Source organism: Elusimicrobium sp. (genome assembly GCA_015062115.1).
In the GTDB taxonomy this organism is placed as follows: Bacteria; Elusimicrobiota; Elusimicrobia; order Elusimicrobiales; family Elusimicrobiaceae; genus Avelusimicrobium.
Genome location: SUVG01000004.1, coordinates 115,343 through 173,013, shown reverse-complemented (window position 1 = coordinate 173,013; position 57,671 = coordinate 115,343). Strand labels below are relative to the sequence as shown.

At 44.7% G+C, this 57,671-nt stretch carries 49 protein-coding genes (2 of these 49 running past the window's edge); 32 read left to right on the top strand and 17 right to left on the bottom strand.

Translation table 11 applies throughout. The features are described 5' to 3' along the window. From groL to E7027_04275, 4 genes are all read right to left on the bottom strand, one after another. Positions 1-1,494: the 5' portion of a chaperonin GroEL gene (gene groL, locus E7027_04290; GenBank protein MBE6421334.1), read on the bottom strand. 141 nt of this gene lie to the left of the window's left edge; only the first 1,494 of its 1,635 coding nucleotides appear in the window; the start codon lies at positions 1,492-1,494; the stop codon falls past the left edge of the window. 18 nt (positions 1,495-1,512) lie between these two features. Next, positions 1,513-1,806 carry a co-chaperone GroES gene (locus E7027_04285; protein MBE6421333.1) on the bottom strand — a complete coding sequence of 98 codons (294 nt, stop codon included), beginning with the start codon at positions 1,804-1,806 and terminating at the stop codon, positions 1,513-1,515. A gap of 165 nt (positions 1,807-1,971) precedes the next feature. After that, the gene (locus E7027_04280) at positions 1,972-2,796 is read right to left on the bottom strand and encodes a serine/threonine-protein phosphatase (GenBank protein ID MBE6421332.1); all 825 of its coding nucleotides are present in this window, start codon (positions 2,794-2,796) and stop codon (positions 1,972-1,974) included. Then, on the bottom strand, positions 2,793-5,072 hold the full coding sequence (locus E7027_04275) for a hypothetical protein (GenBank protein ID MBE6421331.1): 2,280 nt from the start codon (positions 5,070-5,072) through the stop codon (positions 2,793-2,795). The genes E7027_04280 and E7027_04275 overlap by 4 nt, the downstream gene beginning before the upstream one ends. A 161-nt stretch (positions 5,073-5,233) precedes the next feature. Here E7027_04275 and E7027_04270 point away from each other — a divergent pair, with 161 nt between their 5' ends. Next, a complete protein-coding gene (locus E7027_04270) occupies positions 5,234-5,692 on the top strand; it encodes a hypothetical protein (protein MBE6421330.1) in 459 nt (152 codons plus the stop codon). 50 nt (positions 5,693-5,742) lie between these two features. Here the strand turns inward: E7027_04270 and E7027_04265 are convergent, their stop codons facing one another. The 8 genes from E7027_04265 to E7027_04230 all read right to left on the bottom strand — a co-directional run bounded on the left by E7027_04265 (position 5,743) and on the right by E7027_04230 (position 20,591). Next, on the bottom strand, positions 5,743-10,674 hold the full coding sequence (locus E7027_04265) for a hypothetical protein (GenBank protein MBE6421329.1): 4,932 nt from the start codon (positions 10,672-10,674) through the stop codon (positions 5,743-5,745). A 107-nt stretch (positions 10,675-10,781) separates the two neighbouring features. Then, positions 10,782-12,320, bottom strand: a complete 1,539-nt coding sequence (gene waaF / locus E7027_04260) for a lipopolysaccharide heptosyltransferase II (GenBank protein ID MBE6421328.1) — start codon at positions 12,318-12,320, stop codon at positions 10,782-10,784. Beyond that, positions 12,307-13,581: a hypothetical protein gene (locus tag E7027_04255; protein ID MBE6421327.1), complete on the bottom strand. Its 1,275-nt coding sequence runs from the start codon at positions 13,579-13,581 to the stop codon at positions 12,307-12,309. The genes waaF and E7027_04255 overlap by 14 nt, the downstream gene beginning before the upstream one ends. A 93-nt stretch (positions 13,582-13,674) precedes the next feature. Continuing rightward, positions 13,675-15,894, bottom strand: coding sequence for an AsmA family protein (locus E7027_04250; protein MBE6421326.1), 2,220 nt, complete (start codon positions 15,892-15,894; stop codon positions 13,675-13,677). Between the two features lie 49 nt (positions 15,895-15,943). After that, positions 15,944-16,282 carry a DUF1232 domain-containing protein gene (locus E7027_04245; protein ID MBE6421325.1) on the bottom strand — a complete coding sequence of 113 codons (339 nt, stop codon included), beginning with the start codon at positions 16,280-16,282 and terminating at the stop codon, positions 15,944-15,946. Beyond that, the gene (locus E7027_04240; GenBank protein ID MBE6421324.1) at positions 16,254-18,041 is read right to left on the bottom strand and encodes a Na/Pi cotransporter family protein; all 1,788 of its coding nucleotides are present in this window, start codon (positions 18,039-18,041) and stop codon (positions 16,254-16,256) included. Before E7027_04240 ends, E7027_04245 begins: the two co-directional genes overlap by 29 nt. Positions 18,042-18,203: 162 nt before the next feature. Further along, positions 18,204-19,331: a hypothetical protein gene (locus E7027_04235; GenBank protein MBE6421323.1), complete on the bottom strand. Its 1,128-nt coding sequence runs from the start codon at positions 19,329-19,331 to the stop codon at positions 18,204-18,206. Positions 19,332-19,397: 66 nt separating this feature from the next. Beyond that, positions 19,398-20,591: an aminoacetone oxidase family FAD-binding enzyme gene (locus E7027_04230; protein MBE6421322.1), complete on the bottom strand. Its 1,194-nt coding sequence runs from the start codon at positions 20,589-20,591 to the stop codon at positions 19,398-19,400. Between the two features lie 97 nt (positions 20,592-20,688). Here E7027_04230 and E7027_04225 point away from each other — a divergent pair, with 97 nt between their 5' ends. Together E7027_04225 and E7027_04220 are read left to right on the top strand one after the other, a co-directional pair. After that, positions 20,689-21,150 (top strand): transcriptional repressor, encoded by a 462-nt coding sequence (locus E7027_04225; protein MBE6421321.1) that lies wholly within the window; start codon positions 20,689-20,691, stop codon positions 21,148-21,150. A 37-nt stretch (positions 21,151-21,187) separates the two neighbouring features. Next, complete coding sequence (locus tag E7027_04220; protein MBE6421320.1) at positions 21,188-21,727, top strand: rubrerythrin family protein; 540 nt, start codon at positions 21,188-21,190, stop codon at positions 21,725-21,727. 58 nt (positions 21,728-21,785) lie between these two features. Here E7027_04220 and E7027_04215 read toward each other — a convergent pair whose 3' ends face one another. Together E7027_04215 and E7027_04210 are read right to left on the bottom strand one after the other, a co-directional pair. Beyond that, positions 21,786-23,174, bottom strand: coding sequence for an MFS transporter (locus E7027_04215; protein MBE6421319.1), 1,389 nt, complete (start codon positions 23,172-23,174; stop codon positions 21,786-21,788). A gap of 1 nt (position 23,175) precedes the next feature. Beyond that, positions 23,176-24,198, bottom strand: a complete 1,023-nt coding sequence (locus tag E7027_04210; protein ID MBE6421318.1) for a class I SAM-dependent methyltransferase — start codon at positions 24,196-24,198, stop codon at positions 23,176-23,178. 107 nt (positions 24,199-24,305) lie between these two features. Here E7027_04210 and fabG point away from each other — a divergent pair, with 107 nt between their 5' ends. The 22 genes from fabG (at position 24,306) to E7027_04100 (ending at position 47,348) form a co-directional block, all read left to right on the top strand. Next, positions 24,306-25,046: a 3-oxoacyl-ACP reductase FabG gene (gene fabG / locus E7027_04205; protein ID MBE6421317.1), complete on the top strand. Its 741-nt coding sequence runs from the start codon at positions 24,306-24,308 to the stop codon at positions 25,044-25,046. Between the two features lie 36 nt (positions 25,047-25,082). Further along, positions 25,083-26,312, top strand: coding sequence for a beta-ketoacyl-[acyl-carrier-protein] synthase family protein (locus E7027_04200; GenBank protein ID MBE6421316.1), 1,230 nt, complete (start codon positions 25,083-25,085; stop codon positions 26,310-26,312). Further along, on the top strand, positions 26,312-26,575 hold the full coding sequence (locus E7027_04195) for an acyl carrier protein (GenBank protein ID MBE6421315.1): 264 nt from the start codon (positions 26,312-26,314) through the stop codon (positions 26,573-26,575). Before E7027_04200 ends, E7027_04195 begins: the two co-directional genes overlap by 1 nt. Positions 26,576-26,578: 3 nt before the next feature. Then, positions 26,579-27,307 carry a 1-acyl-sn-glycerol-3-phosphate acyltransferase gene (locus tag E7027_04190; protein ID MBE6421314.1) on the top strand — a complete coding sequence of 243 codons (729 nt, stop codon included), beginning with the start codon at positions 26,579-26,581 and terminating at the stop codon, positions 27,305-27,307. Further along, positions 27,304-27,684, top strand: coding sequence for a hypothetical protein (locus E7027_04185; GenBank protein ID MBE6421313.1), 381 nt, complete (start codon positions 27,304-27,306; stop codon positions 27,682-27,684). Before E7027_04190 ends, E7027_04185 begins: the two co-directional genes overlap by 4 nt. A gap of 3 nt (positions 27,685-27,687) precedes the next feature. Beyond that, a complete protein-coding gene (locus E7027_04180) occupies positions 27,688-28,140 on the top strand; it encodes a hypothetical protein (protein ID MBE6421312.1) in 453 nt (150 codons plus the stop codon). Then, positions 28,137-28,766 (top strand): outer membrane lipoprotein carrier protein LolA, encoded by a 630-nt coding sequence (locus E7027_04175; GenBank protein MBE6421311.1) that lies wholly within the window; start codon positions 28,137-28,139, stop codon positions 28,764-28,766. Before E7027_04180 ends, E7027_04175 begins: the two co-directional genes overlap by 4 nt. Further along, a complete protein-coding gene (locus E7027_04170; protein MBE6421310.1) occupies positions 28,763-31,027 on the top strand; it encodes a hypothetical protein in 2,265 nt (754 codons plus the stop codon). The genes E7027_04175 and E7027_04170 overlap by 4 nt, the downstream gene beginning before the upstream one ends. Beyond that, positions 31,024-31,437 (top strand): hypothetical protein, encoded by a 414-nt coding sequence (locus E7027_04165; GenBank protein MBE6421309.1) that lies wholly within the window; start codon positions 31,024-31,026, stop codon positions 31,435-31,437. The genes E7027_04170 and E7027_04165 overlap by 4 nt, the downstream gene beginning before the upstream one ends. After that, a complete protein-coding gene (locus E7027_04160) occupies positions 31,428-31,781 on the top strand; it encodes a hypothetical protein (protein ID MBE6421308.1) in 354 nt (117 codons plus the stop codon). The genes E7027_04165 and E7027_04160 overlap by 10 nt, the downstream gene beginning before the upstream one ends. Next, on the top strand, positions 31,778-32,245 hold the full coding sequence (locus E7027_04155) for an acyl-CoA thioesterase (protein MBE6421307.1): 468 nt from the start codon (positions 31,778-31,780) through the stop codon (positions 32,243-32,245). The genes E7027_04160 and E7027_04155 overlap by 4 nt, the downstream gene beginning before the upstream one ends. Positions 32,246-32,248: 3 nt before the next feature. Then, positions 32,249-33,334, top strand: coding sequence for a DNA methyltransferase (locus tag E7027_04150; protein ID MBE6421306.1), 1,086 nt, complete (start codon positions 32,249-32,251; stop codon positions 33,332-33,334). A 3-nt stretch (positions 33,335-33,337) separates the two neighbouring features. Continuing rightward, positions 33,338-34,495 (top strand): glycosyltransferase, encoded by a 1,158-nt coding sequence (locus E7027_04145; GenBank protein ID MBE6421305.1) that lies wholly within the window; start codon positions 33,338-33,340, stop codon positions 34,493-34,495. Beyond that, positions 34,485-35,402: a lipid A biosynthesis acyltransferase gene (locus E7027_04140; GenBank protein ID MBE6421304.1), complete on the top strand. Its 918-nt coding sequence runs from the start codon at positions 34,485-34,487 to the stop codon at positions 35,400-35,402. The genes E7027_04145 and E7027_04140 overlap by 11 nt, the downstream gene beginning before the upstream one ends. After that, complete coding sequence (locus E7027_04135) at positions 35,386-35,646, top strand: acyl carrier protein (GenBank protein MBE6421303.1); 261 nt, start codon at positions 35,386-35,388, stop codon at positions 35,644-35,646. The genes E7027_04140 and E7027_04135 overlap by 17 nt, the downstream gene beginning before the upstream one ends. Next, positions 35,646-36,848 (top strand): beta-ketoacyl-[acyl-carrier-protein] synthase family protein, encoded by a 1,203-nt coding sequence (locus E7027_04130; protein ID MBE6421302.1) that lies wholly within the window; start codon positions 35,646-35,648, stop codon positions 36,846-36,848. The genes E7027_04135 and E7027_04130 overlap by 1 nt, the downstream gene beginning before the upstream one ends. Next, the gene (locus tag E7027_04125) at positions 36,841-37,626 is read left to right on the top strand and encodes a hypothetical protein (GenBank protein ID MBE6421301.1); all 786 of its coding nucleotides are present in this window, start codon (positions 36,841-36,843) and stop codon (positions 37,624-37,626) included. Before E7027_04130 ends, E7027_04125 begins: the two co-directional genes overlap by 8 nt. Further along, positions 37,571-38,749 (top strand): 4-coumarate--CoA ligase, encoded by a 1,179-nt coding sequence (locus E7027_04120; GenBank protein ID MBE6421300.1) that lies wholly within the window; start codon positions 37,571-37,573, stop codon positions 38,747-38,749. Before E7027_04125 ends, E7027_04120 begins: the two co-directional genes overlap by 56 nt. 119 nt (positions 38,750-38,868) lie before the next feature. Next, positions 38,869-40,059 carry a hypothetical protein gene (locus E7027_04115; GenBank protein ID MBE6421299.1) on the top strand — a complete coding sequence of 397 codons (1,191 nt, stop codon included), beginning with the start codon at positions 38,869-38,871 and terminating at the stop codon, positions 40,057-40,059. A gap of 207 nt (positions 40,060-40,266) precedes the next feature. After that, on the top strand, positions 40,267-44,532 hold the full coding sequence (locus E7027_04110) for a hypothetical protein (GenBank protein ID MBE6421298.1): 4,266 nt from the start codon (positions 40,267-40,269) through the stop codon (positions 44,530-44,532). 230 nt (positions 44,533-44,762) lie between these two features. Next, positions 44,763-46,124 (top strand): MFS transporter, encoded by a 1,362-nt coding sequence (locus E7027_04105; protein MBE6421297.1) that lies wholly within the window; start codon positions 44,763-44,765, stop codon positions 46,122-46,124. Between the two features lie 132 nt (positions 46,125-46,256). Beyond that, positions 46,257-47,348 (top strand): hypothetical protein, encoded by a 1,092-nt coding sequence (locus E7027_04100; GenBank protein MBE6421296.1) that lies wholly within the window; start codon positions 46,257-46,259, stop codon positions 47,346-47,348. A 116-nt stretch (positions 47,349-47,464) separates the two neighbouring features. Here the strand turns inward: E7027_04100 and E7027_04095 are convergent, their stop codons facing one another. Together E7027_04095 and pyk are read right to left on the bottom strand one after the other, a co-directional pair. Beyond that, a complete protein-coding gene (locus E7027_04095; protein ID MBE6421295.1) occupies positions 47,465-49,051 on the bottom strand; it encodes a bifunctional metallophosphatase/5'-nucleotidase in 1,587 nt (528 codons plus the stop codon). A 100-nt stretch (positions 49,052-49,151) separates the two neighbouring features. After that, complete coding sequence (gene pyk / locus E7027_04090) at positions 49,152-50,573, bottom strand: pyruvate kinase (protein MBE6421294.1); 1,422 nt, start codon at positions 50,571-50,573, stop codon at positions 49,152-49,154. Between the two features lie 149 nt (positions 50,574-50,722). Here pyk and E7027_04085 point away from each other — a divergent pair, with 149 nt between their 5' ends. Both E7027_04085 and E7027_04080 read left to right on the top strand, forming a co-directional pair. Next, a complete protein-coding gene (locus E7027_04085) occupies positions 50,723-51,187 on the top strand; it encodes a hypothetical protein (GenBank protein MBE6421293.1) in 465 nt (154 codons plus the stop codon). Positions 51,188-51,201: 14 nt separating this feature from the next. After that, complete coding sequence (locus E7027_04080) at positions 51,202-52,089, top strand: DUF3078 domain-containing protein (GenBank protein MBE6421292.1); 888 nt, start codon at positions 51,202-51,204, stop codon at positions 52,087-52,089. Positions 52,090-52,260: 171 nt separating this feature from the next. Here E7027_04080 and gap read toward each other — a convergent pair whose 3' ends face one another. Then, entirely contained in the window at positions 52,261-53,274 is a 1,014-nt protein-coding gene (gene gap / locus E7027_04075; GenBank protein ID MBE6421291.1) for a type I glyceraldehyde-3-phosphate dehydrogenase, read from the bottom strand. Positions 53,275-53,415: 141 nt separating this feature from the next. On the opposite strand from gap, the gene E7027_04070 reads away from it, so the two are divergent. The 5 genes from E7027_04070 to E7027_04050 form a co-directional block, all read left to right on the top strand. Next, complete coding sequence (locus E7027_04070) at positions 53,416-54,336, top strand: NAD-dependent epimerase/dehydratase family protein (GenBank protein ID MBE6421290.1); 921 nt, start codon at positions 53,416-53,418, stop codon at positions 54,334-54,336. Positions 54,337-54,494: 158 nt separating this feature from the next. Continuing rightward, a complete protein-coding gene (rfbF, locus tag E7027_04065; protein ID MBE6421289.1) occupies positions 54,495-55,274 on the top strand; it encodes a glucose-1-phosphate cytidylyltransferase in 780 nt (259 codons plus the stop codon). After that, entirely contained in the window at positions 55,262-56,179 is a 918-nt protein-coding gene (locus E7027_04060) for an NAD(P)-dependent oxidoreductase (GenBank protein MBE6421288.1), read from the top strand. Before rfbF ends, E7027_04060 begins: the two co-directional genes overlap by 13 nt. After that, entirely contained in the window at positions 56,179-57,261 is a 1,083-nt protein-coding gene (gene rfbG / locus E7027_04055; GenBank protein ID MBE6421287.1) for a CDP-glucose 4,6-dehydratase, read from the top strand. Before E7027_04060 ends, rfbG begins: the two co-directional genes overlap by 1 nt. A 4-nt stretch (positions 57,262-57,265) precedes the next feature. Continuing rightward, positions 57,266-57,671, top strand: the beginning of a protein-coding gene (locus E7027_04050) for an FAD-dependent oxidoreductase (GenBank protein ID MBE6421286.1). 857 nt of this gene lie beyond the right edge of the window; the window shows 406 of its 1,263 coding nt (coding positions 1-406); the start codon lies at positions 57,266-57,268; its stop codon lies off the right edge, out of view.

The window sequence follows — 57,671 nt, the reverse complement described above, 5'->3', positions numbered from 1 at the left end:
TACTTTGGCCGGATCCACAACACCTGCTTTTAAGAGGTCGCAATAGGTGTCGTTGTCGGCATCGTATCCGTCTGCATCGCCTTTCATTTTAAGGACATTATCCACCACTACGGCACCGTCCAAACCGGCGTTGACTGCGATTTGTCTTAAAGGAGCCGTTAAGGCTTTTTTAACAATGTTGATACCGGTGCGGACATCTTCGTTTTCAACTTTCAAACCGTCCAAGGCTTTTTGACAGCGGGCCAAGGCTACACCGCCGCCGGGAACGATACCTTCTTCCACGCCGGCTTTGGTGGCGTTTTTGGCATCTTCCACTTTGGCTTTTTTGGCTTTCAGTTCGGTTTCCGTGGCAGCGCCTACGCTGATGACGGCTACACCGCCGGAGAGTTTAGCCAAGCGTTCTTGCAATTTTTCTCTGTCGTATTCGCTCTTGGAGTTTTCAATTTGTCCGCGGATTTGGGCGGCTCGGGCGGCAATGGCTTCTTTGCTGCCTTTTCCGCTGACGATGGTGGTGTTTTCTTTATCGATAACAACGCGGGAGCATTGGCCGAGCATAGCGAGTTCGGCTTTATCGAGTTTCATGCCGCGTTCTTCGCTAAGGACATCTCCACCCGTTAAAATGGCAATATCTTCCAACATTTCTTTGCGGCGGTCGCCGAAGCCCGGGGCTTTTACGGCACAACCTTTCAAGGTTCCGCGCAGTTTGTTTACAACTAAGGTGGCCAAGGCTTCGCCGTCCACATCTTCGGCAATGATTAAGAATTGTTTGCCGCTTTGTACGATTTTTTCGAGTACGGGCAACAGTTCGTTCATGGAAGAAATCTTTTTATCGGTTACAATGATGTACGGGTTTTCGAGCACGCATTCCATTCTTTCGGAATCCGTTACGAAATAAGGAGAGATATAACCGCGGTCAAATTGCATACCTTCCACCACATCTAATTGGGTGGTAGCGGTTTTGCCTTCTTCTACGGTAATAACGCCTTCCGCACCTACTTTTTCGATGGCTTCGGCAATCAAATCACCGATGACGCGATCGTTGGAAGAAATGGTGGCGATTTGCGCTTTTTCTTCTTTGGTTTTTACCGGTTTGTGCATTTTATTGAGTTCGGCTTTGGTGGCTTCTACGGCCATTTCGATACCTTTTTTTACCAAAGTCGGGTTGGCACCGGCAGTAATGTTTTTGATGCCTTCGGTCAACATGGCATTTGCGAGTACGGTGGCGGAGGTGGTACCGTCGCCGGCGACATCGTTGGTTTTGGAGGCCACTTCACGAATAAGTTGGGCACCCATGTTTTCAAATTTATCTTCGAGTTCAATGTCTTTGGCAATGGTTACGCCGTCGTCAATAATAAGCGGAGAACCGAATTTTTTTTCGAGGACCACGCTTCTGCCTTTGGGCCCCAAAGTTACTTTTACAGCATTTGCTACTTTTTCGATACCCGCTTTCATTTTGGCGCGGGCTTCATCACCATAAATAATTTGTTTAGCCATATTATTATTTCCCCCAGATTAACCTAAAATACCCAAGATTTCGTCTTGGTGAATAATTAAATAAGTTTCGTTATCGAGTTTTACTTCCGTGCCGGAATATTTGCCGTACAATACGCGGTCACCTACTTTCACATCCATTTCGGTGCGTACGCCTTTGTCGGCCACTTTACCCGGGCCTACGGCCAATACTTCGCCTTCCATCGGTTTTTCTTTAGCGGTGTCCGGAATGATGATTCCCCCTTTCATGGTTTCTCTTTCAATGGGTTTTACGATTACACGATCCCCCAACGGTTTAATCTTTACTTCTGCCATATTCCATACACTCCTTTTATATTGGAATTAAATTTTTCTGCCGAAAGATAGTTTTTAGCACTCTTTCGGTCTTAATGCTAATTTAGCAAATAAGTTTATAAATTGTCAACCCCTTTCTTAGAGTGCTAAAAAAGGGGTTGTTCGTTAGACGGAAAAAGTTAAGTTTTAAGAGCGGGAAAACAAGCGTTGTAAGCGTTGTTTTAGCGTTACTTTGCGCGGCGGAAGAATTTTGATAAGTACCGCGGAAATATTGTCCTGCCCGTCTTTTTCATTAGAAACTCTGACCAAGTGTTTGCAGAGTTTTACGATAGAGGTTTGTTTTCCGGCTTCCAGCAATGTACCCATATCCGCTTCGCTAAGGCCTTTATACAGACCGTCCGAGCAAAGCAGTAAGGTATCTCCTTCTTTTACCGGGAATTTTAAGAGGTCAAATTCGATATTCTTTTTAATTCCCATAGCACGGGTAAGGACGTTTTGAATTTTAGAGCGATCCGCTTCCGCACGGGTAAGTAAACCGCGGCGGACATGCTCCATGGCCAGGGAGTGATCCGTGGTGATTTGCACGATTTTTCCGTCTCTAAACAGATACAGGCGGGAATCTCCCACATGGACGGCGATAGCGGAGTCTTTATCAAACAGAACACCCGTTAAGGTGGTGCCCATCATACGGTAAATTTCGGAAGATTGGGCCGTAGAAAAAATAGCGGCATTGGCCAAGTTCGCGGCCATTAACAGTTTGCGTTCCGTGCTATCCAATTTTGCTAAGAAATTCTCCGGAATTTTCAACTGGCCGTTGTTTACTTTGCGTATGGTTTCCGCCAACACGGATACGGCAATGTTGCTGGCAATTTCGCCGGCACTGTGCCCCCCCATACCGTCGGCCACTACGCCTAAGCCCAAATCGGAAGAGATGAGGACATTGTCTTCATTTTTCTCGCGGATTTTTCCAATATCCGTTACGGCAGCAAATTCAATATCAAAACTGCTCATAGTTCATCTCCGAAAATAACATTACCGGCACAGCCTAACACTCCCAAAACGCCGAGCATTAAGATTAGGAAGAAGTAGGCATTGTTGTTCTTGGCGTTTTCGTTAAAGTTTTTAATCGGGTAACTGAGGGCATAGTCCCAAGCTCCGACCTTCATTTTGCTGCGCCCGCCTTGATAGTTGCGTACAAGCAAACTGAGGAACAACGGTTTGGTTTCTTCATCAAACACGCCGGGGGCTAAACGATCCACCTGCGGTTCTAAAAATTTCATGGCTTCTTCTACCGTAAGAGGCGTAAGTTCATTGGTGTTATTAACTTGCGAGAACTTATTCATGCCTGCACTGATACTCATGTTTTTAGCATCTACATGGGCTTTTTTAACTTCCACTTTGGCGACGAGGGCTCTAAGCGTGGCGTTCATATCCGCAGCCAGGCCGGAAACGGAATAAGTCCATAAGGCGCAGAGTGCAACCAAGAAAAGAACGGAAGGAAGCAACATCGTTTCTTTTTCTTTGGGAGAAAGAAGGTAGTAGGCGATTAAAAGCGAACAGAATAGAGCCGCATAGAGAAGCCCTTTGGTCATCACCGATTGTGCATCGGGGACGATGGAAAGGTGAGAGGCCAAGTAAACCATCGTCATGGATAAAGCAACCAAGGCAACACCCAAAAAACCCTGCGGAATCGTGCGGTTGATTCTCCAAAACAGGGAAACGGCCCAAGAGGCGGCTATTACCAAGTAGCACAAGCAGTATTCCGGCGTAAATAAAAACTGTTTAACCATGGACAGTTCCATAAAAGGAACTTCCGGTGTAAACAGCCCTGCCAAATAGGAACAGAAGGCTAAAATCAGCAAATTTGCCGTCGAGCGGGCAAACGGTTTGAGTGCTGAAGACGCTAAAATGAAAGCCAACCCCATAGCGGCCAAAGCCGTCAGTGCCAGTTGGTTAGGGGCATATTCGGCAGCCACAAAAGGTGAAATCATGTTATACAGGAGCCCCGCATGTTCCGAAATGTGAACGGAGCATAGCTTACCAAAAGAGTAATACAGATAAACAATCCCTGCCGCAAAAGCCAGATAGAGCGGAACAAAAGCAATCAGTTGCAAAATACTTTTGATCAAATTTGATTTGCTCGATTCTTCTTGAAGTCCTGTGGCCGAAACCAAGGAAGCTTGCGGCATAAAGTTGTTTTGCGGAATACGGATAGAAGGTTCTTTCGCCGGCGCGGGTTGCGGTTTGGCGGAAGAATCGGGCATTTCGTCCATTTGCGGCAAAGAAGGTAAATTGGACGAAGAAGGAGCCGTTACCCGGTGAGCAGGATAATTTTCAATCCGTTGCTTTTTTACCGTGTCGGTGGAAAACTGTTCTTCTTTGATAATTTTGAGCGGGCCTTCGTCTCCTAATTCAATAGCGCGTCCGGCACCGGACTTTAAGCGCAGTTGTTCTTCCGCACGCATTTTGCGGAAGTAGGAGTATGTTTCCTTGGCCGTTTGGAAACGGTCGGCCGGATTTTTACTCATTAACTTTTGAATACCCAAGGAAAGCCAACCCGGCATATCTTTACGAACCTTAGCCGGATCCGGAACGGGTTCGTTGATGTGTTTTTGGATAATATCAATGGTGTTTTTCCCGTTGTAGGGGAATTGGCCCGTCAATACATAGTACAAACTGGCCCCGATAGAATAGAGGTCGGCGCGGGTGTCCAAATCTCTGCCGAGGGCTTGTTCCGGTGCGATAAAGTAAGCCGTACCGGCCAGTTCGGTTGTTTTGGTGGAGCCTTTGTCTTTATCTACTTTTTTGGCAATACCGAAGTCCACCACTTTGGCCTGGCCTTGCGGGTTGATTAAAATGTTGGAAGGTTTAATATCGCGGTGGATAATACCCTTGGCGTGGGCGGCATCTAAACCTTGCAAAACCCCGTCGAACAAATCTAACACTTGCCCGATAGGGAGAATTTTATTTTTCTTGAGAAGCATAGACAGCGTTTGCCCCTCAATAAAGGACATGACAATAAAATAAAACCCTTTTTCCTTCCCTACGTTATATACATTAACGATGTTAGGGTGATCCAACTCGGCGATAGCGCGGGCTTCCGTTAAAAACAATTCTACCGCTTTTTTATCGTTTGCCAGGGACGGACTTAAAATTTTGACGCAGACGATGCGGTTCAACGCTTTATGGCGAGCCTTATATACGGCCCCCATCCCGCCTTCGGCTGTTTTGCTTAAAATCTCGCAGCCGGAAATTTCTTTACCTATGAGGGAAACGGTATCGGTCATAATTGTCCTTTAAGAAAATAAAAAGTACTTTTTTTTATTATACAAAAACCGCTTGATTTTATCTCAATCAAGCAATAAAATATATCTGTCACGATTATGATATCATATTTTGTCGTGTCAATACAGGGGGAGTTTAGTATTTTTTTTTGAGAGGGTTCCTTATGAGCGAAAGCAGTTTCACTTTATTAAGAGAAATCGGCATTTTGCCGCTTGAAGAAAACGAAGAAGTCCTCTTTAGTATAGATGCTTATCGCGGATTTCGTTATGTGTCTATCCGTCGTTATTTGCAGACGGACGGATTTAGCGGTGCTACAAGAGACGGCATCACGCTTACTCCCGAAATTGCCCGGGTACTTATTCCCATGATAGCGGCTCTGCCCGACAGGGAAAGTGATGTAAAACTGGGAGATATCGGTAAATTTGCCAAACGCCCGGGAATTTGTGTAGTGGTTGGTTTAGCGGGTTTTCGCGGAAAAGTGGGATTGACTTTTTATCAAACGCAGGAAGGTTCCCGCTCTCGCAAAGGAATTTGGTTGCCGTTTAGCAAAATAAAAGAGATAAAAAAATTGTTTCAGGACACTTTGACTATTTTGGAAGAACAACCCGAAATTGAGTTTTAGTTAAAAACAAAAACCCCCGGCATTTACCGGGGGTTCTTCTTTACATAGCTTTAATACGCTTGGGTATGTAGGTCAGTATTGCTGGAAGGTAAGAGTTCTTCCTTCATTTCCTGTTGCAACTCTTTTTCATTATAGATTTTTTGTAATTGCTTTTGTATGGCGGATAGAAGTGCTCTGAGTTGATTGTTTTTGTCGGATACCAAACCTTCCCCTTTTACAACAGCCGTGGCTTGTTGCACAAAGGTTTCGATAGCCGCTTCGGCCTCTTTGCGTGCTTCTTTATTTTTCCAAGAAACAATGTAAGTTTGAACCTTGGTTCCAAAATTGTTAATATCAGCCAAGATTGTTTTTTCCCACAAAATGATATTTTGTTCCAGAGATTTTTTTAGCTTGGAATGCAGGGTACGGTAAGCGTTGTTTATTTCTATCTGTTGCTCCGCTGTTAAAGGTTTGGGATCATTTAAGTATTCTTCTACTTTCCCTAAAACTTGTTCGATTTCTCCCCATAATTCTTCATTTCCTAATTCCCTTGCTTGAGATTGCATTGTGACAAAGGCCTCTTTGTAATATACCCAAAACTCAAGGATAGAAAAGCCATTAGCCAAATTTGTTTCCAAGTGTTGGAAATAGTCATCAAATTTCTCAGGTTGTATATTTTGAGAAACCTTTGCAAAAGAAGACTGAACAAATTTAATATAGTAGGCTTGATTTGCATTTTCAATTTCTTTCATTATTTTGGCTATATATATTTGTTCTCTTAATGCTAAAACGGCATTATTATAGATACCGGTTAATTGTTTTTCTTTTTCTTCTTTTTCGGCTTCCGACAAAATAGAATCCCCTTGCCGGATCGTATCAATCTCTTTCATGGCCTGATCTATTTTGGTTAAAACCGGTTTTCTTAGTTCGGTATTTAGATTTTCTTTTGCCAAATTTTTTAATTCTCTAAAGTTAACTTCGTGGGAACGCAACCAAAAGTTTTGATTGAACTTTTCCGTAATAGGCATGATATCGTTAGCTGTTTCGGGTTTTTTAACAGCTTCTGTAAGGTCGCGTTTATATTCAGCCAACAAATCTCCAAAGGCTTCTTGAACGTCTTTTCGGCGCTCTTTAGGAACGTTCTCAAAAATGACTTGACTTGCATTTTCATACATACTTTCTGCCATTTTTCTATAGGAACGTTTTATTTTGTTGGTATCCGTACGAGTCTTCCAAGCTCGATGTTCGGTTTGCTCGCTTAACATATCTTTGGCTTCTTGGGGAACTTCAATTCCTCCCATCATTTTCAAAGGTTCTGCCCCTTGAAAAGGCAGGCTGGTTAAGATAAAGGGAAGCGACAAGTATTCTCCGCCGGGAACAGAGGATATCTCTTGGCCCAGAGACATGAGAGATTTTCCAATCCAATCTGTCATATTGCCGATAAGGGGAATATCTTTCCAAATATCTACATAATCAAGACCGGTACCGATTCCCCCCGCCAGAAGCGGGAATAAATACTCGGGGTCTTTGTTGTTGTCGGCTAAATCACTTGCTAAATGAGCCGATGCGGGCGGAATAGAGCCATTTTTGTAATTCAATTCTGTTAACGCTTTCCCCCATTTACCTGCTTCATCAAAAATACCAGAATAGGGAGTCATCGCTTTGTTGGTTAAAGAAAGAAGTGTTTTTTCTTGCCATTGTGTAATTAACGGTTCTGCAATAATATCTCCAGCTTCCCAAGCCCCGAAGAGTGTAAGAGTGGGTTTCCAAGATCTCTTAATGTAATTCCACTCGGCCAGGGGTAAGGTTTTCCAAGAAGTCGGGAGTAGGGCCTTTGTAAACAAATTTTTGCCCGAAAGGCCATAGCCTTTTCTTAAAAAACTTAAGGCAATACTTTCCGAAGAAAGCGGAAAGCTTAATTCGCTGATCAATCCTACAGCCGGTTTGTTGGGCGAGGCTGCCAGCCTCATAAAGGAAGCAGGGTTGTTCAAGGCTAATTTTGTGAAACCCTGGTCTGCGGCAAAAACCCGGGTAATAAGCGGGTTCCCCACGGGTTTACCCAGCGGGCCTATCATCTGTACTAAATTTCCCGATTCGGTTAACCCCCATATATTTAATTCTTTTAATCCTCCGTTTTGGACATACTGGGTCATCACACCCAGTTCTCTTTGGGCGATAGTGGGATTGAAGGAGAATAATCTGGAAGCGGGCAACGGTTCAAAGAATTTCATGGTATTTCCAAATTGATCCACTCCCCTCATTTTGCGCAGAATATCATAGTTGCGGATACCTCTTTCGGCATTAAACAGGGCAAGCGATTCATCCGTTAAACGCCAAGTCAACGGTTCGCTGGTAAAAGGTCTGTATTCCGTGCGTGTTAAGTTAGTAAGTTGTTTCGGGTTTCTAAAAGGGTTCCAGTCGCTATAAATAAGTTGGCTTTTTTTGGTAACAGCTCTGGTTGTTTCGCGGCCGACAGTGCCGGCAGCAGAGCCGGAGGTCGCAGAAGATGCTCCGGCAGAAGCGGATGTTGCGGTGCCTGCTCCTTTTGCTCCTTGGCTTGTAATAGTTGTTGCCCCTTTCCCCCCCTGAGCAGTGACGGTTGTGGCAGCACGGCTGCTTTGCTGAGCGGTGGAGGCTCCTTTGGCCGTACGGGCGGCAGTATTTGCTCTTGTATAAGTTTGGGTAACAGTGCTGTTTTTAGCCACATTACGCATATAGTTACTATAGCGGTAGGCTTTTTTGTATTCGATAACGGCGGCCTGTATTTTGCGCCCTTTTCTAACTGTATTGACGGCTCCAAGCGCCTTGGGCGTTGCTTTTAAGGCTACCCAAGAAGAACGAATTACAATAGAAACGCCTTTGAATAAAGCACCAATAACCCATCCGCCGACAATCCACAGTCCGGCATCTACCACAAACATGGCAACGGCCTCTTCCATTTCATCTATTTTTTTGTTTTCTAAAACTTTAACATGATCATAGGGCTGGCAGTAGGCTCTCTCATTATCCATATTTTTAGGCAAAATGGAAGGAGACCCAGCTGCTTGAATTATGGGACCGTCCGGGTAATAAAAATCGTAATAGGTTGAATTTAATGAAGTAACTAAAGTTGCGAAATTATCGGAGTCCAACTCGAAGGAATCATTTCGCTTATAAGTGAATAACATAAAGCAATACAGTTTGCCTGTCATTTCGGCAAAATAGGCTTTGTCTTTTTCTAACTGAGCTTTAATTTTGTCATCTAATGCCGGGATAGATTGTTTTTTACGCGGAGTATTACCGTAGAGTAAGGAAGCGTGTTCCACCGCGGACAAACGCGTGCGCATAGAAAATTCGACAGGGGCAGATAAAATCCGTAACGCACCGATAAAAAGAGCCAATTTGAAAGGATCTTGGTAGGCTTCATTAGCCGCTGTTTGTAAAACGACGGCCGAGTCGCTCACAACGGGGCTGGTCAAGTCAACGGATTCTTTGTTTTGGTCCACATAGCGCATTAAGGGTAAAATGTTTCCTTTTGCTTGCATTAAAAGGATGGCGGCATACTGCAAAGCTGTGTGATAGACTTCTTGGTTCCCGTCTACGCTTTTTGCTTCTTCTATGGCTTCTTTGCAAAGTTTGTCTCCAAAGGAACCTTCCGCCGCTAATGGGAAAACCTTGGCGGGTTGATAATGTTCTTTGGGGAAGGAAAAAGTGGTGTGCTTGTAGTAATTCCACCCAATCTGCATGCCTTTTAATAATTCATCAAGCGGGGCTTCCATGCCGCTGGTTTCTTTGATACCCGTTTGATAGTAGAATTTGTATAAGTTCCACAACGCCAGGCGAAGTGCGCCGCGAGCGTTGACAGCTTCCCAGTTTTTTCCTTTTATGGAATACAAGCGTTTTTTAAGAATTTCTTCCACTTCCAAAAATTCTTGGATAATAAATTCTCTCTCTTCTCCCGCAAAAGAAGCAAATTCTTGCGGGTCAAGTAAATCTGTAAAGTAAATTGCGGCTTCGGCCACTTCTTCCAAAGAATGCTTTCTTTCAACGACAAAATATCGCAAAAGATCTGTTTCGTATTTAGTAATTTCCTTAGCCGGGCCAGTGGTAAAATATTTGAACCAAGCATTAAGAAAGTTGGGTTGAGTTTCTTTGATATTGTCATATCTGCCGGTAAAACTGTTGAGTTTAGAAACCATCTTAGGAGTTGAGGAATAGAAATAACGCAAATCGGACCACTTATAGGCAAAATTTTGAAGCAAAAATTTCTCTTCGCCGGACAAAAAATACTTTATCCAACCGATATGTAAGTTATCTTCGTTATATAAGGCTTCTAGCGGGAAGATTTTTTTCGTACCTTTAGGTTCAGGTAACGGTCTTGTAAAAATAACCGGCGGCGCGACATAAGTGTTATCTCTCTTAACAGCGTTTTTTGCGGAATACTCTTGACTCCCTTCCTCCAGCAAGTTAAGAATTTTCGCAGTTTTGGTCGCTTTCCATATTCGTTCGGTATCTGTTAAGTCCAATTTTCCGGACTCATGTTCTGCTTTCACTTGTTTTAACAGCGCTTTTTCTGCTTGGAGAAAATTCCTTCGGTCGTGCAAGACATGCATTTCATACAGAGCAAGCGGTTCCATTGATTCAAGCCTGCTAAGTCCTTCGTCACTTATCCTTTCGTTTACCTTATTTTCTAATCGTTGGCTAATGTATTGTCTGACAGCAGGGATAGAAGAATCTGTTTCTATAGGGAGTCCGGGATTCTTTATGGTATTGATTGGGCGCAATTGGGAGGTATCAACAACTCTTGTATTATCCTGAGGGAGCGAATAGTAATCCCAGCGCATAAGTTCTAGTTCTTGTCTGCTCGTGGAAGTGCTCAAAATCCGTCTTCTCTTTCCGTCGGTGGCCTGTTGAGCCTGAAGTAAAGAAGGTGTAAAAATGTTAATAAAAAATACAAAAGCAAGAAATAGGCGTAAGTAGTGTTGGAACATAAGGGCTCCCTTTAGATAACTAGTTATACTCATATAGTAAGAAATTGCCAACTTATATCCAAGGGCCGAAGGACCCAGGAAAAATAAAAAAAGGGCCTACCGTTTGGGTAGGCCCTTTTGGGAAGTGGTGTGAAAAAAAATTATTTTGCCGTAATGCCTTGTTTTTCCAACATTTCTTTGGCGTTTTCAAAGGCACGTTCGGGCAAGATATCGCGCATGCACTTGAAGTGTCCAAGCGGGCATTTCTTTCCGCCGTGGAGCGCACAGGGGCGGCAAGGCAAGTTTTCCACCTCTAACACGCGGTGCCCTTCCCCATACGGGAAGAAACCGAGTTCGCGCGTGGTAGGGCCGAAAATGGCCAAAGTGGGTACATCAAACGCGGTGGCAATATGCATCGGGCCGGAATCGTTGGTGATAAACAGTTTGAAATGTTCCATAAGAGCCATCAAGTCAGACAGGCTGGTTTTTCCGCACAGATTAGCGGCATGGCCTTCGGAAAGTTGGCAGATTTTTTCACCCAAGTCGGCGTCTTTTTTACCGCCTCCCACAAGAACCACTTTTACACCCATTTCGGTTTGTAAGCGGCTGATGAGTTTTACGAAATAGTCCATCGGCCAGCATTTGGTCGGCCAGGCACTGCCGGCATGAATACCGACCAAGGTTTTGCCTTCTAAGTTAAAATCTTTCATCAGGCGTGCCACATTTTCTTCGGCGGAAGGGGTGTAGCGCATATTTAATTTTTCGGCGGTAAATTTTTCTTTTACAATACCTTGTAAGAGAGAGAGGTTGCGTTCCGCATCGTGAATCATCCAAGAGAACGGAACGGTTTTGGTATAAAGGAACCAACCTTCACTGGAGGTAAAGCCGATGCGTACCGGTACGCCGGAAAGCCAGGCGATTAAGGCACTTCTAAAACTGCGGTGGGGTACCAAAATAATATCCACACCCGCTTTTTTAATGGCTTGAGCCGTTTTCCAAATACCGGCAAGTTTGTTCCAGCCTTTTTTATCATTGAGGATTACTTCGCTTACTTCCTTCATGGGGCGGAAAATTTCGTCCGTTTGAGGGCGGGTAATGACTACAATTTTGGAATCGGGGAAGAGTTTAGCGGTTTTCTTCACTAACGGGGTAGTCAGTACGCTATCACCGATAAAAGAAGTTTGGAAAATGGCAATTTTGCGCACTTTTTTACCGTTTACTTCGGCATTTTTGTAGGCCCAGTCGCCGAGTTTCGGTTCTCTGTATTTAATTTCGATATTCCAAAGTTTCAGGGCTTCCAAATATTTATCCAAGGTATGTCTTTCCAATACCGGCGAAGTTTTGTGGAAACGCACAAACATACGGCGGGCAATGGAGTTTTTATCGTAGCGGATACGGTTGGAAATTTTGCTGAAGAAACTCATGAGCATGGTTTTTAAGGTTACATGCAAGTCCAACAAGTGTGTAAAGTGTCCGGCACGAATTTGGCGGATATTGGCAAATAAACTTTTTTTAGCCACCATAATTTCGTCGATATCGGGGTGGCCCGCCAAGGCTTGGGCAAATTGAGGTTTTACCAGTAGGGTAATACGGGCATCGGGCCAAGCGGCTTTGATGTTTTTATACACGGGCGAAGATAGCACAATATCGCCCAAAGAAGATAAGCGGATAACTAAAATGTTGGGTTTATTTTTGTTCATAGGCTTTTACCACTTCCATAATTTTATTGGTTGCTCCTTTGAAACCGAGTGCTGCGGTGCGTGCCTTGCCGGACATATTTTCCAAATGTGCCGAATCGGCCAACAAACGCAGGACGGTTTCTTTGAAATTGTTTTCATTTACAAGGACTCCCCCCCCGCATTCCAATAAGGCCTCTGCGGTTAAGGGAGCGTTATAGAAATACTTTCCAAACAAAACGGTTTTAGACAAAATGGCGGGTTCCAATAAGTTGTGCGCTCCGCGGGGAGCCACGGAACCGCCCACAAAAGTAAGAGTGGCTTTTGCGTAAACGGAGGACAAAAGGCCCATTACATCTACACACAAAACATCGATTTTTTTATTAAATTTATTTTCGCTGACAAGCGCGTATTTCAACCCGCTTTGGCGCAGGGCATCGGTAATTTCGGGCATGCGTTCCAGGTGGCGCGGCGCAAAAACGATTTTTACTCCTTTTTTAATCAGTTCCGGCGCGGCGCGTAACAGCATGGTTTCCTCTTGCGGGTGAGTGCTGCCCATTACTAAAATTTTATTTTTATTCCAACCCAGCGCAGTAAAGATTTTTTCCACTTCTTTTATTTTGGCGGGTTGATCGTTTAAGGTATCGTATTTTACATTTCCGCAAACAAAAATATTTTCTTTTTTAATACCGAGCCCGGCATAGCGAGCCGCGGCATCGTTATCCTGCAAAGCGGCGAAGCGAAGTCCTCCTAAAGTAAGCGAAAAAAGCGGTTTAATAAGTTTGTAGGCAGTAGCCGATTTAGCGGAAATGCGTCCGTTGATTAAGGCAGTAGGCACGCCCGCTTTTTCGGCGGCATAGAGCATGTTAGGCCAAATTTCGCGTTCGACAACAAATAAGCGGTACGGTTTTGCCAAGCGGATAAAACGCTTGCAGGACGGGTAAAAATCGAGCGGAACCAAGAGGGCTTGCTTAATTTGCGGGTTTTTTAAGGCGGTTTCTTTCCCGGCTTGGGTAGAGGTGGTTACCAAAATTTCTTTTCCGTAGAAATCTTTTAAGCGGGAAATTACTTCCTTCATGGACATCACTTCCCCCACGCTGGCACAATGGAGCCAAACAGCATCTTGTATGACGGAGCCTTCCGCCTCCAAGCCAAAGCGTTCGCGTAATTCTTGCGTTAGGTGTTTTAATAGGTCGCGCCGGGGCGATAACAGAAAACTTATCACCACGCCCAGTGCCGCCAAAGGGAACACCAAATTGGTAAGAATAAGGATAATATGTCCCATATATCTATTATAGTAAATTTACCTCAAGAAAGGGGCTTAAAACACGAGAAAAGAAACGCCCCGTTCCGTGAAACGGGGCGATGAAAAACAAGTTTATTGGTTTTCTTCTTGCGTATCTGTCTTTTTCTTAAACAGACTGCCGATAGATTTAAGCGTGTCTTTGGCGGCATCTACGGTGCCTTTTACCGTGTCGGTGGCCGTGGTGGCAACCCCTTTGGTAACGGCGGCCGCCGCATCAGCCGTTCCGGTAACTACTTTGCCGGGGGTTTTATAGTTCAAAATTCCCCCCACCACAGAGGTAACGGTGTTGACGACATCTAACTTTCCGCTGGGGTTATCCATCGTCCCGCCGATTTTAATGACAATCGGTGTTTGGCTGGTTAACACTGTGGCGGAAACTTTCATATCCAGGGCTTGGGTGGCAAAGTTAATTTTACCCGTACCGTTCAGATTGGTAACTTTGGATAGGAAGGAAGTTTTGTCCAAAGTCATCAGTCCGTTTGTAAACGTGTAAACACCTTCTCCGCTGGTGAAAGTAATTTCCCCTTTTTTGCTTTCGTTTTCGGCGGGGAAAAGGTCAATATGCAACATATTGGCTACTTTGCGTACCACCGTAATGGGCAGAAGTAAGATTTTTACAATTTTGTTTTCTTTCACGAAAGAGTCTAAGTTCGTAATCGCTCCCGGTTGAAGATTAAAAGAAACTTGCCCGTTTGATTTGGCCATAGACGAACTGATTTGGGTAAGGTCAGCCTTAATGGAAAAACCGTCCGTGCGGAAATACGGCACTTGTACCGCGCCCACTTTTACATCGGCTTTTATATTCATAAAAGTTTCCGGGGTTTGTCCGGTTTTTTCCGTATTTTGTTCGGGCGTTTCTTGAGAGGGGCTTTCGCTTGAAGCCGTTTCTTCTTCAGGGGTGTCTTGGCCCGGGAACGCGTCCAATTTAAGGGCGGCTAAATCTAAGTTTAACGCTAAGGCCATTACCTCTTTTACATTTTTGTAAGAGAACGAAGAGGTAAATTTTTCGTTATTAAGAAGGCCCGTGAAACTATCGCAGGATATATCGTCCAAAGAGGCCAATTTGATAGTTCCGTTTAAGGATTTTGCCGTAAAAGGTGCGTAGAAAAGGGTGACATCTTTTAAGGTTATTGTACCGCTGATATCTTTATTTTCCTTTTTTTCCGTGGCTTTGAAAGAACCGCTGATTTGCCCCGCGGGGTTAAAGCCGCTGATGGTGTCGGTCATTTGTACGAGTTGGGCCAAATCTATTTTAAGGTTACCGGTCAGATTATAAGCAGGCGCGGCTCCCCCCCAATTTACTTTTCCCGAAGAGTTGAAGGAACTGTCCCGCACCGACAGGGCCACTTGATTGATAACCGCGGAGGAGTTGTTCAAATCGGCATCGGCCTTTAAGGTTAAGTTAATCACGGGAAGGGTGAAGTTGGGCAAGTCCGGCAACAGGTCGGCTAAGACGAGATTGTTAATACCGCTTAAGGAACCTGTCAGGTCGGCTTTGGGCGATTCAAAGTTATTTACTTCCCCTTTTAATAAGAATTTTACCGTTTTATAGTCAGCTGAAATTTTATTTACCTTTACATAGGCTTTTGCCATTTCCAAATTGGCTAAAAAGGCGGTAAAGTCCAACGTGACAGGAACGGAAACGGAAATTCCTCCGTCCTGTTCAAAGGCAGTCGTGAAGGAGATAACCGTATTAAACGGGGAGGCAAGGTCGAAATCGGAAATTTCGATATTAAGTTTCTCCACTTCGGTGGAAGTGCCCGTTTGTAAGTCCTTATAATAAAAATTGCAATCTTTTACCTCTATGGTTTCGGCCAGCAGCACTAAAGAGGAAGAAGTATCCGTTTCTGCGGTTTTTTCGACAGGGTCGGCGGTTGCGGCCTCGGCGGGAGTAGAGGAAGAAGAGAGGAGCGAATCAAAATTAAATGCGCCGTCTTTTTGCTTTACAATGTTTACATCTAACCCGTCTATTTCAATGGTGGAAATTTCTACCCGTTTTTTAAGTAACGGAAGAAGCGCCACTTTTACTACTAATTTATCGGCTTTTACAAAAGTGCCTTCCTGAAAGGTGGAACTTTCGGAAAGGGCAAAATTTTCCAAAGTAACGCCGATTAAATTAAAGGAAAGTTTGTCGAAGGACATTTCCCGATGCAAATTATTTTTTGCATAGTCTAAAGCCAGGGTTTTTACTTTTTCGGGCGGAAACATCAGCCGAAGGGTAATCAACCCCGCTATCCCCAATACCGCGAGTACGAGGGCCATTTTAAGTAGTATTTTGAATAGTTTTTTCATATGTTTAATATAAAAAAGGCGTGCAGAAAAATTCCAGCACGCAAAAGGGTTAGTTGTTTTTGTCGGAAATTACTTCTGCTTCTATTACATTTTCCTGTTCTTTTTTTTCTTGGCGGAAGTTTTCTAAATCTTTATGTAAAAGCGTTAATACCAATAACACAAAGGCTCCGTCGTCCGTGATGCCTAAAACGGGTAAAAATTCAGGCAAGATATCAATGGGGCTAATCACATAAATCAAACACAAAATACCCCAGCAAAAAGTGCCCCAGGGCATTTTGTATTTCCCCCGCAATACCGCCCAAAGCATCGGGAAAAAAGATGCCATATCCTGAAGAAGTATCGCGGGGGAGAATTTCATATTATAAAACCTCTTGCGGTTTGTCCGCATTTTCGGGTGTTTCTTGGGCGGTTAAGTCGTCCGCACGCATACCCAAAATGGTTTCGTTTACACGCATGGCGTAGTCGCCGATTCTTTCAAAGTTGTTTAAGATATCGGCATACGCGGTGATAGAATCCGGGGAGGCTTCTTCCTTCCCTGTTAAGATGCGTTCGCGGCGGTCTTTTAACAATTGTTTACGCATGGCGTTTAATTGTTCTTCGTCGGTTAAAGCATCGCGGAAAGTTTGTTCTGCGCGGGCTTGACCTTGTTTGGTGGTTTGTTGGAAGTCCACAAGTACGCGGCGGGTGCGTTTGGTGATTACTTTGGTCAATTTGGCAATGCTTTCCAAATCGTCCACCGCAGTCGTAGAGAACGGTTGCTTGGTGTGGAATTTTTCCAAAATACGGGCAATTTTTTCTCCGCAGTCACCCATGCGTTCAATGCTGTTAAGCACATCAAAAAGCGAGAACGCTTGCGCTACCGCATGGCGGGAAAGGTTCCCGTGTGTAAGGGTGGTTAAATAGAGGTTGATTTTATGTTCCAACACATCAGTAGTGCGTTCCGCTTCTTTTACATCTTCAATGAGGCGGGCGAACATTTTTTCGTCATCTACTTTTACGGCATGGATAAGTTTATCCGTCATTTTGGTAACAAAACTCATCATGCGTTCCACTTCTTTGCGCACCGCAATCAGGGAAAGTTCCGGCGTTTGGGTAAGGCGCGTGGACAAGAACACCAGTTCGTGTTCTTTTTTATCTTCCCGTTTAGATTTGGGAATGATAAGGTAAGTAAGGTGGGCCAATTGTTTGAGTAGCGGCAACATAATCAATGTGTTAATGATGTTAAATGCCGTGTGGAAGGCCGAAATGTGGTACGGCAAAGTGGAAGTAAGCACTTCCGGGTCTTTGCTATAAGGGCTTTCCGGTATCATCCAATCTATAAACTCTACGAAGTGGTTAAATACACAGCAAACCCACACTACGCCCAAGAAGTTAAAGAGAAAGTGCCCCAAGGCCGCGCGTTGAGCATTTTTGCCTGCGCCGAGAGCAGCCAGGTTAGCGGTAATGGTGGTGCCGATGTTTTCCCCTAACACCAAAGCGCAGGAGGTCGGGAAGTCAATGATTCCGGCTGCCGCGCAGGTAAGCGTCATGGCCATTACCGCGCTGGAAGATTGAAGCATAATGGTTAAGAAGGAACCCGTAAAAATGAGAATAAACAAGTTCCAAATGTTGCTGGGGTGGAACTTGCTGATCCAGGCCACAACGGTGGGGTTTTGGGCAAAGTCCGGAGGGATAGTATTTTTCATAATATCCAAACCGAGGAACAAAAGCCCGAAGCCTACCATGGTTTCGCCAATGCGGCGAATCGTAACGGCTTTGGGGATAAACTGTGCGAAAAAACCTACTGCAATAACGGGCAAGGCAAACAGGGAAATTTGAACCTTAAACCCAAAGAAACTGACAATCCAAGCCGTAAAGGTGGTGCCGATGTTGGCCCCGAAGATAACCCCGAGGGCTTGATAGAGTGTTAATAATCCGGCACTGGTGAAGCCTACCACCATGACGGTAGTAGCACCGGAAGCCTGAATAATACTGGTTACCAATGCACCCGAAAAGGTAGCCGCAAAGCGGTTTGCGGTGGCAATGCCCAAGAGTTGGCGCATTTTATCACCGGATACTTTCTGCAATCCGTCGCTCATGATTTTCATGCCGAACAGAAAGATGGCCATGCCACCGAATAGGTTAAGCGTGGTCAATAAGGTTGACATACGTGTTTTTTCTCCTTTTTATTTTTTCTTTTTCAAACAACAAAAACGGGAGACCCGCAATAGCGGATTCTCCCGTTTTATGACAAACAAATTTTTCCTTGCCCGTTGCTTGTGTCAACGAGGTCGGCTGTAAAGCAAGCGAAACAAGTGGTGCTGTTAGCATCATTTGGACATTTTAATCGGAGAATCGTCTTCCCCTTTATCCTCTTGTTGGCCCGTTTGGGCTTGTTGTTCCCACATTTTTCGGTTTTCTTCCATTTGGCGGGCCATATCGTCGTCAAACAGAATAGTGGGCATGCGGTCTTCCTCCGCAACATATTGTTCTAAATCTTCTTGCTTGGGTTGATAAACTTGATCCAAATGTTCGCTTAAATGTTCGTGTGCAGATTCCGTTTTAATGGAAGCTTGAGTAACGCTTACGGCTTGCACATCGGTTTCATCAAGCAGGTTAACATTTTGCGTTTTTAAGTTGACCGGTTCGGGTTTGGAGGGCGCAAAAGATTGTTGTTTGGCTTGGGCTTCTTTCACCACATTGGGAGTGAAGGAAAAGCGGTTTTCGCCATAATCTAAATTTAAGAAGAGTAACAGAAGAAAAGCCGTCATGGAAAACCACAAAAATATCCACAAAATTCCCAGCCCTGCAATTAAAATGATAAAGAACACCGTGTTAAAATGGTTCGCAAAGTAAAGCGGGATTGCCACATAAAGGCCGTAAGCAATTCCACCCAAAACGAGGAAAGGAAATACAGAAGATAAAATAATCCCGGAAATCACTTTTAGAAATCTTCTTCCGGTTAAGTTCCAACTGTACACAACGGCTTCTATGGGGCCTTGGTTTCTAAGGGCAATGGCTAACGGTACAAAAATCAAGCGGGTTAAGAACAAGAATACTAGGACAGATACAAGGATTATCATAACCGGCATCGGCAAGCGCAAGAAATAAAGTACGACCGCAACAACTACCCCCACGATCCCGACAAATACACTGTAAACCAACATATAGAAAGTGGGAAAGAGGGATGCGGAAAAAGAATTGGTAATTGATTCGCCGTTATTTTCTGCTTTGGCGGCTAAAATCCGCCACAAAGCAAGGCCCGAGTAAACGGAAAAGAAAGAGCCGAGAAGAGAGGAAATCGGTTGAGGCACACCAACTTTGGGAGAGAAAGCAATTGCCCCGTTAATCAATGCAATTAAAATAATATAGACAATAATTGCCCCGGTGGCACGATTGATAAGACGGAAACTTCCAATTAATAACTGAAATAAATTCTGTTCTTCGCGAATTTCCATGTGTTACCTCTTTGGTATAGGTGTACCCATATTATAGCAAAAGCAACGCGTGTGCGCGTACGAAATTTAGAATAATTTTTCTAATGCTTTGGCGGCGGAAAAACCGCTACTCCACGCCCAATGCAAGTTAAACCCGCCCAGGCGGCCCGTAACATCTAACACTTCCCCTACGGCATACAGGCCCGGTACGGAACGGGACTCAAAGGTGGAAGCATTAAAGGCTCTTGCGGAAATTCCCCCCGCTGTTACTTCCGCCTTGGTGTAGCCGGAGGTGCCGCTCGGCGTAACCGTAAAATGATTGATTAAGCGGGCTGTTTCTGCCAGTTGGGCGCGTGTAGCGTTGGGCAAATCGCAATCGATTCCGTGTAAAATGGACTTTGCTATTTTTTTAGCCAGTCCCGCTTGCACGAGCGCAGAAGAAACGGTTTGGTTGGAGTTTTTGCAAGAAACTAAAAATTCCAACACATTTTTCCCCGGCAAGAAATCGATTTCAATGGAGTTGCCCGGTTCCCAAAATAAAGAAGTCTGCAGTACCGCCGGGCCGCTGATTCCGTCGTGCGTGAAAAGCAACTGCCCCGGAAAAGATTTCTTTTCGTAAGTCAGTTTTGCCGTTAAACTGTTCCCGGCTAAAGCAGAAAAATTTTCTCTGTATTCTTTAGGAAAAGAAAGGCCGCACAAAGCCGGGCGCGGTTCCGTTACCTCCCACCCGAATTTATGAGCCATTTTAATTCCAAACCCGTTAGCCCCGAGTGCCGGGAAGGAAAGCCCCCCCGTAGCAAGGACTACTCGTTGGGCTTGTATAGGGCCGGCGGAAGTATCCAGTATAAAAAGATTTTTTTCTTTGCGGATATCCAACACGCGCGTATTATAAAGAATTTGGGTATTGGCCGCTTGAGCCCTTTTTACAAGAAGTCTTACGATTTCCTGCGCGTCAAACGCAAAGAGCTGACCGTTTTGTCGTTCTTCCCAAGGGATATGAGATTCATCGAGCAAACGGATAAAATCTTGCGGCTTAAAAGCGGCTAAAGCACTTTTGCAAAAATGTTTATTTCGGCTTAAATAGTCGGCAGCGGTAACAAAGCGGTTGGAAAAATTACATTTTCCCCCACCCGATACTCCTACTTTAAGAGCAGGTTTGGTGTTGGCTTCCAGCACAATTTTATGGTGGTTAAAACTTCCTGCGCAAAAAAGTCCTCCGGCTCCCGCACCGACAATAGCCGTATGAAAAACAGTATTCTTTGAGTTTGCATATATACCCATATATATAAGGATAGCAAATTTGAATCTTCAATAAATTCTAAAAAACGCTTACAAAGATAAAAAAATATGTTATACTTTATTAAGAATTATTACTAATATGATGATTATGAACACACAAATGCTACCAAATGAAAAGGAAGTGGAAAAACGATTAGAGGCTTTTGAAACCGTTTGCCGCAAAAAAGGATTGCGTGTAACGGAACAACGCCGGGAAATTTTCCGTACGGTGGCTTCTTCCCGCGAACACCCTTGTGCGGAAAAAGTCTGCGATTTGGTTCGCAAAAAAATCCCTCATGTATCCTTGGATACGGTGTACCGCACCCTTTCTTCCCTGGAAGCCATGGAACTTTTGGTGCGGGTGGGTACTCCGGCCAAAGAGCGCTTTGACGGAGACTTGCGCCCTCACGCCCATTTTGTGTGTACCCGATGCGGAGAAGTGTACGATATTTTCTCCGAAGAAAAAGATGCTTTTTCCCCCGTTTGCGAGTGGGGCGAAATCAAGCAAGTAAATGTGCAGTTTAGAGGAATTTGCAATCGGTGTCAAAAAAAGATATCGTAATTGATATAATAATTGTTGTTTTGTAAAGGAGACAAAAATGGAATTAAAAGGATCTAAAACCGAAAAAAACTTGATGGCCGCTTTTGCCGGAGAATCTCAAGCCCGCAATAAATATACCTACTACGCTTCTAAAGCCAAAAAAGAAGGGTATGTGCAAATTGCCAAAATTTTTGAAGAAACCGCTAACAACGAAAAAGAACACGCCAAATTGTGGTTCAAAGCGTTGCACGACGGACAAATTGCCGACACCGCTACCAACTTGTTAGATGCCGCCCAAGGCGAAAACTATGAATGGACTGATATGTACGCCCAATTCGAAAAAGAAGCCAAAGAAGAAGGCTTTGATAAATTGGCCTACTTGTTCGGGGCTGTAGCCAAAATCGAAAAAATGCACGAAGAACGCTATCGCAAACTTTTACACAATGTAGAAGCCAAAGAAGTGTTCGCCAAAGCCGGTGTAGTGGTGTGGGAATGCGCCAACTGCGGTCATGTACACGTGGGCGAAAAAGCCCCCGAAGTATGCCCTGTCTGCGCTCACCCGCAAGCCTACTTCATGATTCACCCCGAAAACTTCTAGTTGTTTTTGGAAATAACAAAAACCCCACCAATCGGTGGGGTTTTTTTATGGAAGAATTTTATTTTCGCACGGCTGATAGCACTCCCCCCAAGGCCGCGCACAAAGCACCCAATAACATGGCGCAAGCATATCCCCTGATAAAGGCGTCTTGCGCGGAAAAATCCCGGGCGAGTGCATGGTTTTGAACGGCGGTAAATACCAGTACGGAAAGGGCAATTCCCAAAATCATACCCACATTGCGTGCCAGTGCATTTACGCTTGCCACCACACCGAGTTTTCCTTTAGGGGCCGCGCTGATGACTATGTTATTATTGGGTACCTGAAATGTACCGCTCCCTGCCCCCATGACCAGTTGTGCCAAAATGATATAGGAAATGCTGGGGTGGCACCCGATGCATGCAAACATCAGGTAAGAAATCAACAGAAACAAAAAGCCGGCCGTGATGATGATTTTGGAAGGCCATTTGGCACAGAGCGCCCCCGATACCGCCGAAGAAATAGCCAAAGTTACGGGAAAGGGTAAAATCAGCATACCGATTTTAATGGGATCCATTTGCATGATGTCCGTTAAATAAAAAGGCAGAAGAACCGAGTTCGTAAATACGGATGTAAACCCCAGTACCGCTATCAAACAACCAAATGAAATGGCAGGAATTTGAAAGATGCTCAGGCCGATAAACGGGTTTTTTGCGTGATTTTCTCTTCTCATAAATAAGAAGAAAAAGGCCAGGGATAAAACAAAGGAAGTTAAAATGACGGGCGAAGTCCAACCTTTATCGGCGGCGGTGTTAAGCGCATATAAAAAGAGGAAACTGGTTAAGGTGTAGCAGATTGCACCGAAATAATCCATCGGCGGACATTTGGGGTGCTTAAAGCGCGGAATCAGGTAAATGCCGCGCCAAACACCGATAACGGCAATCGGGATAGATAACCAAAAAATAGATTTCCACCCCCAGGCTTGAATCAAGGCTCCGCCCACGGCGGGCCCCGCCAACGAACCACACGCTACTACCGCACCGATAGCCCCGAAGGCTTTTCCGCGAGATGCTCCGTGAAAGACTTGGGCAATCAAGGCTTGGGAAGTAGCCATCATGGCAGAAGAGCCTATCCCTTGTACGGCACGGGCCAGCAACATTAGACCCAGCGAGTTGGAAAGAGCCCCCAAAAGAGCCCCTACCCCAAAGGTAGCAAAGCCGCTTAAATACATCCACTTACGGCTGTAAATATCGCTTAGTTTACCGAATACGGGGAGTAAACAGGTTAGTACCAACAGGTACATGCTGACGACCAACTGGATACTTTCCAACGAAACCCCGAACTCGCCCGACATGGTGGGCAAAGCGATATTTACAATTCCGGCCGACAACGTGGACATAAAAGTACCGTTGGCGGTAACGGAAAAAATCATCCACTTTTTACTGATGCGCGGGGCTTTAATCAAGGTCATATTATTTGCGGCAGCGTATAAGCGTGTAAGCAAAACGGCCTACGCCGTCAAACACTTTTTCTACCTTTAGGCCTGCTTTTTTTACACAATTTTCCATTTGAGCATAAGAATACATTTTGCTGTTTCCGTTGGCAATGTTGGTAAAGTAAAGCGAAGTGTGATTCAGGCAAAAGGTGGAAGCGGCATATTCTTGGCGATCCCACAACGGTTCCAATATATAAATACGGGTATTTTTATCGGCGGACGCTTTTACTTTTTTGAGAATAGATACAATTTCCGCTTCCGAAAAACAATCTAAAAACTGGCTCATCAAAACTGCGTCGGCCCCTTTGGGAAGAACCGTTTTGGCATCTAACACATTGGCGGCGTGATATTGGGCGCGGTCTCCGTATTTTTTCAAATTCTTCTTGGCAACATTAAGTTGTCCGGGCAAGTCAACCAGCATCACAGAGGTATCTTTTTTATAGTCCAGGCATTTTTTGGCCCATTTTCCGGTGTTGGCCCCGATATCCATTACCCGGGCGGGGTTTAGTTCAAACACAAGCGGTAAAATTTCGGGGAAGGCAATATCCGAATAGAAATGGTCAAAGGCAAACCAACTTTTGCGGTTTTTGGCAGGCAACTTAGAAAGCCCTTCATAAACGGTTTTCCATTTGCCGAACACCTTAAGCCCCGTGGGCTTGCCTTTTTTAAGCGATTCTTGCAAAGAGTGCATACCCAAATAACACACATCATTTACAAAATCCATATTGGCACGGGTCATGGGGTCGCACAGTAAAAACCAACCCGTTTTGGTAAGCGCATATTTCCCGTCTTTGAGCGATACCAAATCAAGTGCCACTCCGTTTTCCAAAAGAGTTTGAACCGCATACAACGAAAGTTTTAATTTTTTGGAAATTGTTTTATCGTCCGCTTCTTTTTCGTTTAAGAGCGATAAAATACCCAGATCGCGCAAGGCCAGTGCGGCTTGAAAACTGATGGGCGCAAAGGCAATTTTTTGCGCGTCAAAAGCAATATCCGCCATCGTGCGATTTTCGCGACGCGTGCGGCGGTAAGGTGTGTTGTATTTTAGAGTGTTTTTAGTTATCATATTCTATAGATAATTTTATTTTATTTACAGCGAGTTTACAAATGACAAATACCCCTTCTTCCCGAAAAATAGCCCTGGTTACGGGTGCCAGCCGCGGCATTGGTTTAGCGGTAGCCAAACAACTGGCCAAAGACGGCTTTGATATTTGGCTCAATTATCACTCCAACCATACCGCCGCCGAAAAGGCAAAAACCGAAATAGAAGCACTGGGGGCCTGCGTAACACTTCTTCCTTTTGATGTGGCCAATGCAACTGCCGTGCGCGCGGCGTTAAACCCGTTATTGGAAAAAAACACTCCTTATGTGCTTGTTAACAATGCCGGTATCCGCAAGGACAATTTACTTATTTGGATGCAGGACGAAGACTGGTCGCAGGTTATTTCCACCGTTTTGGGCGGATTTCATAATGTAACCAAAACCGTACTGGCGGCCATGATTCATGCCAAAGAAGGAAGAATCGTCAACATTTCTTCCGCCGCGGCCCATGCCCCGGTGCCGGGTCAAACCAACTATTCCGCCGCCAAAGCGGGTATTTTGGGGGCCACGCGCAGTTTGGCTCTGGAAGTAGCCAAACGCAATATTTTAGTAAATGCCGTTTCCCCGGGGTTTATAGAAACCGAAATGTTGGACGGCTTGCCTATGGATAAAATTTTGCCTTTAATTCCTTTGCGCCGTTTGGGTAAACCGCAGGAAGTGGCAGAGGTGGTATCATTTTTGTGTTCGCCGAAAGCGTCTTATATAACGGGCCAGGCCTTCCAAGTAAACGGTGGGGTGGCTATGTAGGTTTCTCTACCGTAAAATAGTATAATAAATGTATCCATGACCAATTCTTTTTCCAACCCTAAAGTGGTAATTACAGCAATGGGTGCCGTTTCCCCTTACGGGGCAGGGGTTCCCGCTTTGCTTGACGGTCTTTTTGCAGGAGAATCTTGTTGTCACACGGTTGCGGAATTGGAAGCGTTACCTATGGTGAAAACCAAAGTAGCGGTTACCGTTCCCGAGATGGATTTTTCCTATATTCCCCGCCGTGACCGTCGCTCTATGAGCCGTATGGCCAAATACGCCTATGCCGCCGCGCAGGAAACCCTTAAATCTGCCGGATATGATACCCCACCGCAGGGATTGGGCTTTTTTATGGGATCTACGCTAAACAGTATTTCCGTATGGATGGAAATTTGCGGCCACTGCCATAACGGGCATTTGGAACTGGTAAAAACTTCCGATTTTTTACAAATTATGAATCACTCCCCCTTGGCAACCGTATCGCAGGCCTTAAAAATTAACGGGCCTTGCGTCGGGGCCAGTGATGCCTGTGCCACGGGGTTAATGAATATTGGCCTTGCTTATTTGGCTGTCAAAAGCGGTTTTGTCAAACAGGCTCTGTGCGGCGGAACGGAAGAATACCACCCCATGTTTAGTGCTTGTTTTGATATCATGCAGGCCACTTCTCACAATTTTAATACTTCCCCTAAAGAGGCTTGCCGTCCGTTTGATAAAGACAGAACGGGCCTTGTTTGCTCCGAGGGGTGCGGGCTTCTCTTCCTGGAAACGGAAGAAAATGCCAAAGCGCGCGGGGCTCATATTTTGGCCGAAATTATAGGATTTGCTTCCAATACGGAAACGGAAAATATGGCCTATCCGTCCGCGGAAACATTGCGGGAGTGTATGCAGGCCGCTTTGCAAGATGCCCATATCACGCCCGACCAAGTAGATTTATTAAATGCCCATGCCACGGGTACTGTCATCGGCGATATTGCCGAAACGCAAGCCGCTCAAGCCGTTTTCGGCCCCGCTATTTGTGTAAACAGCCTTAAAGGCCACTTGGGGCATACGATGGGTGCCAGCGGAAGTTTGGAAACGATTGCTTGTGTGGATATGCTCAACCGCCAGACCCTTATCGGTACCAAAAATTTGCAAACGCCGGACGATCGTTGTGCTCAGGTACGGTTTGTTACCCAAAACGAAACCCGCCCGGTAAATATCATTTTGAAGAACAGTTTTGCCATCGGTGGCAATAATTGTTCTTTGGTTTTAAGGAGACCCCTGTGATTACGAGAGAAGAAATTATTAACCTGACCAACGAAGCCCTCAAAAAAGAATTTGAGTTGACGGACGAACAACTTTTCCCCACCGCTCATTTGCAAAATGATGTAGGGTTAGATAGTTTGGACGCGGTGGATATGGTGGTAGTGTTGGAGCAAAAATTCGGCATGACTTTGCGCCAAGGCTATGATATCCGCTCCATCGTTACCTTAAACGATTTGTACGATTTTATCGAAAAATTAGCCCGCGAACACGAAGCGGGAAAATAAATTATGTACGCGGTGCGCACTTTTTTTAATACAGCCATAATAGGGGTATCGGCCATATTATGGCTTTTTCTTTCTGCCTTGGCGGCGGCTCCTTTTTTGTGGCTTTTCCCCGGCAAGAACGGAAAAAATGTGCGTACATTTGTGTATTACCAATCTAAGGGAATTCTCTTTTTTATTTGGTGTTGTTCGCGCGGAATAAAGGTGGAAAAAGCCCCCCGTCCCGAACAGCCCTGCATTGTGGCGGCCAACCATGCCAGCGCGTTGGATTTATATACCGTAGCAGCCTTGGGATTTAATAAAGTGGTATATATTACCAAAGGGTGGGTTTTTAAGTTACCGTTTTTCCGTTTTGTGATGAAGGGTGCCGGATACATTGATGCCGAAAAAACCCCGCCCGAAGAAATGCTTGCAAAGTGCCAAGAAGCCCTTAATAACGGCTATGATATTGTGCTTTTCCCGCAAGGTTCTCGTAAAAATCCGCAGGCCCGTTTCAAAAGCGGTGCATTTTATTTGGCGGAAAAAACAGGTGCGCCCGTTATTCCCATGGCTATTGCGGGAACGGGAAAAATGCTCCCTTCCGGTTCGTTGAAACTTCGCCCTGCCGAAGTGGTATTGAAATCTTTTCCAGCTGTTTATCCGCAAGATTTTTCGGGCGAACTCGCCCATTTGGAAATGGCGCGCAGTGTAAAAAAACAAATTATGGATTTTGTAAATCTGGAGGAAAAAAAGTGAAAAAAGTATTGTTTTTAGGAGTTTTTGTTTCTTTGTTAGTAGGTTGCCGCGGTTTGGCTCCCGTGCAAGATAAACCGATGAAATCGATTGTTTTGGCGGAGGGCCGAACGGTGAAAGAAGCCATTATTCAAGGCGCATCAACTCGTAACTGGAGTGTTTCCGAATTGGTTCCCGGCGTGATGAGAGCGCATCTGTATGCCCGCGGGCACGAAGTGGATGTGGATATCCCTTATACGCAAAGCGGATATGCTATTCAATATGCGGATAGTAAAAATATGCGTTACAACCCTAAAACACATAAAATTCATCCCAAATATAATCGTTGGATAGAATTTTTGGATATTGCTATTTTCAAATGGGCCAGCGTAGGAAAATAAACAATGACAAAACCTCTTTCTCCCGTTTCTACCCTTATCCCGCACAAAGGCCCTATGCGTTTGGTTGATGAAATTTTATCCGCGCAACCGCAAGACAGCCGGGTAAAAAGTTTTATCGGGGAAAATCATTTGTTTTTACGAAAAGACGGAACTTTGATGCCCGAAGCCTTTGCCGAAATTATCGCGCAAAGTTTCGCTGCTTGTGAAGCGCAGCGCCGGGAGTGGGCGGGACTAGACAACGAAGGCGGCGGATATTTAACGGCTGTACGGGAATTTGAAATTTTTTCAAAAGCGCGTCTTAATGATACCTTAATCACAAAAGTTATCCAAAAAGACGATTTTATGGATACCCGCATTGTGGAAGGAGAAGTTTTTTGCGGAACGGAAAAACTGGCTCGTGCCACGGTATATATTTTTATGTGGGAAGGGAAAAATCCTCCGGGAGTGATGAAATGAAAAAAATACTGATGTTATTGTGTTTGTGTTGCGCCGCGGCCGGTTTATCCGCGGAAACTTCTTTGCCTGTTGAAACACCGGCTGCCCAAGAAGAAGTATTAGCCTCTAAAATCAAAGAAATTGCCGACCGCTTCCGTGCGGTAAACACCATTTCCGCCCGTTTTACGCAAGAAAAAAAGTTGGCTATTTTGAACGAGCCTGTAATAAGCCGGGGACTTTTTTATTTTTCCAAAAAACCTTCTCGTATTCGTTGGGAATACACGGAGCCTTTCCAAAACGGTTTTTTATTGGACGCAGACAATACCTATCGTTTGGAAAAAGGCGTTAAAAAGAAAGTAAAAGGCGTGCTGGCCCGTAATATAGCCTCCCAAATGCTTGTTTGGCTCGCTTTTGATTTGCACTCTCTTTCCAATTCTTATCATATTAACTTATTGGAAAACGGGGTGGAACTAACCCCCAAATCCGACGATAATAAAATTTTGGAAAAAATAACGGTTTGGTTCAGTAAAACAAATTCCCGAGCCTTGGAAAAGATACAAATGGACGAACCCGGCGGGGATAACACCGTGCTGATTTTTGAAAATACCAAAATCAATAAGCCGATTGCAGAGGAACTTTTTTCGTGAAATTTTGGGAAATGATAAGCCGTCATAAAAAATTAACATTGGGGCTCTTTGCGGCCCTGACGGGCTTATGTGTTTGGGGTATGAGTATGATGCGTGTGCAGGAAAATTTGCACGCGATGATTCCCGCTTCTATTCGTGAAAAGGTGGAACTTTTTGAACACTCCCCCCTTAATAAAAAATTATTTACGGTAATTACCGCCCCGACCGCAGAAGAAGCCTTGGAAGGGGCCGAAACGGTGCGTAATTATTTATTAAAACATCACCTGGTGCGTACGCCGTTCCTGGCGGGCCCCGAATTTGCCAAAACACTTTTTTATGCGTTGCCCGCGCGTTTTTCCGCAGAAGACGAAAAGGACCTTCCTTCGCGTCTCACACCGGAATATGTTTCCCGCCAAATGGAAGAAAATTACCAAAAACTGCTTTCTTTCGAAGGGTTCTTATACCGCCCTCTTATTACCGCAGATCCGTTGAACTTTACCGGCCTGATGGCGCAAAAATTGGCCGCTTTCGGGGCAGAAACAGGCATCGATTATCGCGAAGGGTTTTTATCTGCCGAGGAAGGGAAAATACTTATCGGCCTCTACGATTACAACGAAGCGGGCGGGTTCGCTCAGGCGGAGGAATTTTCCCGCAAATTTATGCAACTGGCGGGGACTTTATCCCAACAAGTTCGCGCGTTTTATTTAGGCGGCCTGCGTTATACGGTTGAAAATGTATCCATTATCCGCAAAGATTTAATTAAAATAACACTTCTTGCCCTGTTGGCTTTGGGAGGCGTATTCTTTTTCTTCCTTCGCCGAAAAACCTCTTTGCTTATTTATCTCTTACCGGTTGTGGTTTTACCCCCCGCCGCGTTGGTAACTTATGCCGTATTCGGGCATATTTCGGGTATTACGCTGGGTTTTGGCAGTGTGGTGGCGGGTTTATCGGTTGATTACAGTATTTATACTTTCTTTGCTATTTCCCAAACGGATACCTCTGCCGAAGATGCCGTGCAAAAATTGAAGAAACATCTGTGGTGTAATTTTTTAACCTCTTCTCTTTGTTTTCTTGCCCTGTTTTGTTCATCGGTGGAACTGTTTAAGCAGATAGCGGTTTTCTCGGTGGCGGGTATTTTGCTGGCCATTCTTTTGGCCTTGTATGTATTCCCCCCTTTCTGGACAGAAAAAGATTTATCATGGGCACCCAAAACCTTTTTTTCTTTACCCGTTTTATCTAAAAAAGTAGCAGGTGGGGTGAGTCTTTTCATTGTTCTTTTTGGTATTTGGGGTGTTTTTAATACCCATTTTTCTTCCGATCTGGAAAGCCTGAATTCTACCTCTGCCGTCTTTAAGGAAGAAAAAGCACTTTTCGATAAAGTTTTCTCTCAAGTATCTGCTCAAAATGCGCTTTTATTTGTAAAAGGGAGTACCCCCGAGCAAGCCTTGGAAAATAACGAAAAAATATCCTCCCTTTTACCTGCTTCGTTGGCAACGGCTCGCATGATTCCTTCCGCAAAAGCACAACGGGAAAATTTGGCACGGTGGCAACAATTTTGGACGGAACAACAAATCACCTCTCTTCGGGGGTTAGTGGAAAAAGAAGCCGCCCAAAAAGGTTTTGCCCCGCAAGTGTTTTCCGCTTTTTTCAATCAGTTGCAAAATCCTCAAAAAGATACCTTGGACTTTACAGAAATCTATAATCCGCTAATTGAAACGGAAAAAGGCGAATTTGCCGTGGTAAATATAGTGCCCAACACACCGCAATATCGGGAGTTGGACGAAAAGGAAAATGCTGTTTTTGTATCCGGGGAAGACTTAAAAGAAAATCTTTTATCTTCCATTAAAAAGCAAGCCGTGCAAATAGTCCTTTTGGCGATACTTTTTAACTTGCTGGCGGTCGGGTTGCTGTTTAAGAACACCAAGGAAGTGTTGGGTTCATTTGTTCCCGTGGTGTTGGCGGGTTGCTTTACTTTCGGTTGTTTTGCTCTGTTTAAGGTGGAAGTGAACTTATTTGTCCTTGTATTTTTACCCCTTTTAATGGGATTAGGGATAGATTATGGTATTTTTCAGGTAATGAAATTCGGCAGTAATCATCAGCATCTTTACCCGCCTGTGGCACTTCTCACGGCGGCTCTTTCCACCCTGGCCGGGTTCGGTGTGCTGGCCTGTGCCGAACACAGCGTACTGAAAATTATGGGGATTTCTTCCTTTTTGGGAATAAGCGGAGCCATGCTGGCTTCTTTATTTGTATTGCCTGCTTTATTGGAGAAAAAGAAATGAGAATTTGGGGTTTACTGCTTTGTTTGTTACTGGCCGGGTGTAGGAGCGGACTGGTGTTTAAGGAGGCTCCGCAAACGGTTTTAGATTCTCGCCAAACGACAAAACTGGTAGGAGAAATACAACCTTGGGGGTTATATTTCACGGCGCTGTCCCATTATGACGGTGAACAGACCCGCTTACTTGTTTTATCGGAAATCGGGATAAAACTGCTGGACATGGGCATAAGCGCACAACAAACGGAAGTTTATTTTAAGGCGGAGGCCCTGCCTAAAGTGGCGGCGGCGGCTTTCGGGCGTTTTGCCAAAACTCATTTGCAAACCGCTTGCCCGGAACAACAAATTTCTTTTACCGATTCGCGTACTCGTGCGCGTTTTTCGGTTCAAGCAACAGGAGAAGAAAAATGTCTTTAGAAGAAAATTTTTCCGCTTGTTTTGTAAGACGGGAAGAAAATAGTTTTTTATATCATATCCCGGCAGATTTCCCCGCTTTTAACGGACATTTTGAAGGAAACCCGCTTTTGCCGGCCGTCTGCCAGATGGGTTTATGTGCCGATGCCCTTTCCCGCCAAGAGGGTAAGCCGGTGGAAGTGGCAGAAGTGGTGCGTTCCAAGTTTATGCGTCCTATTGGGCCCGGCTCCCGGGTGAGAGTTTCTTTCACCCCCCGCCCGGAAGGGAAGTTTTTAGCCGAATTATCCTCCCTCTCTACGGAGGAAAAATTCAGCCAAATTATTTTAAGAGTAAAGGAACTTATATGAAGAAAATTTCTTATTTTACTACTCCCGAAGGCGCACCTGCTCCGTTGACGAAATCGGCCTTTCGTACGGTGCGCTTTAATGAAGTAGACCCTATGGGCATTATGTGGCATGGACACTATGCCGGGTTTATTGAAGATGCCCGCGTGGCTTTGGGAGATGCGCTTGGTATCGGGTATCAAGATTTCTACAATCACGGTATTTTAATTCCGGTTCGGCAGTTTCATGTAGATTACTTGTCTTCTCTCTTCTTCGGGAAACAATACGAAATACAAGCCCGTCTGTTTTATACGGATGCCGCCCGCCTGAATTACGACTTTACCATTTTAGACCAAAATCAAAAAACCATGGCTCGCGGTTACAGTGTGCAGTTAATGGTGGATAAAGACCAAAACCTGCTTTTTGAGTGGCCGGAGTTTGCCCGTCCTTTTTTACAAAACTGGAAAGAAGGAAAAATTATTCTCTAATTTATGAAACCCCCTATCATTCAAACCGAAGGAATCAAATATGCGGGATCCAAATTAAAGATCTTGCCGCATATTTTGCAGGTTTGCGGGGAGTTGGGCTCCGTTCGGCGTGTGTTGGACGGTTTTAGCGGAACAACGCGTGTATCGCAGGGGTTTGCACAATGCGGATACAGCGTTGCAGCCAACGATGTGGCGGACTGGGCGGAAGTGTTTGGAACTTGTTACTTAAAAGCCAATCGGCCTGTTCGGTATTACCAAGAAATGATAGACCACTTAAACGCGCTAAACGGTTATGAAGGTTGGTTCAGTTCTCATTACGGCGGAACAGAAAAAGATACCAAAAAGCCCTTTCAATTAAAAAATATGCGTAAGTTGGATGCGGTGCGGGACGAAATAGAGAAAATGAATCTCTCTTTCGAAGATAAAAGTGTATTGTTAACCAGTTTAATTTTAGCCTTGGACGAAGTGGATAGCACCTTGGGGCATTATGCCTCTTACCTATCCAAGTGGTCGGCGCGTTCTTACAAGGAATTGGTATTGAAAATGCCCCGAAAATTTCCGCTTACTCAGGAACATGAGGTTTCACGCGGGGATATTTTTTCTCTTTTATCCAAACAAGAGTGGGACTTAGCCTATTTTGACCCGCCGTACGGTTCCAATAACGAGAAAATGCCCCCCAGCCGTGTTCGGTATAATGCGTACTACCACTTTTGGACAACCGTTATCCGCCACGATAAGCCCGTGCTTTTCGGCAAGGCTAACCGTCGGGAAGATTCCCGGGATTTGCAAAGTCCTTCCGTTTTCGAATCATACCGCAAAACACCAAGCGGGCATTTTGTGGCCTTGCAGGCCTTGGACGAACTCATCAAACAAACCAAGGCCCGTTATATTTTGCTTTCCTACAGTTCCGGCGGAAGAGCAACGCAAAAGGAGCTGCTGGATATTTTGTCTTCCCGCGGCAAAATAAAAAAAATGCTGGAAATTGATTATAAACAAAATGTAATGGCGCATATGTGCAGTACCCGCCGGTGGGTTTCTGCCCAACATAACGGCAACCACATAGAGTATTTATTTTTATTGGAAAAATAACCCATGAAAGTGCTTATCGTTATTCCGCATTATAATCACTCCGCCACCTTACGCCGGGTAGCCGAGGGCTGTTTGGCTCTCTGCCCGCATGTGGCCGTGTTTGATGACGGAAGCACCGTATCGCCCGAAAAAGAACTGGCAGGGTTGAAGGTATCCTTTATCCGTTTCGCGCAAAACCGCGGAAAAGGGGTGGTTATCCAAGAAGCCGCCAAATGGGCCCACGCGCACGGTTATACCCATTTGGTTACCATTGATGCCGACGGCCAACACCACCCGAACGATTTTCCTTTGCTGTTGGCCGCCGCCAAGCAAAATCCGTTGGCGTTGGTAATCGGGAAACGAAAATTTGATAAAAAAACGGTTCCTTTTTCTTCGCGTTTCGGGCGGGCTTTCGGCGGGTTTTGGGTACATTTGCAAACCGGCAAGCCGATCGGCGATATTCAAAGCGGATACCGTTGCTATCCGGTGGACTTACTTTTGTGCCAACGGTATTGGTGTAAGCGATATGCCTTTGAAGTGGAAGTAACCGTGCGGGCTCTTTGGGCGGGTTTCCCCGTGGAAGAAGTTGATATTTCGGTTACTTACCCTAAAAACAGAATTTCCCACTTTAGCGGATTGAAGGACAATTTGCGTTTAACCGTGCTCAATACTTACTTAACGATTCGTTCCATGTTGCCCGTTCCGCATCGCCAGTATTGCCGTGTTTCCCAACCGAAAAAACCGGTTAAAAAACGAGGCTACTGGGAAGTGATGATAGAAAATCTAAAACACCCCGACAGTGCAGTAAAAAATGCTTTTTCGGCGGCATGGGGTATTTTTTGCGGAAGTATTGCCTTTCCCGGGGTGCGTCAGGTTATGCTTTTTATGGGGGCGGGTTGGTGGAATTTGAACCGGGTGCTTACCATTTCTTTTGAAAAATTATGCATCGGCCCCTTGGTTCCTGCCTTGTGTATCGAAGCGGGATATTTTATTCGGTACGGCCATTTTTTGACCGAGTTTAATTTAACCACTTTAGGGCATCAATTCCTGCAACGCGTATGGGAGTGGGTTATCGGTTCCTTCGTGGTAGCACCGCTTTTAGCCGCTTTAACTTTCGGGCTAGTGTGGGTGATTGGAAAATTATTGACACGCGGACTGAACGGTAAACAATATGAAAAATAAACAAACCGAAAAAACCGGGCGCAGTTTGGCCTCTAAATTTAAGCATCGTTTCGTCTATGCACTTATTTTTTTGGGCGGGCGCGGAGTGGCTTATTTGTTTCTTTATCCGCTTGTCCTTTTTTATTCGTTGTCCCCTGCCGTTTACCGCAAATCGAGTGCCTATATTCAGCATAGATTTGCGCCCAAAAACCGTTGGCAGTTTTTTAAGCATACTTATTTGTTAAACCTCACTTTTGCGCGCACATTGGTTGACCGCGCCGCTTTGGGAATATTGGGAAAGGTGGAAGTTGTTTCCACGGAAGAAGAATGCGTGCTTTGTCGTGAACTTGTATCCTGCGGGAAAGGCCTTATTTTGCTTTCCGCTCATTGCGGGGCATGGCAAATGGCTGTCAATTTAACCGATTTTATTTCTGCCAAAAAACATGTGCTTTACTACCGAAACCCGAAAGACAACGATAAAACCGTAGCGGAACACAGCGGTAAGCAGGCACCTTTTTCTTTCATTAACCCGGCCGGGCCGTTGGGCGGGGTGGTGGAAATGATGAGTGCTTTGCAAAAAGGAGAAGTTGTTTGTGCCATGGCAGACCGCGTATTCGGTGACGAAAAAAACACGGTGGAAACCTCCTTTTTAGGCGGAAAAATACGCGTGCCGTACAGTTTCTACCGCATGGCAGCGGCTACGGGCGCACCGATTGTGATTATATTTTCGCCTTGGCTAGGAGCGGGCAAATTTGCTTCTTGGACGGTTGCCCATTTTACCGTACCCGAAAAAGGCCCGTCCAAAGAAAATTACCAAATTTTCGCGCAACAATTCGTGGACGCCTTGCAAGCATTTTGTATAAAATATCCATATCAGTTTTTTAATTATTTTGACCTTTGGGAGAAAGATTATGCAACAAACGATTGAAGAAATTAAACAAATGATTTCCGACGGGATTGATTTGGGCGGGGCCGACCTTTCCAAATTCGGCGCGCAAGATGCCATTTTCGGCGAGCAGGGCCTGGGGTTGGATAGTTTAGACGCCGTGGAACTTATTATGCTTCTTCAAAAAAAATACGGCATTACCATTGAAAATATGCAACAAGGCCGCGAAATTTTCAAAGATTTAGGTACTTTGGCCGCTTACATTGAACAAAACCGGAAAAAATAATGACTTCAAATCGCGTTATCATTGCCGGCACAGGGTGCGTTTGCGCCGCCGGTAGAACGGTGGAAGAAACTTTCCGCGGTGCTTTAAGCGGGGAAGCCGAATTTTCGTTGCCGACTGCCCGCGTTCAAAGTGCTTATACGGATCGTTTCCCCGTCTTTATGGTAACGCCGGAACTTGTAGCCTCTTGCCCCGAGGACAGAAGCCTTAGCCAACATTTCTTTTTAACTGCCGCACAAGAGGCTTTTTTGCAAGCGGGTATTTCCCCCCAAGCACTTGCCTCTAAGCGTGTCGGAGTGATAGCCGGCACCTCGGTGGACGCTTCTTTTAACTGTTTTTCCGTTTACAATAATTGGCGCGCCGGTAAACCTTCTCCCAAAGACCCGGCCCGTTTAGCCCATTATTTCCGCACCCCCACCGCCGGGGCGATTTCCCGGCATTATGGATTTAAGGGGCCGTTTCAAACCATTGTTACGGCCTGTGCAAGCGGAACGGACGCGATAGGCCTGGCTAAAAGTTGGTTGCTTTCCGGGTTTTGCGATGCGGTTTTGTGTGGTGGAACAGACGAAATAAACTTAATCCCTTACGACGGATTTATCCGCCTGTTGATTGCTTCTAAAGAGCGGTGCCGTCCTTTTTCCAAAAACCGAAACGGTATTAACATCGGGGAAGGAGCGGGAGCGTTACTTCTCTTAAACGAAAAAACCGCACAAGAATTTTCCGTCCGTCCCCGAGGGTACGTATTGGGATACGGAAATGCTTGCGATGCATACCACCCCACGGCTCCCGACCCTACCGCCAAAGGCTTAAAAAAGGCTATTTCTTTTGCCTTAAAAGAAGCCTCCCTGACCGCGGACAATTTAGCCTTTGTAAATGCGCATGCCACCGCCAGCCAAGCCAACGATGCCGCGGAAGCCATGGCTTTTAATGAACTTTTGCCGGGCGTTTGTGTGTGGGGTTCCAAAGGCGTTACGGGGCATACTTTGGGCGCGGCGGGTGCCGTAGAGGCGGTGCTTTCTTTGACAGCCTTAAATAAGCGTATTCTGCCGCCTACCACGGGGTTTGAACAATTGGACGAAACCATCGGTTTTGCTCCCTCTTGCGGTGAAACCGCCGTCCTCAAACGGGCGGCTCTTTCCAACTCGTTGGCCTTTGGCGGTTGTAATGCGGCCGTAGTCTTGGGCGCGGAGGACTATTATGGCTAAATTTTACATAAACGGTTTTTCTTTCTTAGAGGGAGATGCTACCGTAGAAAATTTTGCTCCTTATTTTGAAGCGCGCCGTCTGCGCAGAATGGAAATTATTTCCAAAAATGCTCTTTTTTGTTCCGCACAAGCGCTCAGCCAAGCAGGCTTGGATATTCATGCTCCCAAGGAAATGGGGTTAAGCGTAGCCGTCGGGGCCGGCAGTTTGGAAAGCACTTGTAAGTTTATGGACAGTATTATTGATGACGGAGATGAACTTTCTTCTCCCACGGCTTTTGCCGGGTCTGTTCATAATTTTACGGGCTTGACCCTTTCTTTATTTTTACACTTAAACGGCCCTTGCGTAACCACCGGCCAGTTTGATTTTTCCTTTGCCGGGGCACTTTTAACCGCACAAGAATTTTTGGAACGGGAAATGTGTGCGGAGGTGTTAGTGTCCGTAGCCGAAGACATCAACCCCGTTGCGGCTGAGTATGCCCCCCGGGATCGCTCGCTTTTTTCCCCGGTAATAAGAAATCCCGAAGGGCCTTTTGTTCGTGCGGCGGCGGCGTTTATCCTTTCTAAAAAACCGACTCCCTATTCTTTGTTTGCCGTGGAAAAACTTTCTTTTTCCCGGACGGAAAACTTCCCCGATTTTTCTTTGAAAAGCCCTTCCACCTCCGCTTGGGCTGCTTTGCAAACGGCCCGCTTACTTGCAAAGCAACAACCGTTTATCTTCCGCGATGACTTTGCCGGAGCCGAATTTTTATTGGAGGCTGTGCCCTATGTTAAACCGTAGTGATATTGAGCGTATTATTCTTGATTTCTTCCGTACGGAAACAGCCCGCACGCAAGCGGACGCATTGGCGGTTTTTGAAACCCAAAGCGCAGAAGATTTTTTTGCACAGGTTTCGCCTGCCGTTGCCCAAACGGTTTTTGAGAAAACGGCCATTTTCTTCGGTTACTCCCCCCGTCCTTTCTCTTCTTTAGATTTAATGACCGATTATGCCTATGCTTCTTTTCTTAAAAATCAGCAAATCGTTTTTTTAACTTCGGGAAGCACGGGAACGCCCAAACAATGCCCTCATTCGGCAGATATGATTGCGGAAGAAGCTTACGGGGTAGCAACGGAATTTGAAGGAGTAAAAAGGATTATTTCTTTGGTGCCGTCCAATCATCTATACGGTTTTTCGTTTACGGTTGCCTTGCCTCATGCTTTGAAAGTTCCCGTAATTTCCAGGCCCGCATTACCGACCCAACCGTGGAATACTCTTCTGCAAGAAGGAGACTTGGTGGTGGGTTTCCCTTTATTTTGGAAATACTTTTTGAAATGCAAACATACTTTTCCGCCCGGGGTATCCGTGCTTACTTCCACGGCCCCTTGTAAAGACGAAGTGATTGAGGGATTGTACTCAGCCGGAGCCAAAAAGTTGACGGAAATTTACGGAGCCAGCGAAATGGGAGCCATGGCCCGCCGAAATCATGCCAGAACCCCTTTTGAATTATTCCCGTTTTGGGAAATTTCGTTATTGGAAGACCAACCTCAAATTAAACGAAAATCACAGGAAAAATGGTCGCTACTACCGGATCAGGTGGAAATTGTTTCCGAACGGACATTTTTTCCTGTTAAGCGGACAGATGCCTGTGTGCAAGTAGCCGGAATAAATGTATATCCCAAGCATACGGAAGAAGTGTTAAGAGAACACCCTGCCGTAAAAGATTGCCGCGTTCGGTTGATGCGCCCCGATGAAGGTGAACGGTTGAAGGCCTTTATCGTGTTAAACGAAGGTTTCACCCAAGAAACATTAAGAGATATCCGTGCTTTTTTGTCTCAAAAACTTACCGTCCACGAAGTTCCCCGTGCTTTTTCTTTTGGAGAGCAATTACCCGTCTCCGCGCTCGGTAAAGACGCAGATTGGTAACTTTTTTTCCTTTTTCTTTGGGCCCAAATACCTATATGAAAATAGGTCTTAGGGCCCTTGTTCATTTTTTCCCATTTTTGCACAATAAAAATATATGTTTTTACTTTTAGGGAGAATTTATGAATAAAAAAGTATCTTTATTGGGTGTTTTTTCTTTAGTGATTTTGCCTGCCGCTTTGTTTGCGCAAGGGCAACTTGTTAAACCCGTAAGCAAGGCTTTTACCGTCGCCGAATACATGAAACTATCCGAAAAAATGTTTTTGGAACAGATTGAAAAAAGTGCGGTTAAATCCGTCCCTATGGCTCTGCCTTCTATGGAACAACTTCTTCTCCCGTCCGTAGAAGAACAAATTCTCCGCACTCCCTCCATGCAAGCCATTACGGAGCAAAACCTGAAAAATCTTCAATTAAAAATAGACGAACTTGCCAAACGCCCCAAACCGCTTTCCCGTCCTGAGTATTTTGCCCGGTTGCAGGCCAAAAGTCATGTGCCGCCGGTGCGTTTTCAGGTAATGGGTGCCACGGGGTATGTATATGCCTTTGAAAATACTCCTTTGCAGGAAACCGAACCGGCTTCTTTCTCCATTTTGAAAAGATCGTGGAATTCTTTGAAATCTTTTTTGAAAACATCTTCTAATTCGTCGCCTGTTGCTTCAACTTCCGGAGTAGAAATTATCCCCTCCCCCATTGCCGATAAAGTACCCGCCGCGCTTGAAAACAGAACGCGTGAACTTTCTTATCACCAAGTAGCGGAAAAAATTAAAAATAAAAAAACAGTTACCGCGCAGGAAGCGTATAATGTGTTGCATACGGCTCGTTACGGAGTACAAAAGTTTTTACAACTCGTGGAAGATTCCGCCGGGAGCGGTTCCTTTGTGGAAATGACGAGTAAAGATTTTGCCAAATTGATGGCAGATGCCTCCTTTTTGGGGGTTTTCGGCAGTGAGCAAGATATTTTACCGCTTGTGGGTGTTCTGCGTGCCATGCCCAAAGACCTTGCCCCTTATGCCGATGCGATTGTCGGCCGTTCTTTGGTAAGTCTTAAAGGTTATGCCGGCTTAAACGAAATTGCCGCGTTACGCGCTACAGACGGGCTCCTTATTGCTCCTTTCTGGCGCGATTTGCGTATTTATAATGAATCTTATTTATTAGGTGTTTCCGTGCCTGCTAGCCCGAACGAACTTGAAGTTAACATTAAATGGGATAAGTACGATGTATATTTTAGAGAGTATTCTATTTTGAATATCTTTGACCCTTATATACACGTGCCGGCATGGATGTCGATAGTGCTTAATAAAAGAGTAAAATAGGACAGACCTTTTTTATAGTACCAAACTAGATATTTTGTGCTATAATGATAAATGGAAACAGTAAGTGTTTCAAGTCGGAGCAAGGGTCAAAAGGTCCTATAAAAAAATTGGGTCTTTTGACCCTTGTTCATAGTCGTAATTTCTGTTAGCATTAGAATATAAGGAAGTATTACATAACAATAACTTATAACACATGGGAATAAAAAAATGATGAACAAACTAATTGCGATAGTACTCAGTATTTCGTTAGTTTTCGGAAGCATTACGCCTTCCTTTGCACAGAATAAGGGCAAGCTAGCTAAACAAGTTATTACTGGTCTTAGTGGAAGACCGACAAGTCTGGCGAACACGCTTAAAACCATTTCAGCTTTAAGAACAACGCCGGCTGGTGCGCTGCGTGCCAATCAGATTTATGCCGGTGTGCTAAGAGCGTATTCTCTTGAACTTTCGCAGATAACAACCATCAAACCTCTTCCTGAAATTGCCGCTTTGGTAAAAACTCCCGAAATGCCGACTGGAAGCGGTTTGGAAGTTTTACGCCAAATCTTTAAGATTGACCGTCCTCTTGCGGAAAAAGAAGTCCTCTTTTTTGAAACTTTACCGGAATTATTAATTACCCGAGAGTTTGCTATTCCCGAAGCAGAACTGAAAATCGCATTAGATTTCTACCGCAAGTCCTTGATAGATTTAGCCGCTGCTGATTTATCTGCCATTCCCACTGAAAAAATGGCAGAAAAATGGGGGCAGGCCATGTCGGCTATTTCTACATTGGGTTTTTACGGTGATGCTACCAAAGATGCTAATTTATTCTTATTTGTTCATAAAAAACTGTCTTCCTATTCCTATGGGGGTCTTACCGAATTAATTGTAGGTCGTTCGTTACTCGCTTTGGGTGCCGAGGCTGAGTTTGCTGCTTTTTCTTCCTATGTGGAAAAAGAAGCTCTTTCCGCGGTAACTGGCACGGAAGTTTGGGATGGTTTTGCCACTTATGTTACTACCAACCAAATGAGTGTTCCCTCCCTTAAGGTAGAAGGGACTTCCCCCATTCAAGTAGCCGAAGAGCAAAAGGCTATTTTATCTAGAACCGATTTGTTTAAACGTCATTTAGATTCTTCCTATAAAGCCACTCAAGAATGGGTGGATTTGGCTGCTAACAAAGGTCAAGCTCTCGCTGCGTTGCCCGCTAGCGAGGTTGCAGCCATTTCGGAAGGTGGCAATATTTTCCCTTCCTTAGATTTATCTGCCGATTTAAATTTGAGCGATCTTCTTTCGTTAGGTTCCTCCCCCATCCCGCAAGGAGAAGCGGTGGTGGAAGAAACCGCGGATGTGTTGGCCAAAGCCGCTGGAAATGTGCTTGTTCCGGGTGCTCTGGTTAATGAGACGGCGTTGCGTAGCGCTTTAAACTTGCCTGCTACTGGTAACAAAGCCATTATCAAGGATTTCAACAAAGCCATGGAAACGGCGCGCTTTAATGCCGATAAAAAATTCATGGAAGCCACCAAAAAAGCAGCGGAAGAAGGCAAACTTTTAACCACTGCCGACTACAACAGAATCTTTGGAGAAGAATTCTCCGCCATTATCTCTCGTGAAGCTCGCTTGGCTCCTTATCAAGCCGAAATTCTCTCTTTAATGCAATCTGAACAGGCGGCCTCTGCCGTAACGGCGGCCCCTGCCAAGCGTGAGCTTTCTTTTGACTTGAAAATTTTTGATAATGCCGGGAATCCTATCCCGGAAACCTTGGAACTTAACATTCGTTTATTGGACGAAACGGCTGTTAAACAATTTGAACAATTGGGGATTGGTCAATCGGAAACCTTCTCTTTAGGACGCAAAAACAATAGTGGCCCGTTTGAATTGATGATTACCACTCCCGGTGGCGGCGTAAGAGGTATTTACGAACCTTTCATTGAAGGCGGTAAAACCGGTATTGAAGCCTTGCACGCTCGCTTGTTAGGTGATTTTAAGGCCGGTAAATTATCCCGCAAAGTAGATTTGAACCTCTATTCCGATGTATTCGCGGAAAGAGCCACCATGTTTGCCGGTTTAACCGAAGGTTTAGGAGGTTTGCCTCAAGCCACCGTTGCTCCGCAAGCCACGGCTTTGGGCATCAGTGACCCGAAACAACTTCAAGCCGGTGTGTCCCACTCTCAATTAGGTAACGTAACCAGCGTTGTTTTCTCCGGGTTACAAAAAGTATTGGGTATTAAAAACACCTTGGCCTTAGGGCTTGTTACTTCTGCCATAGGGTTGGGTATTTGTGGTACAGCCTTTACCATGGGTGATATCGCCAGCACAATTGCTACGTTGGGGCTCGGTTCCTTTGTATTAGGTATGGGTGCCAACGGTGGTGTAAAATCTACCAACAGTATTTTTGCTAAAGAACTTTCCAACGATAACACAACCGGTACGGCTCGTATGGGCTTTGTGAACGCTCGTGCTTCTATCGGTACGATGACGGGTTACTTATTCTTCCCGGCTTCCGTACTGTTGGCCTTAACGGGTGTGGAAGCCTTCCAAGCCCTCTACTATGCCGGTATGTTGGTACCTGCTTATGCTGCTTTTAACTTGTTTAAATCTAAAGTTAGAAACGTTGGCATGGAAACTCCCTCTTTGGTAGGACAAACCAAATTGCAAAAAGTGGGTACTATCTTAAGAGCTGCCGGAGAAGGTGTTTGGGGTGTTGCTAAAAACATCGCTAATAACGTTATGTTTGCCATAAAAGGCGGTTATGCGGAACGCCTGGCCCAAATCCGTGAAAAGAGCCGTATTAAAGCCAGCCATAAAGAATACGGCAAGTTGTTAGATGAAGGCTTAACCGGTGCTGCCTCCGTGTCGTCGGCTCCTGCCGCGGCCACACCGAGCACTCTTAATAAAATCGGTCAGTTCTTCTCTCAAAAACTGCCTGCGGCCTTTACGCAATACATTCCGCGCATGATGCTCTTGGTAGGTTTGTATCACTTTGCGGGTATGATGTTTAACTCCGGCCCGGGTGCTATTATCGGTAACTTTATTAAATCTGCCGAAGGACAAGGGTTTGTGGACTGGATGCATAACTTGCCTTTGATGGTTGCTGCTCCGCTTACCGGTCTGGTGGCCTTTGGTGGCACTAAATTGGTACAGTCCGGCTACAACTTCTTGAAAGGTAAGTTGAAAAAGAATCCGGTGAATCCGGGCGAAGTTGAAGAACCGTCTGCCTTAAAGCAAGCGGTGAAGAAATTCTTGGCGCCTACCGTTGGTGTCGGTGCAGCTGCGGCGACGGCGCTTTCTCCTGAGATCTACTCGGTGGCTCAAAATATGTTCGCTAAGTTGGATCCCACCGCTATTGCTCAGGTGGCCACCTTCCTTACCGCTTATGTAGGGGTATGGGCCGGTCGTCAATACTTATCTAAATTTGTAAAATCGGGTAAACTTTCCCCGCAAGGTATCATTGGTGCCTCCGGTGTGTTAAGTTCCGTGGCTGTCGCTGCGGCCTTTATTCCGGGCTTGCCGTTGATCGCGAGAGCCGCCCTCTGGGGTGTTGCCGGGTTAGGTTTTGCCAACTTGGCCGGTTTTGAAAACTCCTTAGCTATGGAAAAATATCCGGATCAAAAACCCGGCGTAAACATGGCTTATACCTTGGCCAGATTGTCCGGTGCCCTTACGGTACTGTACGGTTCCTTGGCTAACACCTTTGCCGCCAACGGTGTGCCGGATCCTCAAATTAACGCGTTAATCTTGCCTGCCAGCGCCTTATTCCTGGCTACGGCTATCAACGGGAAATACTTTACCACTAACTTCGTGCAGGATGTAAAACGCTGGATGAAAATGCCGCCTACGGTGGACTATAAAATCGTTCGTAAGGAAGTGGACGGCTTCTACGATAAATACTTGAAATCCGGTGGTATTTCTGCCGAACAAAGAGCTGCCGATGCCGAACGTATTGCAAATAAACTGTATGCAGAAACGAAACATGAATTGACCCACATTGAAGAGGTTATGGCGCCTGTACAAGATAAAATTGAACTTAATACCTTGCGCTTACGCATGGTGGAAGAACTCAAGAAACTCTTGAACGGGGCCACCCATAACAATGTTCCGTTAAGCACCGGCGAATTGACTTATGCTGCCTTTAAGAAATATGAAGTACAACCGCTTAAACAGCAAATCACCGGCAGAGTAATGACAAAAGAACAAATTGATGCCTATATTTCCAACGCCGCGCAATTAATCTATGGCCGCTACTATATTACCGAATCCGGCTTAGACGAAATTGCCGTGGGTGTAACAAACCACAACGAGGGGTTAGACCTCTTCCGCTTAGATGTCCTGAGCAGAATGTATAAGAAAGAATTGACCCGTGTGGCCGAAACCCGTGCGGCGCGCTATAAAGGCAATTTCCCCTCCTATGAAGTATCCATGAAAGAATTGATGGATAAAGCCAACAAAATGTTAGGAGAAGGACACGGTTGGGAACCCCCGGCTTACCAACCCTAATCAAGCAGTAAAATAAGTTTTCAAACGGCCTGCAAAAAAATGCAGGCCGTTTTTTTGTTGTTTTTGTGGGTAAATTTTGTTGTGTAAATGAAATAATTTATAGGGGGTTAAAAGGAGATAAAGTTTAGACGAAAAAAATTAAAAAAATTTTATAATAAAAATGTGTAAATGTGTTATAATAAGAAGGTAAGACCTGTTGTACAATAATCACAATTAAATAGGAGACTTAAATGTTACAGAAGTTTATTGATTGGTTTAAACCGTTGCCTCCGGCTGCGGAAAAAATTACCGATCCTGCAGAAATCAATAAGCAGTATAAACGCTGGAGATTACGCTTGTTCATCAGCGCTTATATTGGTTATGCAATGTACTATGTAACTCGCCAAAACTTAAATCCTATTGCTCACGTATTTAAAGCGGAAACGGGCATTACCAACGACCAATTCGGTTTGATGGTGTCTATTTCCTTAATTGCGTATGGGGTAGGTAAGTTCGTAAGCGGTATGTTGGCTGATAAGAGCAACATCCGCGTTTTTTTGGCTTTTGGTTTGATGGCATCTTCCATTATTAACCTGTTCTTCGGATACTTGACCTCTTTTTTCCTCTTGGTCTTGTTCTGGACGCTTAACCAATCCTTCCAATCTATGGGATTCCCGCCGATTGCCCGCATTTTTGCTTATTGGTTCTCCCCGAAAGAAAGAGCTAGCAAATGGACTTTGTGGGCCTCTGCCCATACGGTAGGTATCTCCATTGCCGCTATTATTGCCGCAGGTGTTCTTAAGGGTATGAATATCACCCCGCACATTCATTGGCAATATGTATTTGTTATTTGCGGTATTTTAGGGTTGATTACCTCCTTCTATATCTTGCGTAATGTAACCGATACGCCTGTTAGCGTGGGTCTTCCCCCAGTAGAAGAATATACCGGCTGCCAACAGTTAGTTACTAAACAAGAATCCGATGGGGAGAGTTATTGGGTCCTTTTGCGCAAATATGTGCTTACCAATAAATATATTTGGATTTTGTCCGTTGCCTTCCTGTGCGTTTACTTCGTACGCTATGTAACGCTTTCTTGGGCGGCTATCTTCTTGGATTCCCGCGAATTGTCCAAAGCCAGCATTCCGCTGATTTTTACCTTGAACCCCTTGGTAGGTGCTTTGGGCGGTATCGTTGCCGGTATCTTAACGGATAAAGTATTCAAAGGTCGCTGTACCCCCACCAACATCATTTACTTGATTGCGTTGGGTATTTCGGCTTATTGTTTCTATTTATTTGCCGGCCCGAACCACTTGTTCCTTACTTGCTTCTTTATTGCTACATTGGGTTTCTTCGTGGACGGTCCGCAAAACCTTATCAATGTGCAGATTTCCTTGCTCACCACCAAAGAATCGGTGGCTGCCGCTTGCGGTTTCTGCGGATTGTTCGGTTACATCGGTGGTTTTTTGGCTGGTAGCGGCGCTTCGTTTATCTTGGATAAATGGGGTTGGGCGGGTGTATTTAACTCCTGCATTGTTGCCTGCGTCGTGGGTATTTTGTTAATCATGACGGCCTGGAAAAAAGAAAACAGCGATATTAAAGTAGAAACGAAATAAGTTTCTTTACTTTTTAGAGCCCCGCTTAACGGCGGGGCTTTTTTATGGAAAAATTTTCTGTGTGTGGAGCAAAACATCTTGTTTAGAAAGAAAGGAATTGTTATGATTTAAAAAAGAGGTTTTGAGATTTTTATGAATAGAATATTTTTATTTTTTTTATTACTGTTACTTTCTTTCCCGCTTTCTGCGCAAAAGAACTTAAAAAATGCTTCTAAAGTTCTTTCTTCCTTAACCGGCAAGGGGGTTTCCCAAGCTGCAACACAAGGGGGGCCTTCACTATTAAAACCGGCAGAGTACCGCCTTTTTTGTGCGCGTCTTTCTTCCTTAAAAGCCAAAATGAATATGACAGAAACCACCATCGCTAAGTTGCAGCAAGGCGAACCGAAGGCAGAACCCCTCCTTCCCCCCTCGGCTATTAATTTAGGAATTACGCAAGCCACTGCTTTATTGCAGGAAGCTCGCGCCCTTCCCATTACTTCTAAAGCGCAACAGACGGCGCAAGAGCAGTTAGCCAAATCTTTACAACAAGCAGAACGGAAAATGAAGATCGCTTTGTTTTCTTTTTTTAGAGCACAGGAAGAATACACCTTATTATTTGAGTCGGCGAGTCAACAATTAGGTGATTTTGCCGCCTTGGGAGAAAAAATTTACAACCAACGCAAAACTCAATATCCGCAAGTGTATTATTGGATTCGAAATGTGTATAATTTAATTCCCGTAGAACAGGAAATGATGCCTACCTCCGTTATGATGAAAACTCCCGAAGGAGAAATGGTAACCATAGATAAAGAAATACGCCCCTTGGAGTATTTAATTCTCATGGCGACGGATAGAGATTTATCTTCGGTAACTACCTTTGAGAATTTGTCTTTAGAAAATTTTGCGGTATATGCCTATTTGCGCGACCGGTTGGAAAAGTCTTACGATACTTGGTTACAACTGGAAGACGATATAATATTGCTAGGAGAAGCCAGTACTTCTTTACTATGGCGTAATGAAAAAGATGAAGTGCAAGAAGCGTATGCCGAAGCCATGCAAAAAAATTTAGATGACATTTTGGCCGCCGCCCACACGGCACAGGCCGATTTGTTGGAGTTTGTGGACTTTATTTCTAAACACCCGGTGGCCTTTGCCCCGTTAATTGAATCGCTGACTATTTCTACGCCAACTAATACACCGCTTGTGAAGAATGTGTTGAATACTTTTTCTAAAAATAATCCTTGATACATTTTTCCATCGGGCAGGTGGGCCAGATATTAGAATACGCCAAAACCCCCGGTTAGCCGGGGGTTTTGGCGTATTCTGTGGGATTTACAGGCGGGTAGCCCGATGAAGTATAACTAGATTTTTTTCTCTTTTATTCTCACATCATTGGGGGCCAACAGTTGCTTATCTTGATAAAACTCTCCAGGAAGTTCTTTGATAATATCAAACAAAATTTCTCCGGAAGTCTTTTTATATATCTTTTTTTGTGCATTTTTCTTTATTTTAAAGGGCGCTCCTTCAAAATACCCGTCCGGGATATGAGACAACCCCGCAGCACGATAAATTTTACGAGAAGAAAGTTTTTTCCCGTTTATTTTCATGTTTGTAATTTTGGCGGTTTCTTTCTTAAAAGGGCGGCATTGGTATTCTATTTCTATATTAGACGAATAGGCAAACAAGGAAAAGTTCGTCCCGTCTGGCGAACATTTGATACTTTCTTCTGCGGCTTTTTTCAGTTGTTTCCCTTTGATGTTAAAAGTAGATATATATTCCGTATATGGGAGCAGTTCCGCCAAGTCTCTTCCGGTTAGCACACCGGGGAGAACATCCCGCCGAACACCGGGAAGTTGAAAAAAGGCAAAATCCACTTTTTCTTGCGAGAATATCCACTTTTTAATTTGATCTGCCATTAATTTGGCTAGATCCGGGGAAGCATCGCTTCCTTGCGGATACTTGGGAAGAAGTACAGGAACCGTGGCATAAGGGGCACGGAGTGATTTATCTTCAATTTCGTCCAATTTTGCTTTTGTTTCGGGTTCTTCTCCCCAAACATCCAATAGTAGCGGAATAAATCGGGCAGAGGTATTTTTTAATTTTCCTGTTTCATCATCAAAATCCAATTCGATACGATTTACGCCCTCCAGCATAGAGGCACTTTCCACAAATAACGGGCCGCTCTCTCCCAAATAACGTTGGGTTTTTAAAGCATGGGCATGCCCTCCCAAAAAAACATCTATTTGATAATTTTCTCCTAAAACAGGGGAAAGATTGGCGATAATTTGAGAAGGCTTTCTGGCATCAGCTACAGAATCGTGCGCCAGTAAGATAACGGCCTGAGGATTGTGGGAATGGACTTCTTTTAATAAGGTTTTCCATTGGGTTTGGTGTAAAGAATGTACGGTCATTCCCCCCGTCATTCCAGGGCCGTCTAATGCGTAACCGATTACAGCCACCCTAATACCGTTCCAAACATAAATTTTATAAGGAAGGGTTGTCTTGCCTTTTAAGGGGAGATTTTCTAAATTGGCAGCCAGAATATCCCCTTTAAACTCGGAAAGCGTTTTAGCCAAGGTTTCGGCGCCAAAATCGCTATCGTGGTTGCCGATGGTCAGCGCCGCGTAACCTTGCCCTGACATATTAAGAGACGAATTGCCGGCCCTATTCATCAGTTCTACCGAATAACGGCCGTCGGATAAATTGGCTTCTTTGTTTCCGCTGGAAAAATCTCCCGAATCCAAAAGTACGAAGGGTGTTTTTTCCTGCCGTAATACCTGTTCCAAAACGGCAAAACCGCCAATATGTTTTTCCTCTTTGTTAGGCCGCGGAAAATAATACCCGTGAATATCACTTGTGTGGTAAATAACCAATTTTTCAGCAGCCAGAGGAAACGCCACAACAAAGAAAAATAGGAACAATCCCTTTTTAATAAAAGAAGATAACATAACACCTCCTAGATTTTTTTATTGTAACAAATTTATTTAAGGAAGCAAAAAGGCCGTCATTTCTTACGAAACGACGGCCTTTTTATAGAATTTCTCGTAATTACACGGACAATACGTACAACATGTTGGTAGAACCGGCTTGACCGAAAGGAATACCGGCCGTTACTACCACGTTATCGCCTTGTTTAGCCAATTCTTTAGAAAGAACGGCTTTTCTGGCTTCGTTGGTCATATCTTCAAAGTTTTTGAGGTTTTCGATGACCACGGGAGTTACACCCCATACCAAAGCCAAGTGACGAGCGGTAACGATGTTGGGCGTGAGAGCCAAAATCGGCAAACCGCCGGCGCGTTGTTGAGAAGCGCGCAAGGTGGTGGAACCGGAATCGGTGAAGGTTACCATTACGTTGGCCGTATCCATGTTGGTGGCTACCACACCGGCAGCAGCGGTGATAGCACCTTCTTTGGTGGAGGCGTTTTTGCGTTCCAAGGTAGAAAGACCTTTGCGATAGCGGTGATCTCTTTCCACGGTTTCAATGATGCGGCGCATGGTGGTTACGGCTTCAATCGGGTGATCGCCTTGAGCGGTTTCGGCAGAGAGCATAACCGCGTCCACACCGTCATAAACGGCGGTGGCAACGTCGGAGGCTTCGGCGCGGGTGGGCATGATGTTGTGAATCATAGATTCCAACATTTGCGTGGCCACGATAACCGGTTTACCGGCTTTGCGGCAACCGGAAACGATTTTCTTTTGCAAGACGGGGACGAGTTCCGGGCTGGTTTCCACACCCAAGTCACCGCGGGCAACCATGATAACATCGGTTAAATCGATAATTTCGCGCAAGTGTTCGATGGCGGAAGGTTTTTCGATTTTGGCAATGATGTGGGCTTTAGATTTCATCAAACCGCGAAGTTCAATGATATCTTCCGGTTCTTGTACGAAGGAAAGACCGATGAAATCGGCCCCCAACATTTCGGCCAATTTCAAATCTTCTTTATCTTTAGCGGTTAAAGCGGAAAGCGGCAATTTTACGCCGGGCACGTTCACGCCTTTTTTATTGGAAAGTTCCCCACCGGCAATAACGGTGCATTGGGCCACATCTTTGGTGTGGCTGTCTACACGCAAGCGGACTACGCCGTCGTTTAAGAGAAGATCCATGCCGTCTTTCATGGCATCAAAAATTTCTTTGTGCGGAAGGCATACGCGGGTAGTATCGCCGGGTTCGGGGTTTAAGTCTAATTGGAATTTGTCGCCTTTTTCTAATTTAATACGATAATCTTTGAAGGTGCCGATGCGGAGTTTGGGGCCTTGAAGGTCAAACAAGATACCAAGGGTGCGGTTGTATTTCTTTTCCATTTTACGGATATTGGTTACACGTTCTTGGTATTCAGGCAAAGAACCGTGGCTGCAGTTGCAGCGGAACACGGAAACACCGGCCAAAACTAATTGTTCAATGGCTTTTTCGTTGCTGGTGTCGGGACCGATGGTCGCGACGATTTTGCAAAAGTCTGTATTGTTAAGCATAGTTACTATTTTCTTTCCTCAGTCTTTAACTTCTAAAGTAAGGGGTTGGCGAGAGTGCCACTTTTTCCCTTCTATCATATATTTTATTATTTTAAGACGAAATTGTCATCTATCTTTACAAAAAAAACCAAAATCCCTACAATATTAACATGAACGAAAATACGCAGTTATCCCCCAAAAAAGATTATTTCGCCCCTATGCATACTGCCGAACATATCCTGAACCAAACCATGGTTCGTGTATTCGGTTGCGAAAGAAGCAAAGTAAACCACATAGAAAAAAATAAATCTAAGTGCGACTATTTCCTCCCCTCCGCTCCTTCGGAAGAGGATCTGCAAGAAGTTTCCCATTTAGTCAATGATGTTATCCAAGCCCAGTTACCTGTTTTCTCTAAGGTAGTCAATCGGCAAGAGGCCGGCAAGTTGGTAGATTTGTCTTCCCTTCCTCCGGATGCAGGAGATAACGTCCGTTTGGTATTTGTAGGAGAATATGACATCTGTCCTTGTATCGGTAAACATGTGCAAAACACAAGCGAAATCGGGCATTTTGTCATTTCCAGCCATACTTTTGAAAACGGGAAATTGCGTATCCGTTTTAAATTAGAAAATAAATAAAATCAGGAGAACAAATGTTGAACTTGTACAAAAAAGGGTTCATCTTGTTGGCTTTGTGTTTGTTAGCGGGTAATCTTTTCGCCCAAGACAACAAACGCGGTTGGCAAGTGGAACTGAAAAAAATTGCGCTTGATATTACTTCTACCGAAGTAAAAAATGCGGCAGAATACCAAGCATTTTCCGATGCCCGCTTAAACGGGGATTCCCAAAGCACCATTCGCGGTAATTTTGACGGAATTGCCGATTACCATGCCAAGCACTTTTTGTGGACCAATGAACTGTTAATGGACTATGGGCGCACCCAAATTCGTCCCATTAACGAAGAACGCATTACCAACGAAAATGCCGATAAAATTTTGCTTACCACCGGCTACACGCAACGCTTGTGGAAAGTGGAAGATATTTTGGGCGGTTTTGAAGTAGGGCCGTTTGTCAATTTGGGCTATGAAACGGAGTTTACCAAACCCAATGGAGCGAATCGCAAAAAAGTACTGCGCGGAACGGGCGGTATTAAACTTTTTGAAGGGAAATATCTAAAAGACTTATTTGTAGCGGTAGTAGGCGAACGCGATTTTACTTACGACCCGGCCTCCAACAAACTGGCTTGGGAAGCCGGCCTTAAAGTAGAACAACCCGTGCGCGAAGGCGTAACGGCCAAATACTCGGTATTGTTCCGTGATTATTTGAAATCTTCTCACGAACAAGCCACCGATTTAGACTACGAATTGGGAGCTGATGCCCGTTTAGATGTACAACTTTACAAAAACCTTTATGTGGCTCCGTTCATCAGTTATTATACTGCTCAAGGGGAAAAATCGGGTATCGGTCGCGGAGAAAACATTTATGTAGGTGTTTCTTTTTCGTTTAGCCACATTTTTAAGCAAGCCGATGAAGTGAAATAAACTACTTTTATCCCAGCCCCGCTTAACGGCGGGGCTTTTTTATGCCCTGTTTTGAAGGGCTCCATTCCCCCCCCTTAAAACAATTTCTTGTGTTTTAAGCAATACTTTTATAGCCAATAAAAAAACCGCCCGATTAAGGGCGGTTTTTGGTTCTAAAACTCTAAGTAAAACTTAGGCGTTTACGGAAGCCATGTGGGCAACTAAATCGAGTACTTTGTTGGAGTAGCCGATTTCGTTATCGTACCAAGACACAACTTTCACGAAGGTGTCGGTCAAGGCGATACCAGCTTTGGCATCGAAGATAGAGGTGCGGGCATCACCCAAGAAGTCGGAAGATACCACAGCTTCTTCGGTGTAACCCAAGATGCCTTTAAGTTCGCCGTTGGCGGCTTCTTTCATGGCAGCGCAAATTTCTTCGTATTTGGCCGGTTTTTCGAGGTTGACGGTCAAGTCAACAACGGAAACGTCCAAGGTCGGTACGCGCATAGACATACCGGTAAGTTTACCGTTAAGTTCGGGAATTACTTTACCTACGGCTTTAGCAGCACCGGTGGAAGAAGGAATGATGTTACCGGAAGCGGCACGACCACCTCTCCAATCTTTCATAGACGGACCGTCTACGGTTTTTTGGGTGGCGGTGGTGGAGTGAACGGTGGTCATCAAACCGTCTTTGATACCCCATTTATCGTGGAGTACTTTGGCGATAGGAGCCAAGCAGTTGGTGGTGCAGGAAGCGTTGGAAACGAATTGGGTCCCTTTTACATAGGTTTTTTCGTTTACGCCGACTACGAACATCGGGGTAGCGTCTTTGGACGGAGCAGACATTACTACATATTTGGCGCCGGCTTTGATGTGAGCTTGCGCTTTTTCTTGAGTAAGGAACAAACCGGTGGATTCTACCACGTATTCGGCGCCTACTTTATCCCAAGCCAATTCTTCGGGGTTTTTGCAAGCGGTTACGCGGATTTTTTTGCCATTGACGATTAACACGCTGTTTTCAACGTCGGCTTCAATGGTGCCGTTGAATTGACCGTGCATGGTGTCGTATTTGAGCATATAAGCCAAATAATCAACCGGGCACAAATCGTTGATACCTACAATTTCAATGTCATTGCGTTCTTGAGCCGCGCGGAATACGAAACGACCGATGCGGCCAAAACCGTTAATACCTACTTTAATGGTCATAGTTGTACATCCTCCATGGATTTTTTACTTCTGCTATATTTTACAATTTTTTTTAGTTCTCGTACATATTCCGCTTACTTTTTATTTTTCCCTCTTTCAAATAAGGTACAATATAGTAGATTTTTAACGACGGATAATACAATGAACCGCAAAAATACTTGGGTGATTACCGGCGGGGCCGGGTTTATCGGCTCGCACTTAACCCGCAAACTGGCAAATTTGGGAGAAAATGTGCGCGTGGTGGATAATTTTTCCACCGGGCGAGCGGAAGCCTTGGCTGATGTGGCAGACAAAATAGAACTCATCAAAGCCGATATTCGCTCTCAAGACGATTTGTTATCCGCTTTTGAAGGGGTTGATTTTGTACTCCACCACGCGGCCTTGGCTTCTGTTCCGTTGTCCGTAGAATTCCCGCAAGAAACCCACGAAGTAAATGTGCAAGGAACGCAAAACGTGCTGGAAGCCGCCTTGCAAGCAAAAGTAAAACGCGTGGTTTTTGCGTCCAGTTGTGCCGTGTATGGGGACGGTTCTAGCATGCCTTACAAAGAAACTACCACGCCTAGGCCCAACTCCCCGTATGCCGAGTCTAAACTGCTTGGGGAGAAACTCTGCTTACAATTTGCCAAAAAAGGATTGGAAACGGTTGTTTTACGCTATTTTAATGTATTTGGCCCGGGGCAAAAAGCCGATTCCTCTTATGCGGCAGTTATTAGTAAATTTATAGAATTGGCCAAAACCGGCCACCCCCTAACCATAGAATGGGACGGCCTGCAAAGCCGAGATTTTATCCACGTGCAAGATATCGTGCAAGCCAATTTATTGGCGATCCACCGTTTAGACTCGGGAGAAATTTATAATGTAGCCAGCGGGAACAGTGTTTCACTTTTGCAAGTAGCCGATACCTTGGATAAAGTTTCCGGCAAGAAATTAGAACGAGTTTTTCTTCCCAAACGGAAAACGGATATTCGCCGAAGTTCGGCAGATATAAGTAAGATAACACAAATAGGTTTTTCCCCTTCAATTACTTTAAAGGAAGGATTATCTTCGCAAATAATAAAGTAATTTCTCATATTTAAAATTATTTTCGTTTGTGTTAATTTTGAATAATGCACAGCAAAGTGTTTTGTGGTCCAATTTAATTTTCAAAATTTACTTTATTATTTTATGTTACAATAAGGGAATGGATACTCATGGAGGTATTTTTTAAAGGAGGAATAAAGATGAAAGTATTGTTATTAGCCGGTGGATTAGGAACCCGTTTGGGAGAAGAAACATCCCTCCGTCCCAAACCGATGGTAGAAATCGGCGGTTATCCTATTTTGTGGCACATTATGAAACTTTACACACACTATGGTTTTACTGACTTTATGGTTTTGTGCGGTTATAAAAGCGAAGTAATCAAAGAATACTTCTTAAACTACTACACCAATAATTCCGATGTTACAATTGATTTTTCAAACAATCAAATAGATATTCATCGCAACCGCTGCGAACCTTGGAAAGTGACCATGCTTTACACCGGACGTGACGCCATGACGGGTTCTCGCATTCGTCAGGCACGTCATTATGTAGGAAAAAATCCTTTTATGTTGACCTATGGCGACGGGGTATCCAATGTTAACATTAAAAAATTATTGGAATGTCATGAAAAATCCGGGAAATTAGCAACGTTGACGGCGGTTCGACCTTCGGGCCGTTTTGGTGCCTTGAATATTGAACAAGATGGAACTATTTCCCACTTTCAAGAAAAACCGCGTGGTGACGGTTCTTGGGTTAATGGTGGGTTCTTTGTGTGTCAACCCGAAGTATTTGACTATATTCCGGAAGGAAATGATGTCATTTGGGAAAGAACACCCTTAATGTCTTTAGCCGATGACGGGCAACTCAATTCCTACAAGCACGATGGTTTTTGGCACCCGATGGACACGCTGAAAGACAAGCTAGATTTAAACTCCATGTGGGAAAAAGGCACTGCTCCGTGGAAAGTATGGGAAAACTAAACATGCCAACTGACAAAAGAGTTTTAATTACGGGCGGCACGGGTTTTATCGGCCGCCAAGTAGTATCTCAATTATTAGCCAAAGGATATGAAGTCCATTCTTTGGTATATCCGCCGTTTGCCGAAGAACAAGCCGGATTAATTCAGCATGAAATGAACTTGATGGATACGGTCGCTGTCGGTCGTTTTTTGAAGGAGCATAAGTTTGAAAATTTAATTCATTTGGCTTGGTATGTAGGAAAAGGATGTCATGGCTCGGATTTAAATTTGGATTGGACGGTGGCCACCTTAAATTTACTTAAATTCTTTAAGGAAAATGGCGGCAAAAAGTTTTTAGGTGCGGGAACCATTTCGGAATATGAATATAAGTATGGTTTCTTTACGGAAGACATGACTCCTACCGATCCGCGCACCATGTATGGAAATAGCAAAAATGCCATTTTTAATATCGCTAAAGTTTTTTGCAAACAAAACAATATTGAGTTCAAATGGCCTCGCATTTTCAATTTATACGGCCCCAATGAAAAGCCGCAACGTTTGATGCCTTCTGTCATCCTTTCTTGTTTAAAGGGAGAAGACGTAAAAGTTAGCGACTGTTTAAAATTTCAAGATTACTTGCATGTAGAAGATACCGCCAGTGGCATCGTCACCGTATTTGAAAGCAATTTGCAAGGAGCGGTGAATATTTGCTCGGCAAAGCCGGTACAACTACGATACATCGTGGAAAAAATAGCACAGTTAACTGGTTTTAAAGGCAAAATTTCGTGGGGGGCTGTCCCTGCCGCTTTTGGAGATGAAGTTGTGGTTGGCAATAACGCCAAACTGCTTTCTTTAGGATGGAAACCTAAATATAACTTAGAAGAAGGATTATTACAAACTATTAATTGGTGGAAGGAGACTCTATAATGGACACGTTTAATAATGTTTATCAAGGTAAAACAATTTTGGTGACGGGCCATACCGGTTTTAAAGGATCTTGGCTTTCTATTTGGTTAACCGCTTTGGGAGCCAATGTAGTAGGCTATGCTTTAGATCCTTATTCTGATAGAAGCAACTATTGTGCCTCTCACTTAAAAGAGCGTTTGTTTGCCGATGAACGTGGGGACGTGCGTGATAGTGCCCGTTTGGAAGAGATTATCGCAAAATACAAACCTTCCATGATTTTTCATTTGGCGGCTCAAGCCTTAGTGCGCACTTCTTATGATTGTCCCAAAGAAACCTATGAAACAAACTTAATGGGTTCTTTAAACGTGTTAGAAGCCGTACGCAAATTTGATTTTATTAAACAAGTCATCATGATTACTTCTGATAAATGCTACGAAAACGTAGAACAAATTTGGGGTTATCGTGAAACGGACCGTATGGGCGGATACGACCCTTATTCTTCTTCTAAAGGTTGTGCCGAATTAATGATTGCATCTTGGCGCAATTCTTATTTTAATCCCAAAGATTATGCCAAACACGGCAAAGCCATTGCCAGTGTGCGCGCAGGGAATGTAATCGGTGGCGGTGATTGGAGTGACAACCGCTTAATTCCCGATTGTATCCGCTATATTGAAGAAGGAAAAGATATTGAAATCCGCAGTCCGCACGCTACTAGACCGTGGGAACACGTGATGGAGCCTCTTTCCGGTTATTTGAAAGTAGGAGAAAAATTGGTGGAAGATCCGGTTACTTACAGCACAGGCTTTAACTTCGGACCTCAAATCGAAAGCAATCGCACTGTCTGGGAAGTGGTGGAAAAAGTGGTGTCTTATTACGGAAAAGGAAAAGTGGTAGACAAATCTCAGCCCGGTGCCGTACATGAAAACACCTTGCTTAGTTTGGACGTGACGAAAGCCTACCGCATGTTGGATAAATGGCATGCTCGTTTATCTTTTGATGAAGCCATTGAGTTTACGGTAGATTGGTATAAAGAGGCCTTGTCCAATCAAGACATGTGGGATTATTGTGTGAAACAAATCCAAGCCCACAATAGCAAAAAATAATTTTATGTCTCAAACAGTTATTTTAGGAAGCGGCGTGGCGGGTTTGTCCGCCGCTTTCCATTTACAAAAGAAAAATAAATCCGTCTGTATCTATGAAAAAGACGGAGATTGGGGCGGTCTGTGCGGAAATTTCAGTATAGACGGTTTTCGTTTTGACCGCTTTGTCCACTTTACCTTTACCGACGATCCTTATATCAAGGGTTTGTTTGAAAAATCTTCTCCTTTGTATGAGCATCCGTCTGTCTCCAGTAATTATTATCAGGGTTACTGGTTAAAACACCCTGCCCAAAACAATTTGGCTCCGCTTAGTGCTGAAGAAAAAACCAAAATTATTTTGGATTTTGTAAATCGTCCTCAAAAAGAAATAACGGAAATCCAAAATTATGAGCAGTGGCTCCGCGTACAATACG

Bases quoted from the DNA above. Each gene is read 5' to 3' on its own strand.
- E7027_04155 (MBE6421307.1), top strand. From the start codon at position 31,778: ATGAAGAAAATTTCTTATTTTACTACTCCCGAAGGCGCACCTGCTCCG.
- E7027_04180 (MBE6421312.1), top strand. From the start codon at position 27,688: ATGACAAAACCTCTTTCTCCCGTTTCTACCCTTATCCCGCACAAAGGC.
- E7027_04150 (MBE6421306.1), top strand. From the start codon at position 32,249: ATGAAACCCCCTATCATTCAAACCGAAGGAATCAAATATGCGGGATCC.
- E7027_04115 (MBE6421299.1), top strand. From the start codon at position 38,869: ATGAATAAAAAAGTATCTTTATTGGGTGTTTTTTCTTTAGTGATTTTG.
- E7027_04230 (MBE6421322.1), bottom strand. From the start codon at position 20,591: ATGGGTATATATGCAAACTCAAAGAATACTGTTTTTCATACGGCTATT.
- E7027_04095 (MBE6421295.1), bottom strand. From the start codon at position 49,051: ATGTTATCTTCTTTTATTAAAAAGGGATTGTTCCTATTTTTCTTTGTT.
- gap (MBE6421291.1), bottom strand. From the start codon at position 53,274: ATGACCATTAAAGTAGGTATTAACGGTTTTGGCCGCATCGGTCGTTTC.
- E7027_04225 (MBE6421321.1), top strand. From the start codon at position 20,689: ATGATGATTATGAACACACAAATGCTACCAAATGAAAAGGAAGTGGAA.
- E7027_04140 (MBE6421304.1), top strand. From the start codon at position 34,485: ATGAAAAATAAACAAACCGAAAAAACCGGGCGCAGTTTGGCCTCTAAA.
- E7027_04165 (MBE6421309.1), top strand. From the start codon at position 31,024: ATGAGAATTTGGGGTTTACTGCTTTGTTTGTTACTGGCCGGGTGTAGG.
- E7027_04245 (MBE6421325.1), bottom strand. From the start codon at position 16,282: ATGCGGACAAACCGCAAGAGGTTTTATAATATGAAATTCTCCCCCGCG.
- E7027_04215 (MBE6421319.1), bottom strand. From the start codon at position 23,174: ATGACCTTGATTAAAGCCCCGCGCATCAGTAAAAAGTGGATGATTTTT.
- E7027_04175 (MBE6421311.1), top strand. From the start codon at position 28,137: ATGAAAAAAATACTGATGTTATTGTGTTTGTGTTGCGCCGCGGCCGGT.
- fabG (MBE6421317.1), top strand. From the start codon at position 24,306: ATGACAAATACCCCTTCTTCCCGAAAAATAGCCCTGGTTACGGGTGCC.
- E7027_04135 (MBE6421303.1), top strand. From the start codon at position 35,386: ATGCAACAAACGATTGAAGAAATTAAACAAATGATTTCCGACGGGATT.
- E7027_04270 (MBE6421330.1), top strand. From the start codon at position 5,234: ATGAGCGAAAGCAGTTTCACTTTATTAAGAGAAATCGGCATTTTGCCG.
- E7027_04275 (MBE6421331.1), bottom strand. From the start codon at position 5,072: ATGACCGATACCGTTTCCCTCATAGGTAAAGAAATTTCCGGCTGCGAG.
- E7027_04200 (MBE6421316.1), top strand. From the start codon at position 25,083: ATGACCAATTCTTTTTCCAACCCTAAAGTGGTAATTACAGCAATGGGT.
- E7027_04265 (MBE6421329.1), bottom strand. From the start codon at position 10,674: ATGAGTATAACTAGTTATCTAAAGGGAGCCCTTATGTTCCAACACTAC.
- E7027_04125 (MBE6421301.1), top strand. From the start codon at position 36,841: ATGGCTAAATTTTACATAAACGGTTTTTCTTTCTTAGAGGGAGATGCT.
- E7027_04235 (MBE6421323.1), bottom strand. From the start codon at position 19,331: ATGGAAATTCGCGAAGAACAGAATTTATTTCAGTTATTAATTGGAAGT.
- rfbF (MBE6421289.1), top strand. From the start codon at position 54,495: ATGAAAGTATTGTTATTAGCCGGTGGATTAGGAACCCGTTTGGGAGAA.
- E7027_04145 (MBE6421305.1), top strand. From the start codon at position 33,338: ATGAAAGTGCTTATCGTTATTCCGCATTATAATCACTCCGCCACCTTA.
- E7027_04240 (MBE6421324.1), bottom strand. From the start codon at position 18,041: ATGTCAACCTTATTGACCACGCTTAACCTATTCGGTGGCATGGCCATC.
- waaF (MBE6421328.1), bottom strand. From the start codon at position 12,320: ATGAACAAAAATAAACCCAACATTTTAGTTATCCGCTTATCTTCTTTG.
- E7027_04190 (MBE6421314.1), top strand. From the start codon at position 26,579: ATGTACGCGGTGCGCACTTTTTTTAATACAGCCATAATAGGGGTATCG.
- E7027_04220 (MBE6421320.1), top strand. From the start codon at position 21,188: ATGGAATTAAAAGGATCTAAAACCGAAAAAAACTTGATGGCCGCTTTT.
- E7027_04250 (MBE6421326.1), bottom strand. From the start codon at position 15,894: ATGAAAAAACTATTCAAAATACTACTTAAAATGGCCCTCGTACTCGCG.
- E7027_04120 (MBE6421300.1), top strand. From the start codon at position 37,571: ATGACTTTGCCGGAGCCGAATTTTTATTGGAGGCTGTGCCCTATGTTA.
- E7027_04100 (MBE6421296.1), top strand. From the start codon at position 46,257: ATGAATAGAATATTTTTATTTTTTTTATTACTGTTACTTTCTTTCCCG.
- E7027_04085 (MBE6421293.1), top strand. From the start codon at position 50,723: ATGAACGAAAATACGCAGTTATCCCCCAAAAAAGATTATTTCGCCCCT.
- E7027_04285 (MBE6421333.1), bottom strand. From the start codon at position 1,806: ATGGCAGAAGTAAAGATTAAACCGTTGGGGGATCGTGTAATCGTAAAA.
- E7027_04060 (MBE6421288.1), top strand. From the start codon at position 55,262: ATGGGAAAACTAAACATGCCAACTGACAAAAGAGTTTTAATTACGGGC.
- E7027_04280 (MBE6421332.1), bottom strand. From the start codon at position 2,796: ATGAGCAGTTTTGATATTGAATTTGCTGCCGTAACGGATATTGGAAAA.
- E7027_04105 (MBE6421297.1), top strand. From the start codon at position 44,763: ATGTTACAGAAGTTTATTGATTGGTTTAAACCGTTGCCTCCGGCTGCG.
- E7027_04110 (MBE6421298.1), top strand. From the start codon at position 40,267: ATGATGAACAAACTAATTGCGATAGTACTCAGTATTTCGTTAGTTTTC.
- E7027_04070 (MBE6421290.1), top strand. From the start codon at position 53,416: ATGAACCGCAAAAATACTTGGGTGATTACCGGCGGGGCCGGGTTTATC.
- E7027_04130 (MBE6421302.1), top strand. From the start codon at position 35,646: ATGACTTCAAATCGCGTTATCATTGCCGGCACAGGGTGCGTTTGCGCC.
- E7027_04255 (MBE6421327.1), bottom strand. From the start codon at position 13,581: ATGGGACATATTATCCTTATTCTTACCAATTTGGTGTTCCCTTTGGCG.
- E7027_04080 (MBE6421292.1), top strand. From the start codon at position 51,202: ATGTTGAACTTGTACAAAAAAGGGTTCATCTTGTTGGCTTTGTGTTTG.
- pyk (MBE6421294.1), bottom strand. From the start codon at position 50,573: ATGCTTAACAATACAGACTTTTGCAAAATCGTCGCGACCATCGGTCCC.
- rfbG (MBE6421287.1), top strand. From the start codon at position 56,179: ATGGACACGTTTAATAATGTTTATCAAGGTAAAACAATTTTGGTGACG.
- E7027_04210 (MBE6421318.1), bottom strand. From the start codon at position 24,198: ATGGCGGATATTGCTTTTGACGCGCAAAAAATTGCCTTTGCGCCCATC.
- E7027_04160 (MBE6421308.1), top strand. From the start codon at position 31,428: ATGTCTTTAGAAGAAAATTTTTCCGCTTGTTTTGTAAGACGGGAAGAA.